Annotated in this window: 56 protein-coding genes and 1 pseudogene (1 of these 57 only partly in view); 35 read left to right on the top strand and 22 right to left on the bottom strand. The window is 55.6% G+C overall.

Going from position 1 to position 56,951, the window contains the following annotated elements; all coding sequences use genetic code 11:
• Window positions 1-293 precede the first annotated feature (293 nt).
• From gor to HNQ36_RS17695, 9 genes are all read left to right on the top strand, one after another.
• Window positions 294-1,679: a glutathione-disulfide reductase gene (gene gor / locus HNQ36_RS17735; RefSeq protein ID WP_062316964.1), complete on the top strand. Its 1,386-nt coding sequence runs from the start codon at window positions 294-296 to the stop codon at window positions 1,677-1,679.
• Window positions 1,680-1,812: 133 nt separating this feature from the next.
• The gene (locus tag HNQ36_RS17730) at window positions 1,813-3,441 is read left to right on the top strand and encodes a class I adenylate-forming enzyme family protein (protein WP_318256755.1); all 1,629 of its coding nucleotides are present in this window, start codon (window positions 1,813-1,815) and stop codon (window positions 3,439-3,441) included.
• Window positions 3,442-3,486: 45 nt separating this feature from the next.
• Complete coding sequence (locus HNQ36_RS17725) at window positions 3,487-4,935, top strand: NAD-dependent succinate-semialdehyde dehydrogenase (protein WP_062316960.1); 1,449 nt, start codon at window positions 3,487-3,489, stop codon at window positions 4,933-4,935.
• 331 nt (window positions 4,936-5,266) lie between these two features.
• Window positions 5,267-6,904, top strand: a complete 1,638-nt coding sequence (locus tag HNQ36_RS17720; protein WP_062316890.1) for an FAD-binding oxidoreductase — start codon at window positions 5,267-5,269, stop codon at window positions 6,902-6,904.
• A gap of 44 nt (window positions 6,905-6,948) precedes the next feature.
• Window positions 6,949-7,632, top strand: coding sequence for a glutathione S-transferase N-terminal domain-containing protein (locus tag HNQ36_RS17715; protein WP_082757990.1), 684 nt, complete (start codon window positions 6,949-6,951; stop codon window positions 7,630-7,632).
• Window positions 7,633-7,750: 118 nt separating this feature from the next.
• Window positions 7,751-9,175, top strand: a complete 1,425-nt coding sequence (locus HNQ36_RS17710; RefSeq protein WP_062316956.1) for an FAD-linked oxidase C-terminal domain-containing protein — start codon at window positions 7,751-7,753, stop codon at window positions 9,173-9,175.
• Window positions 9,176-9,193: 18 nt separating this feature from the next.
• Entirely contained in the window at window positions 9,194-10,381 is a 1,188-nt protein-coding gene (locus HNQ36_RS17705) for an FAD-binding protein (protein WP_062316888.1), read from the top strand.
• Between the two features lie 18 nt (window positions 10,382-10,399).
• A complete protein-coding gene (gene glcF / locus HNQ36_RS17700) occupies window positions 10,400-11,725 on the top strand; it encodes a glycolate oxidase subunit GlcF (RefSeq protein WP_062316886.1) in 1,326 nt (441 codons plus the stop codon).
• Between the two features lie 363 nt (window positions 11,726-12,088).
• A complete protein-coding gene (locus HNQ36_RS17695; protein WP_082757991.1) occupies window positions 12,089-12,424 on the top strand; it encodes a class I adenylate-forming enzyme family protein in 336 nt (111 codons plus the stop codon).
• 213 nt (window positions 12,425-12,637) lie between these two features.
• Here HNQ36_RS17695 and HNQ36_RS17690 read toward each other — a convergent pair whose 3' ends face one another.
• The 5 genes from HNQ36_RS17690 to HNQ36_RS17670 all read right to left on the bottom strand — a co-directional run bounded on the left by HNQ36_RS17690 (window position 12,638) and on the right by HNQ36_RS17670 (window position 16,868).
• Window positions 12,638-13,162 carry a flavin reductase family protein gene (locus tag HNQ36_RS17690; RefSeq protein WP_062316882.1) on the bottom strand — a complete coding sequence of 175 codons (525 nt, stop codon included), beginning with the start codon at window positions 13,160-13,162 and terminating at the stop codon, window positions 12,638-12,640.
• A 4-nt stretch (window positions 13,163-13,166) separates the two neighbouring features.
• Complete coding sequence (locus HNQ36_RS17685) at window positions 13,167-14,645, bottom strand: 4-hydroxyphenylacetate 3-hydroxylase family protein (RefSeq protein WP_062316880.1); 1,479 nt, start codon at window positions 14,643-14,645, stop codon at window positions 13,167-13,169.
• Between the two features lie 84 nt (window positions 14,646-14,729).
• Window positions 14,730-15,377, bottom strand: coding sequence for a MarR family transcriptional regulator (locus HNQ36_RS26600; protein ID WP_156449420.1), 648 nt, complete (start codon window positions 15,375-15,377; stop codon window positions 14,730-14,732).
• A 35-nt stretch (window positions 15,378-15,412) separates the two neighbouring features.
• A complete protein-coding gene (locus tag HNQ36_RS17675) occupies window positions 15,413-16,180 on the bottom strand; it encodes a maleate cis-trans isomerase family protein (protein WP_062316876.1) in 768 nt (255 codons plus the stop codon).
• 1 nt (window position 16,181) lies between these two features.
• Complete coding sequence (locus tag HNQ36_RS17670) at window positions 16,182-16,868, bottom strand: isochorismatase family protein (protein WP_062316874.1); 687 nt, start codon at window positions 16,866-16,868, stop codon at window positions 16,182-16,184.
• Window positions 16,869-16,995: 127 nt separating this feature from the next.
• Here HNQ36_RS17670 and HNQ36_RS17665 point away from each other — a divergent pair, with 127 nt between their 5' ends.
• The 4 genes from HNQ36_RS17665 to HNQ36_RS17650 all read left to right on the top strand — a co-directional run bounded on the left by HNQ36_RS17665 (window position 16,996) and on the right by HNQ36_RS17650 (window position 20,918).
• Complete coding sequence (locus HNQ36_RS17665) at window positions 16,996-17,985, top strand: Bug family tripartite tricarboxylate transporter substrate binding protein (protein ID WP_062316872.1); 990 nt, start codon at window positions 16,996-16,998, stop codon at window positions 17,983-17,985.
• Between the two features lie 18 nt (window positions 17,986-18,003).
• On the top strand, window positions 18,004-18,486 hold the full coding sequence (locus HNQ36_RS17660; protein WP_062316870.1) for a tripartite tricarboxylate transporter TctB family protein: 483 nt from the start codon (window positions 18,004-18,006) through the stop codon (window positions 18,484-18,486).
• A gap of 23 nt (window positions 18,487-18,509) precedes the next feature.
• Window positions 18,510-19,976 (top strand): tripartite tricarboxylate transporter permease, encoded by a 1,467-nt coding sequence (locus HNQ36_RS17655; RefSeq protein WP_197430967.1) that lies wholly within the window; start codon window positions 18,510-18,512, stop codon window positions 19,974-19,976.
• Between the two features lie 132 nt (window positions 19,977-20,108).
• On the top strand, window positions 20,109-20,918 hold the full coding sequence (locus HNQ36_RS17650) for a polysaccharide deacetylase family protein (RefSeq protein ID WP_318256753.1): 810 nt from the start codon (window positions 20,109-20,111) through the stop codon (window positions 20,916-20,918).
• Between the two features lie 1,159 nt (window positions 20,919-22,077).
• Here HNQ36_RS17650 and HNQ36_RS17645 read toward each other — a convergent pair.
• Complete coding sequence (locus HNQ36_RS17645; RefSeq protein ID WP_024577365.1) at window positions 22,078-24,573, bottom strand: membrane protein; 2,496 nt, start codon at window positions 24,571-24,573, stop codon at window positions 22,078-22,080.
• A 340-nt stretch (window positions 24,574-24,913) separates the two neighbouring features.
• On the opposite strand from HNQ36_RS17645, the gene HNQ36_RS17640 reads away from it, so the two are divergent.
• Genes HNQ36_RS17640 through HNQ36_RS17620 form a run of 5 tightly spaced genes read left to right on the top strand, consistent with a single transcriptional unit; the run spans window position 24,914 to window position 29,786 of the window.
• Window positions 24,914-25,405, top strand: a complete 492-nt coding sequence (locus HNQ36_RS17640) for a TIR domain-containing protein (protein WP_024577364.1) — start codon at window positions 24,914-24,916, stop codon at window positions 25,403-25,405.
• A gap of 6 nt (window positions 25,406-25,411) precedes the next feature.
• On the top strand, window positions 25,412-26,059 hold the full coding sequence (locus HNQ36_RS17635; RefSeq protein WP_024577363.1) for an Nmad2 family putative nucleotide modification protein: 648 nt from the start codon (window positions 25,412-25,414) through the stop codon (window positions 26,057-26,059).
• A gap of 31 nt (window positions 26,060-26,090) precedes the next feature.
• Complete coding sequence (locus tag HNQ36_RS17630; protein ID WP_051373166.1) at window positions 26,091-27,740, top strand: thymidylate synthase; 1,650 nt, start codon at window positions 26,091-26,093, stop codon at window positions 27,738-27,740.
• Entirely contained in the window at window positions 27,727-28,683 is a 957-nt protein-coding gene (locus tag HNQ36_RS17625; protein ID WP_024577361.1) for a TylF/MycF/NovP-related O-methyltransferase, read from the top strand. Before HNQ36_RS17630 ends, HNQ36_RS17625 begins: the two co-directional genes overlap by 14 nt.
• Complete coding sequence (locus HNQ36_RS17620) at window positions 28,680-29,786, top strand: nucleotide kinase domain-containing protein (RefSeq protein ID WP_024577360.1); 1,107 nt, start codon at window positions 28,680-28,682, stop codon at window positions 29,784-29,786. Before HNQ36_RS17625 ends, HNQ36_RS17620 begins: the two co-directional genes overlap by 4 nt.
• 299 nt (window positions 29,787-30,085) lie before the next feature.
• Here the strand turns inward: HNQ36_RS17620 and HNQ36_RS17615 are convergent, their stop codons facing one another.
• Genes HNQ36_RS17615 through HNQ36_RS17605 form a run of 3 tightly spaced genes read right to left on the bottom strand, consistent with a single transcriptional unit; the run spans window position 30,086 to window position 32,387 of the window.
• Entirely contained in the window at window positions 30,086-30,694 is a 609-nt protein-coding gene (locus HNQ36_RS17615) for a hypothetical protein (RefSeq protein WP_152527722.1), read from the bottom strand.
• Entirely contained in the window at window positions 30,691-31,464 is a 774-nt protein-coding gene (locus HNQ36_RS17610; RefSeq protein ID WP_152527723.1) for a hypothetical protein, read from the bottom strand. The genes HNQ36_RS17615 and HNQ36_RS17610 overlap by 4 nt, the downstream gene beginning before the upstream one ends.
• Window positions 31,437-32,387 (bottom strand): MvdC/MvdD family ATP grasp protein, encoded by a 951-nt coding sequence (locus HNQ36_RS17605; protein ID WP_024577358.1) that lies wholly within the window; start codon window positions 32,385-32,387, stop codon window positions 31,437-31,439. Before HNQ36_RS17605 ends, HNQ36_RS17610 begins: the two co-directional genes overlap by 28 nt.
• A gap of 311 nt (window positions 32,388-32,698) precedes the next feature.
• Between HNQ36_RS17605 and HNQ36_RS17600 the strand changes: the two genes are divergently transcribed.
• The 5 genes from HNQ36_RS17600 to HNQ36_RS17580 all read left to right on the top strand — a co-directional run bounded on the left by HNQ36_RS17600 (window position 32,699) and on the right by HNQ36_RS17580 (window position 36,427).
• Window positions 32,699-33,199, top strand: coding sequence for a TIR domain-containing protein (locus tag HNQ36_RS17600; RefSeq protein ID WP_024577356.1), 501 nt, complete (start codon window positions 32,699-32,701; stop codon window positions 33,197-33,199).
• An 82-nt stretch (window positions 33,200-33,281) separates the two neighbouring features.
• Window positions 33,282-34,442, top strand: a complete 1,161-nt coding sequence (gene thcB4 / locus HNQ36_RS17595; RefSeq protein WP_024577355.1) for a Thoeris type III anti-phage system protein ThcB4 — start codon at window positions 33,282-33,284, stop codon at window positions 34,440-34,442.
• Window positions 34,443-34,446: 4 nt separating this feature from the next.
• Window positions 34,447-35,121 carry a Thoeris type III anti-phage system protein ThcA gene (gene thcA / locus HNQ36_RS17590; RefSeq protein ID WP_024577354.1) on the top strand — a complete coding sequence of 225 codons (675 nt, stop codon included), beginning with the start codon at window positions 34,447-34,449 and terminating at the stop codon, window positions 35,119-35,121.
• Window positions 35,118-35,723, top strand: coding sequence for a toll/interleukin-1 receptor domain-containing protein (locus tag HNQ36_RS17585; RefSeq protein ID WP_024578195.1), 606 nt, complete (start codon window positions 35,118-35,120; stop codon window positions 35,721-35,723). The genes thcA and HNQ36_RS17585 overlap by 4 nt, the downstream gene beginning before the upstream one ends.
• A 41-nt stretch (window positions 35,724-35,764) precedes the next feature.
• A complete protein-coding gene (locus HNQ36_RS17580; protein WP_184087189.1) occupies window positions 35,765-36,427 on the top strand; it encodes a TIR domain-containing protein in 663 nt (220 codons plus the stop codon).
• Window positions 36,428-36,498: 71 nt separating this feature from the next.
• Here HNQ36_RS17580 and HNQ36_RS17575 read toward each other — a convergent pair whose 3' ends face one another.
• The 6 genes from HNQ36_RS17575 to HNQ36_RS17550 all read right to left on the bottom strand — a co-directional run bounded on the left by HNQ36_RS17575 (window position 36,499) and on the right by HNQ36_RS17550 (window position 40,337).
• A complete protein-coding gene (locus HNQ36_RS17575) occupies window positions 36,499-37,044 on the bottom strand; it encodes a hypothetical protein (RefSeq protein ID WP_024577352.1) in 546 nt (181 codons plus the stop codon).
• A gap of 188 nt (window positions 37,045-37,232) precedes the next feature.
• Window positions 37,233-38,777: a recombinase family protein gene (locus tag HNQ36_RS17570; RefSeq protein WP_024577351.1), complete on the bottom strand. Its 1,545-nt coding sequence runs from the start codon at window positions 38,775-38,777 to the stop codon at window positions 37,233-37,235.
• Window positions 38,767-39,255, bottom strand: a complete 489-nt coding sequence (locus tag HNQ36_RS17565; protein WP_024577350.1) for a DUF2924 domain-containing protein — start codon at window positions 39,253-39,255, stop codon at window positions 38,767-38,769. Before HNQ36_RS17565 ends, HNQ36_RS17570 begins: the two co-directional genes overlap by 11 nt.
• Window positions 39,252-39,605: a DUF3489 domain-containing protein gene (locus tag HNQ36_RS17560; protein ID WP_024577349.1), complete on the bottom strand. Its 354-nt coding sequence runs from the start codon at window positions 39,603-39,605 to the stop codon at window positions 39,252-39,254. The genes HNQ36_RS17565 and HNQ36_RS17560 overlap by 4 nt, the downstream gene beginning before the upstream one ends.
• 97 nt (window positions 39,606-39,702) lie before the next feature.
• Window positions 39,703-39,924 (bottom strand): hypothetical protein, encoded by a 222-nt coding sequence (locus HNQ36_RS17555; protein ID WP_024577348.1) that lies wholly within the window; start codon window positions 39,922-39,924, stop codon window positions 39,703-39,705.
• 137 nt (window positions 39,925-40,061) lie between these two features.
• Window positions 40,062-40,337: a helix-turn-helix domain-containing protein gene (locus tag HNQ36_RS17550; protein ID WP_024577347.1), complete on the bottom strand. Its 276-nt coding sequence runs from the start codon at window positions 40,335-40,337 to the stop codon at window positions 40,062-40,064.
• A 137-nt stretch (window positions 40,338-40,474) separates the two neighbouring features.
• On the opposite strand from HNQ36_RS17550, the gene HNQ36_RS17545 reads away from it, so the two are divergent.
• Window positions 40,475-41,497 (top strand): hypothetical protein, encoded by a 1,023-nt coding sequence (locus tag HNQ36_RS17545; RefSeq protein ID WP_152527724.1) that lies wholly within the window; start codon window positions 40,475-40,477, stop codon window positions 41,495-41,497.
• 127 nt (window positions 41,498-41,624) lie between these two features.
• Here HNQ36_RS17545 and terL read toward each other — a convergent pair whose 3' ends face one another.
• The 7 genes and pseudogenes from terL to HNQ36_RS17510 form a co-directional block, all read right to left on the bottom strand.
• Window positions 41,625-43,094 (bottom strand): phage terminase large subunit, encoded by a 1,470-nt coding sequence (gene terL, locus HNQ36_RS17540; RefSeq protein WP_024577346.1) that lies wholly within the window; start codon window positions 43,092-43,094, stop codon window positions 41,625-41,627.
• A complete protein-coding gene (locus HNQ36_RS17535) occupies window positions 43,091-43,519 on the bottom strand; it encodes a DUF5681 domain-containing protein (protein WP_024577345.1) in 429 nt (142 codons plus the stop codon). The genes terL and HNQ36_RS17535 overlap by 4 nt, the downstream gene beginning before the upstream one ends.
• On the bottom strand, window positions 43,512-44,882 hold the full coding sequence (locus HNQ36_RS17530) for a site-specific DNA-methyltransferase (RefSeq protein WP_029659996.1): 1,371 nt from the start codon (window positions 44,880-44,882) through the stop codon (window positions 43,512-43,514). Before HNQ36_RS17530 ends, HNQ36_RS17535 begins: the two co-directional genes overlap by 8 nt.
• 90 nt (window positions 44,883-44,972) lie before the next feature.
• The gene (locus HNQ36_RS17525; RefSeq protein ID WP_024577343.1) at window positions 44,973-45,713 is read right to left on the bottom strand and encodes a hypothetical protein; all 741 of its coding nucleotides are present in this window, start codon (window positions 45,711-45,713) and stop codon (window positions 44,973-44,975) included.
• Window positions 45,714-46,148: 435 nt separating this feature from the next.
• A complete protein-coding gene (locus HNQ36_RS17520; RefSeq protein WP_244432965.1) occupies window positions 46,149-46,838 on the bottom strand; it encodes an adenylate/guanylate cyclase domain-containing protein in 690 nt (229 codons plus the stop codon).
• 217 nt (window positions 46,839-47,055) lie between these two features.
• A pseudogene (locus HNQ36_RS17515) lies at window positions 47,056-47,190 on the bottom strand (methylisocitrate lyase); the annotation flags it as partial.
• Between the two features lie 171 nt (window positions 47,191-47,361).
• A complete protein-coding gene (locus HNQ36_RS17510) occupies window positions 47,362-48,057 on the bottom strand; it encodes a GntR family transcriptional regulator (RefSeq protein WP_081710854.1) in 696 nt (231 codons plus the stop codon).
• A gap of 226 nt (window positions 48,058-48,283) precedes the next feature.
• Here HNQ36_RS17510 and HNQ36_RS17505 point away from each other — a divergent pair, with 226 nt between their 5' ends.
• The 11 genes from HNQ36_RS17505 to HNQ36_RS17455 all read left to right on the top strand — a co-directional run.
• Window positions 48,284-49,072 (top strand): sterol desaturase family protein, encoded by a 789-nt coding sequence (locus tag HNQ36_RS17505; protein ID WP_024577340.1) that lies wholly within the window; start codon window positions 48,284-48,286, stop codon window positions 49,070-49,072.
• Between the two features lie 47 nt (window positions 49,073-49,119).
• On the top strand, window positions 49,120-49,542 hold the full coding sequence (locus HNQ36_RS17500) for a hypothetical protein (protein ID WP_006019205.1): 423 nt from the start codon (window positions 49,120-49,122) through the stop codon (window positions 49,540-49,542).
• A 15-nt stretch (window positions 49,543-49,557) separates the two neighbouring features.
• Window positions 49,558-49,743: a hypothetical protein gene (locus HNQ36_RS17495; protein WP_006019206.1), complete on the top strand. Its 186-nt coding sequence runs from the start codon at window positions 49,558-49,560 to the stop codon at window positions 49,741-49,743.
• A gap of 57 nt (window positions 49,744-49,800) precedes the next feature.
• Window positions 49,801-50,562, top strand: a complete 762-nt coding sequence (locus HNQ36_RS17490; RefSeq protein WP_024577339.1) for an SDR family NAD(P)-dependent oxidoreductase — start codon at window positions 49,801-49,803, stop codon at window positions 50,560-50,562.
• An 82-nt stretch (window positions 50,563-50,644) separates the two neighbouring features.
• Window positions 50,645-50,965, top strand: coding sequence for a DUF6166 domain-containing protein (locus HNQ36_RS17485; RefSeq protein ID WP_024577338.1), 321 nt, complete (start codon window positions 50,645-50,647; stop codon window positions 50,963-50,965).
• A 259-nt stretch (window positions 50,966-51,224) separates the two neighbouring features.
• The gene (locus HNQ36_RS17480) at window positions 51,225-52,058 is read left to right on the top strand and encodes an ABC transporter ATP-binding protein (RefSeq protein WP_024577337.1); all 834 of its coding nucleotides are present in this window, start codon (window positions 51,225-51,227) and stop codon (window positions 52,056-52,058) included.
• The gene (locus HNQ36_RS17475; RefSeq protein WP_024577336.1) at window positions 52,058-52,936 is read left to right on the top strand and encodes a branched-chain amino acid ABC transporter permease; all 879 of its coding nucleotides are present in this window, start codon (window positions 52,058-52,060) and stop codon (window positions 52,934-52,936) included. Before HNQ36_RS17480 ends, HNQ36_RS17475 begins: the two co-directional genes overlap by 1 nt.
• The gene (locus HNQ36_RS17470) at window positions 52,936-53,976 is read left to right on the top strand and encodes a branched-chain amino acid ABC transporter permease (RefSeq protein WP_006019211.1); all 1,041 of its coding nucleotides are present in this window, start codon (window positions 52,936-52,938) and stop codon (window positions 53,974-53,976) included. The genes HNQ36_RS17475 and HNQ36_RS17470 overlap by 1 nt, the downstream gene beginning before the upstream one ends.
• A 17-nt stretch (window positions 53,977-53,993) precedes the next feature.
• Window positions 53,994-55,172, top strand: a complete 1,179-nt coding sequence (locus tag HNQ36_RS17465) for an ABC transporter substrate-binding protein (protein ID WP_024577335.1) — start codon at window positions 53,994-53,996, stop codon at window positions 55,170-55,172.
• A gap of 5 nt (window positions 55,173-55,177) precedes the next feature.
• On the top strand, window positions 55,178-55,990 hold the full coding sequence (locus tag HNQ36_RS17460; RefSeq protein ID WP_024577334.1) for an ABC transporter ATP-binding protein: 813 nt from the start codon (window positions 55,178-55,180) through the stop codon (window positions 55,988-55,990).
• A 19-nt stretch (window positions 55,991-56,009) separates the two neighbouring features.
• On the top strand, window positions 56,010-56,951 hold the 5' portion of the coding sequence (locus HNQ36_RS17455) for an AMP-dependent synthetase/ligase (protein WP_024577333.1). It continues 873 nt past the right edge of the window; 942 of the gene's 1,815 nt are visible here — the first part of the coding sequence; the start codon lies at window positions 56,010-56,012; its stop codon lies off the right edge, out of view.

The following is a 56,951-nucleotide window of genomic DNA, read 5'->3' as shown; positions in this document are numbered from 1 at the left end:
CCACGAATCTGAGTGATGTTCACTCTATTTCGACAGGCGATGATATTACAGGTGCTTTCCGCACCGGTGCGAGTCCCGCCGCCAGATAACGTCTCGCCCTAAATCGGACGTCGCACGGCCGCTCGCTTGATTCCGGTGTGCCGAACATATAAGACTGGTATACCGAATTGGTAAGACCGAAAAGGGCGGCGTTGGGATAACAATCATCCTGCGTATAGTTCTTTCGTATCAGGTTGATGATGATTCTGCAGCATTTGGAAATGTCGGGACAGAGCGGCAAAGCGCAAGGTGTCGTGGCTGATTACGACGTCGACCTGTTTGTGATCGGCGGTGGCTCGGGCGGCGTTCGCGCCGCGCGGATTGCAGCCAATTACGGCGCCAGGGTCATGCTTGCCGAAGAGTACCGCATGGGCGGCACTTGCGTGATCCGCGGCTGCGTGCCCAAGAAGCTGTTCGTTTATGCTTCGCATGTCCACGAGGAGATCAAGGACGCGGCGGGGTTCGGATGGAACATCCCGTCAGCGACGTTCGACTGGGCGACGCTGGTCGCCAACAAGGACAAGGAAATCGCCCGGCTGGAGGCCGCCTACACCGGCAATGCCGAGAAGGCCGGCGCGCGGGTGGTCAAGGCGCGCGCGGTGTTCGAGGACGCGCACACGCTGCGCTTGTCGACCGGCGAAACGGTACGGCCGAAATACATCCTGATCGCCACCGGCAGTACGCCGAGCCACGGCGCGGCAATTCCCGGCATCGAGCATGTCATTTCGTCGGATGAGATTTTCCACCTGCCGGCATTCCCAAAGCGCATCGTAATCCAGGGCGGTGGCTACATCGCACTGGAGTGCGCCTGCATTTTCGCAGGTCTCGGCGCTGACGTGACCTTGGTCTATCGCGGCGATAATATCCTGCGGGGGTTCGACAAGGATGTCCGCGCGCATGTCCGTAGTGAGGTCGAGAAGGCGGGTATTACAGTTCTCACGGGCACCACAGTGAGCAAGGTCGAGAAGCAACGGGAGGGCTTCGCCGCGCACCTGTCTGGGAGATCGACGATTGCTGCTGACCAAGTGCTGTTTGCCATCGGCCGTCATCCCAACGTCAAGGGTCTTGGGCTTGAAAAGGCAGGCGTGGCGCTCAATCCGGCCAACGGCGGCATTGCCGTCGATGCCTTCTCGCAAACCAATGTGCCGCACATTTATGCGGTGGGCGACGTCACCCACCGCATCAATCTGACGCCAGTTGCGATACGCGAAGGGCATGCTTTCGCCGACACTGTGTTTGGCAAGCGGCCAGTGCGTGTCGATCATGCCGAGATCTCGACCGCGGTGTTCTCACAGCCGCAGGTTGGAACGGTCGGGCTGACCGAAGCCGAGGCAAGGGCGCAGTTCACCCACGTGGATATTTACAAGACCGATTTCAGGCCGATCAAGGCAACGCTGTCGGGCAGCCAAAGCCGCGTTCTAATGAAACTGATCGTCGATGGAACATCTGACCGTGTTCTCGGCTGCCACATCGTCGGTCCGGAGGCTGCTGAGATCGTTCAGGCTGTCGCTATCGCGGTCAAGATGAAAGCGACCAAAGCCGACTTCGACGCCACCATGGCGCTGCATCCTACCTCGGCAGAGGAACTCGTGACCATGCGCACGCCGACCCAGCGTTACGTCCGCGAGGCGGCAGAATAACTGCCAGGAATCCATCCCCGTCGGACGCGCCCGGCGACGGGCGAGGTTGATCTTGGCCGGCCAAATACGTCTTGACAGCACACGACTGAACAGACCAAATTGGTCTTACCAATATGAGGTTGCTGGCTCTTGAGTGGCGGTTGCATCCGGGGTGCCGATTTATCCCAGCGACGCGGATGGAGCGCTGATTTTAGCAGCGACCAGGAAACAGGCTGATAAAATGGATTTGGTATCAAACTTGCCGGCCCGCATTCACGGGATACTTGATGAGGGGGCAAAGGGGGATGCTTCCCGGATCGCGTTTACCGACGAGCATGGTGTCGATTGGTCCTATCGTCGCCTGATCGATACAGTCGAGCTTGCCGCCATCGACATGAGCCGGCTCGGTATTCGGCCGGGCGATCGCGTCATGATCGTATGTGAAAACTCAATCGCAGCGATCGTATTACTATATGCATCGAGCCGGCTTGACGCCTGGGCGGTCATCACAAATGCACGACTGAGCCAGCATGAACTGGATTTGATCGAACGCGACTGCCGCCCGCGGCGTGTGTTCTATACGCATGCCGTTTCACCCGACGCAGATGCTCATGCGTGTCGCCGAGATGCAGACATTGAGCGGTTCACCGGAATAGGTGAGGTGAAGGTCGGAAAGCTTGATGCGGATAGTGTTGCGGAGCGGGTTCACCTGGATCCTTCCCGGCAGGTCGCCGTTGTCATCTATACGACGGGAACCACCGGACGCCCAAAGGGAGTGATGCTTAGCCATCGCAGTCTCGCGTTTGTCGCATGCCGGGGGAAAAGGACCGACACGATTCGTTCGGACGACGTCTCGCTGTGCGTGATGCCGATTTCCCATTCGTATGGGCTTACACTCATGCAAGGCATGTTGTTCGCAGGCGCGCATCTGAAAATCATGCCAAGATTCTCGCTCACGCAAGCTATCGAAGCCGTCGTGAACAAGACTCTTACGATATTTACGGCCGTGCCGGCGTTGCTGTCGCGTATCGTCGCTCACGTCGACCAGGCGGGTCTTCAGCTCACACCGAACAGGCTCCGATATGTTTACACCGGCACCGCTCCGCTGGACCTTTCGTTGCGTCAAAACGTCGAGCGTGTGTTTGGGGTCGTTCTTCACAACGGTTATGGTCTCACCGAAACCTCGCCGACGATCAGTCGCACCCAGTACGCAATGGGCAGCGACGAAGTCAACATTGGTCCCCCCATCCCCGGAGTTCAGATCAAGATTGTCGGAGCGAACGGTGATGAGGTTGAGGACGGCCTGCCGGGCGAGCTTCTTGTACGTGGACCAAACGTCATGCTTGGCTATTATGGTCAGCCGGAGCTTACTGCAGGGGTTATCGATGAGCAGGGCTATTTGAAGACCGGCGATATTGTCAGCCGCAATGCGAGTGGCGCATTGATCGTACAGGGCCGATCAAAGGAATTGATCATTCGCTCGGGGTTCAATGTGTATCCGCCCGAGATCGAAGCGGTTCTCAATACGCATCCGAACGTCCTCAACTCTGCAGTCGTCGGGCGATCGGTCGAGGGCAACGAGGAAATCATCGCATTTGTGGAGCCCGTTCCTGGAGTCTCCGTCGAGACCAGTGACCTGTTCACGTTCATCGAAGGACAGCTGGCCCGATACAAGAAGCCTCAGCAGATCATCGTGATGCAGCAGCTGCCGGTCGCGCCAAACGGCAAGATCAGAAAGCATGATTTGAAGCAGTACGCCGAAGCATCGGCGCTTTCTGTCTAGTCATTCCAGATCGTTCAATCCCATCGAAGGCCAATGGACATCGCCATGAAGCAGGAACAGACCTACCCGGACGTCAAGATGTTCATCGACGGGGCTTGGTGCGACGGGTCGCAAGGCCGATCCGGGGCAGTGCTAAATCCAGCGACCGGGCTTGCGATCGGGAGTGTTCCGCATGCGTCTGTCGACGATCTCGATCGAGCGCTCGATTCCGCGTGGCGCGGCTTCAATGCGTGGCGCAAGACATCGGCGTTCGACCGCTACAAGCTCATGCGGGCGGCTGCCGAGAAGTTGCGCGAGCGGGCCGGCGAAATCGCTCGCATTCTCACGCTCGAGCAGGGGAAACCCCTGGCGGAAGCGAACCTGGAGGTGTTGCTCGGCGCGGACATCGTCGACTGGTTTGCCGAAGAGGCTCGCCGATCCTACGGCCGCGCTATTCCTTCGCGTTCCGGAGCGGTGCAGCAAATCGTGATCAAGGAGCCGGTCGGGCCGGTGGCAGCGTTCACGCCGTGGAATTTTCCGATCAATCAGGCTGTCCGCAAGATCTCGGCTGCAATCGCTGCCGGCTGTTCCGTAATTCTCAAGGGACCCGAAGAAACGCCGGCTAGTTGCGCCGCCCTGGTTCAGGCCTACGCCGATGCCGGCCTGCCATCGGGCGTGCTCAATCTGGTCTTCGGCGTTCCTGCGGAGGTGTCTTCGTATCTGATTGCTCATTCGCTCATTCGCAAGATTTCGTTCACGGGCTCGACCCAGGTCGGCAAGCAACTCGCCGCTCTGGCGGGAAGCCATATGAAGCGGGTGACGATGGAACTGGGAGGGCATGCGCCGGCACTGGTGTTCGGCGATGCGGACGTGAAGGAGTCGGCGAGGCTGCTGTCCGCGGCGAAGTTCAGGAACGCCGGTCAGGTTTGCGTCTCGCCTACGCGTTTCATCGTGCACAAGAGCGTCTACGAGGAATTTGTCGACCACTTCACATCGGCTGCAAAGGATCTGGTTGTCGGCAACGGTCTTGACGCCGCGAGCCAGATGGGTCCGCTGGCCAATCATCGCCGTATTGAGGCGATGGAGGCTCTGATCGCCGACGCCACATCGCGCGGCGGCCGCATCAGAGCCGGTGGCAAGCGAATAGGAAACGAGGGATTCTTCTTCGAGCCGACCGTACTCACGGATGTCCCGCTGAACGCGCGCATCATGAACGAGGAGCCGTTTGGTCCCGTTGCTCCGATCAGCGCCTTCTCCGATCTCGATGAGGCCATAGCGGAGGCAAATCGTCTTCCATTTGGCCTCGCCGCCTATGCCTACACGAAGTCGGCGGCCGTCATTGGTGCCATCAGCACGGGGGTCGAAAGCGGAATGATGTCGATAAACCATCATGGTCTTGCGCTGCCTGAAACCCCGTTTGGAGGCATCAAGGATTCCGGTTACGGCTCCGAGGGTGGAACAGAGGCCATGGAGGCCTACTTGAACACCAAGTTCGTCACCCAAATGAACGGCTAAGCCACGTAGGCAATCGGCCGGCTTTGCGATTTTTCGCGCAAAATCGAATTCCGAAGATCCCTTGCGGGGCTCGCTGAGGCGGGCTCGCTTGGCTACGTCCGCGTCAGCGGATGGAGCCCGGACGTTGCAATGAGGGCCTGCAGGCCATGAAGAAATTCTCGATCAACGCCTGAAGATGCGCTTGACAAAGAGCATGGTCGGGAGCTTATTGGTCGTACCAATTTGGAAGGGCCAGTGTATTACCGAAGATTTTTCTCCCGACTGTCGGGACAGATGAATCAGTCGGGCTGGCTTTCCGGTTCAACACGAGCGAGGAGCAAGGAGCGAGGCAATGAATGCACCCATGAATATGCCAAAAGGGCAGCGAAGGAAGTTCTGGAGCTGGGGTTACGAAGGCCAGGACATCCCTGAGTCAGAAGTGAAGTCGATGCACGAGCGCGTCGCGAAGCGCCTCGGCATGAGCGATTTCACAGTTCTCCCGGATCCGACCCTCGACGAGATCGAGATCCGTGCCCCGCGCATTAAGCCGCCGGCATCGCTTGCAAGCTTCTGCACGACGGAAAAATGGGATCGCGTTGCTCACACCTACGGCAAGAGCTTCCGCGACCTGGCCATGATCTACAAGCGCAAGTATCCAAATCCGCCAGATGTCGTGGCCTATCCTCGCGACGAAAAGGACATTGCCGCGGTTCTCGACTGGTGCGGTGAAAATGGCTACGCGGCCGTGCCTTTCGGCGGCGGATCGAGCGTTACGGGCGGCATCAATCCGCCGGATGATAGCAGTTACAAGGGCGTGGTCACGATCGACCTCGAGAATCTCAATCGCGTTCTGGAAGTCGATCCGACTTCGCGCGCGGCCCGAATCCAGGGCGGCACGTTCGGTCCTTCGCTCGAGGAGCAGTTGAAGCCGCATGGTTTCACGCTGCGCCACATTCCGCAGTCCTGGGAATTCTCGACCCTCGGCGGATGGATCGCGACGCGTTCGTCCGGTCACTATGCGACGCATCTGACCCATATCGACGACATGGTGGAAAGCCTGCGCGTCGTCACGCCGACCGGCACGATCACAAACCGCCGACTGCCGGCGTCTGGCGCCGGTCCCAGCCCCGATCGCGCCTTCATCGGCTCGGAAGGTACGCTTGGCATCATCACCGAAGCGTGGATGCGTCTGCAGGGCCGGGTGAAGTTCCGCGCCAACGCCTCGGTTTCATTCAAGACCTTCTACGAGGGTGCGAAGGCCGTTCGGCAGATCACCCAGGCCGGTCTTTATCCCGCAAACTGCCGCTACCTCGATGAGAAGGACGCCTTCTTCTATGGGGCCGGCGACGGCACGGAATCGATGCTGCTGATCGGTTATGAGTCGGCTGATCATCCGGTCGATGCATGGCTGGATCGCTCTCTGGAAATCTGCCGGGATTACGGCGGTACGGTGAAGCAGAAGGCGGGCACGGGCACCGATGCTCTCGAAACCAGCCGCTCGGGCGCGCAGGGCAGCTGGCGTAACCAGTTCCGCTATCTGCCTTATCTCATGCACGTTCGTGCGGCGATGGGTATCGTCAGCTTTACCTTCGAAACGGCCTATACGTGGGACAAGTTCGAAGCGCTCGACACCGAAGTCATGCGGCGGGTAGCTGAGGCGGAGAAGAAGATTTGCGGTGGTGGCATTGTCTGCCGTCGGTTCTCGTTCCTTTATCCGGATGGGCCGGCGCCGTACTACTCCATCATGGCTCCGTCTTCTCACGAAAAGAACATCGAGCATTACGCAGCGTTGAACAAGGTTGCTTCCGACGCCCTTCTGGAACTCGGCGCCACCATCACGCACCATCATGCTGTCGGACGCAGTTTCCGTCCTTGGTATGACAAGGAAATCGATCCGGGCTTCATCCGAATGATGCAGGCCAACAAGCGCGAGCTTGATCCGAACTGGGTGCTCAACCCGGGCATTCTCTTCGACAAGCCTAAGGCCTAATCGCACAACACTATCCATTCGGCTGTTTCACGGGAAGTTCGTCTATGATCGACCTCTACTTTTGGACCACGCCGAATGGATACAAAATCACGATAATGCTGGCCGAGCTCGGCCTGCATTATCGGGTTCTGCCGATTGACATCACCAAGGGTGATCAATTCGGCGCGGAGTTTCTCAAGATCAGCCCGAACAACAAGATACCGGCGATCGTCGATCACGACGGCCCGGGCGGGAAGCCGTTGCCGGTTTTCGAGTCGGGAGCCATTCTTCTGTACCTTGCTGAAAAGACCGGCAAGCTGCTGCCATCCGACCCGCGGGCACGGATGGAGGTCATTCAATGGCTGATGTTTCAGATGGGCGGCGCCGGCCCTATGCTCGGCCAGGCTCATCATTTTCGGCGCTACGCACCAGAGCAGATTCCTTATGCCGTGGAGCGTTACACGAAAGAGGCCGCCAGACTGTATGGCGTGATCGATCGCCGCCTGGCAGACCGCGAATATCTCGCCGGTGAGTACTCGATCGCAGATATTGCGACCTTTCCATGGATTCGTCCCTACCGATGGCAGGGGCAGGAGCTCGAGACGTATCCCAATCTCAAGCGCTGGTTCGACGCGATCAAGGTTCGTCCGGCGGTGCAGGAGGGGCTGGCTGTTATGTCCGACACCAAAAAGTGGGAAGCAAAACCCGGCACGGAATCCTGGAAGAACATGTTCGGCGCGAAGGTTTGAAGCCGAGAAGACAGTCTCACAGCGATCGTTTCCACGGTAACTGCTCTCAGGGTCGGCTCACAAAATTGAAGCGCACGTCGGAAGTGTTTCGATCTAGGAGGTGCGCTTGAGCGCGACCATGTTTTCCGAACCAGACAAGGATATTCTCGATCGTCGCGGTGCAATCGTGGAGCACCTGGCAAGCTTGGTTTCGCCCGAAGGCCTTATCACGGATAGAGATGAGTGCAGGGCATACGAGACCGACGCGCTCGCCGCCTATCGCAAGATGCCGCTGGCCGTTGTGTTGCCGACATCGACGGATGAAGTAAGTGCGGTTCTCAAGTTTTGCCATGATAATGGCGTGAAGGTCGTGCCGCGCGGCGCGGGCACCTCACTTGCGGGAGGTGCAATTCCGACCGAGGATGCTGTTGTTCTTGGACTTTCAAGAATGAGCCGCGTGCTTGAGATCAACTACGATGATCGTTTCATTCGGGTCGAAGCGGGCGTCACCAACTTGAGCATAACTTCTGCAGTGTCGGACAGAGGCTTCTTTTACGCGCCGGACCCGTCATCTCAACTCGCGTGTACCATCGGCGGCAATATCGCCAATAATTCGGGCGGTGCGCATTGCCTGAAATACGGCGTTACGACAAACAATATTCTCGGCGTCAGAATGGTTCTGATCGACGGAACGATCATCGACTTGGGTGGAGATAGCCTCGATAGCGGTGGCCTTGATCTACTGGGTGTTGTGGTCGGATCTGAAGGCCAGCTCGGGATCGTGACCGAGGCTACCGTCCGGATATTGAGATCGGCGGAAGCCGCGCGTCCCGTTCTGTTTGGCTTCTCCTCATCCGATGGAGCAGGCAACACCGTTGCAGAGATTATCGCGGCGGGAATCATTCCAGTCGCGATCGAGTACATGGACAAGGCCGCGATTGAGATATGCGAGGCCTTTTCCAAGGCGGGTTATCCTCTCGATGCGGAAGCTCTTCTGATCATTGAGGTGGAAGGCTCGCAGGCGGAAATGGACGCGATGCTGGATCGGATTATCTCCATTGCGCGAGCCAATGGCGTTGAGACGGTTCGGGAGAGCAAATCCGCGATTGAAACAGCGGCGATCTGGAAGGGGCGGAAGTCGGCATTTGGCGCGACTGGGCGCGTTGCGGACTACTTGTGCATGGACGGAACGGTGCCGACGGGCAAGCTGTCCTACGTTCTGGCGCAGATCACCGAGATCGTGAAGCACTATGGATTGCGTGTGGCTAACGTCTTCCATGCCGGCGACGGAAATATGCATCCTCTCATCCTTTATAACGCGAACGATCCGGCGGAGCAGTTGAAAGCGGAGGCCGCGGGCAACGACATTCTTAAGCTGTGCGTTGAAGTCGGTGGCTGTCTTACCGGCGAACACGGTGTTGGCATCGAGAAGCGCGACCTGATGCCGTACCAGTTCAATGAGATCGATCTTGCCCAGCAGATCCGTTTGCGTGCAGCGTTCGATTCAAAATGGCTACTCAACACGGACAAGGTTTTCCCCGTTGACTGCCGAAATCAAACGTAACGCTGGACGAATTTGGCGATGTCTGGAGATCTGAAACCGCGCGACGAAAAGAACCTGTCTGAATCGATCAGAATGGCAGCGGCGGCAAAAATGCCGTTGATTGTCAGTGGCGCTGGCAGCAAGTCAGGTATTGGTCGGCCGAATGGATATGCGATGTCTGTTACGACACAACGTATGCAGGGAATATCGCTCTATGAGCCAACGGAGTTGGTGATCGGGGCTCTTCCCGGAACACCACTGTCCGAGATCAATCAGACGCTTGCAACACAGAATCAAATGCTGCCGTTCGAGCCGATGGACTATCGGCCGATTCTCGGCGGGCGCCATGAGCCGACAATCGGCGGAATTGCAGCGGGAAATGTTACTGGCCCGCGACGTATCATGGCGGGAGCCTGCCGTGACAGTCTGATCGGCATCCGGCTGGTAAACGGCCGCGGCGATGTCGTGAAATCGGGCGGACGGGTCATGAAGAATGTCACGGGTCTCGACCTGGTCAAGCTCAATTGCGGAGCGTGGGGAACGCTCGGCGTGTTAAGCGAAGTCATTTTCAAGGTTCTGCCAAGACCGGAATATACGTCTTCTCTGGTGCTGCGCGGATTGAATGATGCGACGGCTATCGCTGCATTGACGACCGCTTTGGGATCGCCATTTTCCGTCTCCGCGGCGGCGCATCTGCCGAAGGGTGTGGTGTCGGAGCCCCTGACCATCATCCGTATCGAAGGATTCGCGCCTTCCGTTGCGTATGGTTGCGGCGAGATCGCCAAACTTTGGAGACCATACGGAAAGGCCGATCTTCTGGAAGGAGAGGTGAGCGCCGATATCTGGTCTGATGTGCGGGATGCGCGGTGGCTGGCTGATCCGGCCGAGAGCGCCATATGGCGGCTTTCGCTCGCCCCGTCGAAGGCACCCGGTATCATTGCTGATATCAAGCGGGTGCTTGATGTGCGTCATTTCTACGACTGGGGCGGCGGTTTGGTCTGGCTCGCTGTCGACGCGCCAGAAGACGCGGGGTCCAAGGTGATCCGGGATGTAATGCGAGGCCTCAGTGGCCACGCGACGCTTCTGCGTGCACCGCCGGAGGTTCGATGCAGGGTCGATATATTCGAGCCGCTTCCGCCCTCGGTTGCAGAACTGACCCGAAGGATCAAGTTTGCGTTTGATCCCGGCCGTATCCTCAACTTCGGAAAAATGTACTCTGGTATTTGAAGCGCAGATCGAAATCCCATGCAAACGAACTTCTCGCTGACAGCGCTTGTCGATCCGCACATGATCGAATCGGAGAAGATTCTTCGCGCCTGTGTTCATTGCGGGTTTTGTACTGCGACGTGCCCGACCTACTTGCTGCTGGGAGACGAACTCGACAGTCCGCGCGGGCGAATCTACCTCATCAAGGATATGCTCGAGAATGAGAAACCGGCGAGCGAGAAGGTCGTCAAGCATGTGGATCGCTGCCTGTCCTGTCTCTCCTGCATGACCACCTGTCCGTCCGGGGTGCACTACATGCATCTGGTGGACCATGCGCGGGCCCACATCACGAAGACCTACAAGCGCCCCTTGGTCGATCGTGTTCTGCGTGGCATGCTGGCGTCGGTGCTGCCGTATCCGAAACGGCTGAGACTGGCGCTGTTGTCGGCGGCTGCGGTCAGGCCGGTGAGGAAATGGATTGCCAGGCTTCCGGGCGGCGCGCATCTTGCCGCCATGATCGATCTTGCCCCGGCTCTGAAGCCGCGGAAGTCCACTCCTCAGGGATCGGTCGCGCAGGGCAAGCGAGGCAGAGTCGCAATATTGATGGGCTGCGCCCAGCAGGTCATTGATCCGAACATCAACGACGCCGCGATCCGGCTGCTGAATCGTCATGGGATTGAGGTGACGAGCCCCCGCGACGAGGGTTGCTGCGGAGCTCTCGTGCATCATATGGGTTACGAGGAATCGGCACTGGAGGCGGCCCGGCGCAACGTTGATGCCTGGACACGGGAGCTTGACGAGAGCGGGCTCGATGCCATCATCGTCACGGCGTCGGGTTGCGGAACGACCATCAAAGATTATGGATTCATGCTCCGCGAGGACAAGGCATACGCTCGCAAGGCTGTGCGCATTTCTGCGCTCGCGCAGGATATCACTGAGTATCTCCATAAACTTCAGCTTCAGGGACCCGTTCGGACCACAGGTCAGATTGTCGCGTATCATTCGGCGTGCTCAATGCAGCACGGTCAGCGCATCGTTGATCAGCCGAAATCCCTTCTGAAGCAGATGGGATTTGTCGTGAAGGACGTTCCTGAAAGCCACATCTGTTGCGGTTCGGCGGGGACTTATAATGTTATGCAGCCCGAAATCGCAGACCGGCTTCGGTCGCGAAAGGTGACCAACATCGAGAAAGTGAGGCCGCAGATTATCGCGAGCGGAAACCTGGGATGCATGACACAGATCGGCGCCGCGACGACTATTCCGATAGTTCACACCGTTGAATTGCTTGACTGGGCAACGGGCGGTCCCTTGCCCGATGCGATGTATTCAATGCTGCACAGCCAATCAGATCTAGGATCTTCCTGATTTCTGATGGAAGGAGGCAGGCAGGTCATTTAACGATAGGACAATTTGAAAAAGCCAGCTGGTCGTTGATCGGGTTTTCCGCGTAATGACGCCATTGAATGCGATGCCGTTCCAAACCAAACTGCAGCGGGCCGCATGGATCTTTCCCTGCATCGGTTCAAGCAGAGTTGGCAGTATACGGCGTGGCAACACGTGCCCGTTCGTGCTGCTTGGGCCTCTCTAATCTCTGTCGATGGGGCCTGAAGGGAGTGGACTCATACCAACGCACGTTCCGTGGGCGTGCTAGAGGGACTGCTCAGCACCGGCGACGTCGCTGTCCGTGATGCCGATGGCGACATCTTCATTGTCGATCGCCTCAAAGACATGTTCATCTCCAGAGGAGAGAATGTGTATCCGGCCGAGGTCGAGAACTTCCTTTACGATCTTCCAGATGTTGCCGAGGCTGCGGTGATTGGTGTGCCGGATACGCGCTGGGGCGAGGTCGGCCTTGCCGTCGTGGTGCCGCGATCTGGAAACAAAATCGATCCGGAGCGTCTCCGGGCAGCCTGCAGGGCGCAGCTTGCGGGTTATAAGGTCCCGCAGCATGTTCGTATTGTCGATTCCCTGCCCCGGACGCCTTCGGGAAAGATTGAGAAGCACAAGTTGCGCGATCAATTCGCCGCGGTGATGAAGGAACCTTGCGTTGACCGTCATCGCTGATGGAATCGAATTTCGTATAGCCTGATGTAGAGTTCGTGTAGAAATTCCCTAATTTCTTCGCCGGATTTCCCTAAGAGGATGCTGAGATCGAGCCCTGCCGAAAGCGACGGGCGATCGAACTGCTGCACTGCGCTTAGATTGGCGGGATTCTTGAGAGCAATCAGGCGCGCGATCCGAGGACGTCGCGAAAGGCGAGACCGGGCGCGGTTTATCCTAGCCAGTGATCTGCTTTGGCCTAGTGTCGGCCACGGATGCAAACATCCCGTGGCAAAATACCAGCGGAGCTCCAGTTTCGTGGTGAAAGTGTTCGACCTCTCCGAGAAAAATCACGTGATCTCCGCCGTCCACGCAGTTCATCACCTTGCACTCGAACCTAGCGATACACTTTTTTATGTATGGCGCGCCCCAGCGGTTCGTTGAAATCTCGACGCCGTCGAACTTGTCGATAGCAGGTCGCGCAAACTGCTGCGCCAGGCGGAGCTGGGTCTCGTCCAGCACGTTGACGACGAAATGCCCGGACTGAAGGATAGCGTCCTTGCTCGGCGCATCGCGCTGAAGGCTCCAAAGCACGAGCGGAGGATCGAGCGAGACGGATGCAAATGAGTTAATGGTCAACCCGACCGGTAACTGTCCCGAGGGTTGCGCAGTAATAACGGCGACGCCGGTCGGGAAGCAGCCGAGTGCCTTCCGAAAGGCTCTTGTGTCGAACGGGACGGGTGAGATGCTGTCCGCGGGCATTGCCTTACTCTGCTGCCGTGCGTGTGTGGGATTGTGGTCCGTAGCTCGCCATGAGCGTATCGACGGTGGCGTCGAAGCGATCCCACGGCGCGAGCCTCATGCTATGGGCACGCACGAGAAAAGGGGGACCGGCATAGAAGTTCTCGTATTGCACATGCCGCGCACCGAATTCGGATGCGAGCAGATCCCAGGCGAGTTTGTAGAGCTTCATACGGTCGAGCGCCGTTTCGCCGTCGGTTGCCCAATAGGTTTCGAAAATATCGTTGAGTTTTCCGCTTTCGATAATGGAAATGTCAGCCGGCATCTGAAAGATTGCTCCACCCATTAGCTCGCGGACGGTCGCACAGATCAGGCCGTAGTTATCCTGACACCAGCTCAAAGCTGCATACATGTAGCGCTGGTTCACGACAACGTAGCCATCGCCCAGGGGCTGATGATCGGAAACCTGTCCGTGCACGAGGCCGGCAATCGTGGCTTCCATCGCTGCAAGCTTGCCCAGCGTTTCCTGAACGGCGGGGATACCTCGTACGCTTGCGGATTTGGCAATTTTGTTCGCCAAGCCGACGATAAGCTGCAACTTCGACCAGAAGCGCACGTTCGACTGGTGATTGCCAAAATAGTGACCACCGGTCTCCATATAGATCGCGCGGCTCAGATCGACGTTGCCAATGGTGAAAACGCGTGACCATGGAACGCGCACGTGCTCGCACACCAGCATGCAATCACTTTCGTCGAACCGCGACGAGAGCGGATAATCAAACTCGTTGGGCGCGGCGCCTTCCATCGATCGGCGCGACCAGAGCGAAAGCCCAGCTGAATTGACGGGAATTGCGCAGGTGACCGCCTCTTTGATCCGATCGGGGGCAAGGGGTGTCAGATTTCCGATCCAGACCTCGTCGCAGAACGCGCCGCCCGTCGCGAGTGTTTTCATGCCGTGGAGGATAATGCCCTCATCATCCATAGCCTCGACATGCAAGGCCGGTGACTTGAAGAAATGCGCTTTGGCGTCTGTCGAATAGTTTCGAGCGCCTTGCGGTGGATGGGTCGCGTAACTGACGTAGAGATCGTTGCTGCGAATATACTGATAGTAGTCGAGCAGTCGGGTTCTAAAGCCATGCTCAGGTATGTCGAAGACCTCTGGTCGGCAGGTCATTCCGGTGATGAAGGAAGCGACATGATCCGGGGAACGCCCGAAAAGTCCGTAGCTCGCGTCGGCCCATAGCTTGTGACCTTTCATCCGGAACTGCAGATCCTCACCGTTGCGCGGCTGCAAATAGTAGAAACTATGCCTATCGCCGTCGGCTTCGAACGAGAGCGCGTTGGTATGCGCGGCATCGCGTTTGAGATCGAAGAGGTGGGCAAAACTCCTTGCGGAGTTGCGAAAACCGGGGTGCTCCGTGACATCGTCAACGAGCTTACTGCCGAGATAGATTTTACGGCCGTCCTGAAGCGAGCGAAGATAGTCCTTGCCGGATCGAAGCATGTGTCACCTTTAGTTATTTATGCAAACTAACTAAATGACATCACGTTTGCTGTCAAGACAGTGGTAACCAAGGGCGGTTCGTGCTTATGCGCGTAAGGGTGGACGGCGCCGGCGCCGGGGGCGGGGGACGTTTCCAAGAACTGCCAGTCGTTGTGCTGCAGTGATTTGATCGAGCACCGCGCTTGCTTTCTCGGCTTGGGCGGCCAATGTCCCCAGTTCTTCCAGATAAGCGGTCGCGCTTTTTTCGTCGAGATGTCCGTACAGGGTATCGTTCACGATGGTCTGAATCGGCGCTATTGCGGCGAGCGATTCACGCCCCTTTGCTGTCAACGAGAGAAAGCTCATGCGCCTGTCGTTCGGGTTTGTGACCTTCTCCAGAAAACCCTGTTGCTCGAGGTCGCTAATTTCAGTGCTGACATAGGCGTCAGTCATATGCATTTCCCGAGCGACCGAGCGCACCGTCCAGTCGGTGTCGGTTTGAAGCCGTCCAAGAGCCTGCATCAAGACGTATTGAAACGATGAGACGCCGATCAACGATGCGAAACCGCCTCGGATGCTTTCCAGCATGCCGGATAGAACATAGTGCAAATGAGTAATACGGCGGACGAGAGCATCCGAACCATCAAGCATCAGGGATGCGCGCGAGACGGTCGGAGGGAGTGTAGTTTTCTTCGACACGACTGTTGAGCTTTTTCGAGATGTCAGCTTGGTCTGCTTCGCTTTTTTTGGCACGCCATCCCCTCCGCTTCAGGGTATGGCCGTCCGAATCATCTGCGATCCAGTCGGTCTGCCCAGCCTTTGATTAACACGCTTTGGTCCGCCCAAACAGGCAGTGCTGATTTGTGGCCTATCTCGCGGAGAAGAGCCCAAGCGAGACAGAGATTCGAAGAGAATACGGGTTTGCCCGACAGGCGTGCGATCTCGGGAATCGCCCTGAGCGTCGGTGCGCCCGTGCCGGTCAGCACGATGGCGTCGGCCTTACTCCAATCCATACGGCTGACCGCTTCGACGATGGAATTGGTTCGCAGCCGGTAGATGCCCAGCGTATCACCGTTGCCGAGATCCACGCCGGTCTTGGCGACCAGCGCGAAGCCGGACTCGAACCAAAACCTTTGCGATACTTCCTGAAGCCAGCCCGGATAGGGTCCAAACAGGGCAATGCGAGCCGCGCCCAGTTCACTGAGAGCTATGCGGATTGCCTGGGCTGATGAAATGATAGGATATCCAAAATGCAGAGAAAGCTTATCGAACTCCCGGCTTGCCTCCCGTTCGCCCAGCAGATAGCTGGTCGCGGTGCATGCAAAGCCGAAGGCGCCCAGCTTGATTGCTCCGTAGCCATCGAGACTGTCCTTTAGGTTGATAAGGTATTCACCGAACCGTTTTCGGGTATCCAGCATATTTCCGCGGAGACGCGTCGTGAGCATTGTCACGTCGGCGGGCAGAAGCGTTGCCATCTCAGGCTCGACTGTCGGGTTCGATTGCGGCGGCGCAATGCCGATGATACCGGCGGACCCGTATTCGAAATCATCCCGCATGTCAGGCTCCGGGCTGTAGGTCAGCAAGTTGTGAACGAAGCACCGCGGTCGGTGATACGTCGGCGTACTTTTGCGACATGTCAAAAAGGTTCACAGCATGAGCCGCGCGGCTGCGGTCGTAGACGCACTCTTCGGGAATGGCGACGTGAAAATTGTAGGAAAAGGCGTCAACGACGCTGCCCCTGACGCAGCCCGATGTCGTGCACCCGGTCATGACCAGTGTATCGACATTGAGATCGACGAGATGGCTGACGAGAGTTGTTCCAAAAAAAGCACTCGGATGTTTCTTCGGAATCAGGATGTCGTGCTCGAGAGGCGCGATCTCTTCCACAAACTCATATCCGCGCGATGAAATCGACATGATGGCAGGCACCTTGCTGGCCAACCTGCCACGGTCGTTTCGTGTTTTTGGCGCTACATGGGGGTAGACGACAGGCCATCTCTTGCTGCGGAACAGGGTCAGAAGATCCTTGATATGGCGAACGGATTGCCAGGCGACGTCGCCGCATGAAGTTGGAAATTCTTCCACGGCCTGCCAGAAGGGCAGTGGCGTTGTTCCGGTGGTTCGATACTGGACGTCAATGATCAGCAGAGCTGGACGCTTTCCGAGTCCGCCGGGCCGGCCGAAGCCTGCGGCTTCGTAAGCGCGTTGTTCTTCAGTGGAGATAAATGGATCCCACGGTCTCATGATCGTTCCTTGCGCTGTTTGATATTTTTAGTTTGCAAAATTAAATATATTGAACTAGCGTTTGGGTCAAGCCGCGCAACCGAATGGGAAACGACGCGGCGAATAGCCATTCACTGGGAGGTAGACAATGCTGAATTCGAGATGGTTACGGCTCGCCCGGATCGCCGCGCTGATCGCAGCTACAATACTCCCATCACGCGCATTCGGCGCGGACTATCCGACAAAGCTCGTGCGGATCATCGTGCCGTTTCCGCCGGGCGGCGTTTATGATCTCTACAGTCGGATGGCGGCTGAGCATCTGACAAAGGCCTTCGGACAACAATTCATTATTGAAAATAGCCCCGGCGGGCAGGGAGTACTCGGCTCGCAACTGGCCGCGAAAGCAGAGCCGGACGGCTACACGCTGCTGATGGGTGGTCAAGCTACGCATGCCACCAACCCCCATCTGTTCGGCAACATGAAGTTCAATACGCTCACGGACTTCGAACCGATCGCCATGGTTGCGATGCTAGGCAATGTTCTGGTGGTGAATCCCAGCCTTCCGGTGAAGACGGTTCAAGAGTTCGTTGCCTATTCAAAGGCTAATCCGGGAAAAGTGACGTTTAGCCATGCAGGCTCGGGAACGTCGATGAGCATCGCTGGAGAGCTTTTCAAGGAGAAGGCGGGCGTTAAGTTGCTGAGCATTCCCTACCGAGGCTCTGCGCTGGCGGCCAACGCGGTGGTCGTTGGCGAAGTTCAATCCATGTTCGCCAACACGATTTCCGTGATCAGTCAGATAAAGGCTGGCACCGTGCGGCCCCTCGGCGTCACGACTACTGCCCGTCAGGATCTGATCCCTGATGTTGTGCCTATCTCGGAGCAGGGGGTTCCGGGCTACGAAATGCGATCCTGGTTTGGGCTGTTTGCGCCAGCCAAGACGCCGAAGCCGATCATCTCGAAGATCAACGCCGAGCTTCGGAAGATGGTGGAACTGCCGGAGTACAAAAAACGCATTCTCGAAAGCGGAGCGACTCCGGGCGCGTTCACGCCGGAAGAGTTCTCCTCCTTTGTGAAGGGCGACTACAGCGCGATCGGCAAGATCGTCAGAGAGGCCGGCCTCAAAGCCGAAAGCAACTGACTGTATCGGCGCATAAAGATGACAGCTCTCAATAAGGATTTTCTGGCGGGGGCGATGTTCGCAGCGCTTGGCTTCGTCGCGATCAAGCTCAGTTTCGGTTACAAGATAGGAACTGCAGGACACATGGGGCCGGGGTATGTGCCGCTTCTTCTGGGAAGTGGAATGGCGATCTTTGGCGCGATCATCGGCGCGCGAGGCGTCGTTGCTGCGATTCTGCAAGCGAAAGAATCCACCGCTGACTTCAATCCCTGGAATCCGCGGCCGCTGCTCAGCGTTCTAATGGGGATCGTACTGTACGGCTTGCTCATAAAGCCGGCCGGGTTGATTGTTGCAAGCTTCGCGTTGCTCGCATGCGGCGGACAAGCGATTAAAGGGCAGCGCCTCGCGGAGACGCTTGTCCTCGCAAGCGTATTGATCGCCATTGTTACGTTGGTCTTTGTTTGCGGTATCGGCGTTCGAATCGATCTGTTGCCAAGCCTCCCGGTGCTGCTGTGGAGCTAGGTCAGAACCTTCTGAGCGGGCTGATGGCAGCGCTGTCGGCTTACAATCTGCTCTACTGCTTTGTCGGGGTTCTGATCGGAACGCTCATCGGTGTTTTACCCGGGCTTGGTCCGACGGCTACGCTAGCGATCCTATTGCCGATTACCTACCAGTTGCAGGCCGATGCGGCGCTAATCATGCTTGCTGGTATCTACTACGGCGCCCAGTACGGCGGATCGACGACATCCATCCTCATCAACCTCCCGGGTGAAGCGTCGTCGGTCGTCACAGCGCTGGACGGTCATAAGATGGCCCGGCAGGGTCGGGCTGGTACTGCGCTCGCAATATCCGCGATTGGCTCGTTCTTTGCGGGCACCATTGCGACAGTTTTCATCGCGCTGCTCAGTCCACCGCTTGCGGCGCTTGCGCAGAAGTTCGGAGCTCCGGAATACTTCGCTCTCATGGTGCTAGGGCTGGTGGCTGCGGTCGTGCTGGCCAACGGGTCTATACTGAAATCGATCGCTGTAATTTTTCTGGGTCTCTTCCTGGGCTTGGTCGGGACTGATGTTAGCTCCGATGCGCAGCGGTTTACGTTCGGCTACCTTCAACTTGCCGACGGCATCGACTTCACGATCATTGCGATGGGAGTGTTCGGCATTTCCGAGGTCATCCTCGCGCTCGAAAAGCCGGAAGTGCGCAGCCTTGTTACAGCTAACTTGAACAGGATACTCCCTAGCCGTGATGACTTGCGCGAGTCGTGGCCGGCCATGCTGCGCGGTACGGGAATTGGATCGATCCTGGGAATTCTGCCGGGTGGCGGCGCGATCCTCGCCTCGTTTGCGAGTTACGCGATCGAGAAACGCGTAGCCAAGGATCCTGGCAAGTTTGGCCACGGAGCCATCGCCGGGGTTGCGGGACCGGAGTCCGCGAACAATGCGGGCGCGCAAATGTCTTTCATTCCCCTGCTGACGTTGGGTATTCCCGCCAATTCCGTGATGGCGCTGATGCTCGGGTTGATGACCGTGAAGGGTATCGTTCCAGGTCCGAAGGTCATCGAAGAGCAGTCGCTGCTGTTCTGGACGATCGTCGCGAGCATGTGGATCGGAAATCTCATGCTGCTGGTGATCAACCTGCCGTTGGTCGGCCTGTGGGCCCGACTCGTGCTGGTCCCTTACAGGCGTCTCTTCCCGGCCATTCTTCTGGTGTGTTGCGTCGGCGTGTTCAGCGTGAATCTTCAGACGTTCGATGTCTTGTTGATGGCTGGCTTTGCTCTCGTTGGATACACGCTGCGCAAGCTGGATTGCGAGCCCGCACCGTTGTTGCTGGGGTTCATTCTTGCGCCGTTGCTCGAGGAGAACCTGCGGCGATCACTCCTACTTTCGGGTGGTGATCCCGCGATTCTGATCCACAGCAAGATCAGTATCGCTCTGTTTGCCGCGACAATGATGCTTGTTTTCTCACTCATGCTCCCGACTTTGCGCGCAAAGCGAGAGGCTGCTTTCGCCGAATAAGTATCCGCTGTTCAATTCAATCAACATAGCAGAGAACCGATGACGAAATTCGATACAAAAATGGACCGCTATCCTTTCGTGCCGATCACGAAACGGCCGGTTTATGAGTGGCCAAATGGCAAGCGGCTTGCGGTGTACTTCGCGATCAATATCGAGGCATTCGAGTTCGGTCGGAATCCCGGACCGGATTTCACAACCATGCCGACCGCGCCGTTCCACCGCGGTTATGCCTACCGTGACTACGGTAACCGTGTTGGCGCGTGGCGCCTGCTGGATATGTTCGACGAACTGAACATTCCGCTTTCTGTACTCACTAATGCCGCAGTGTACGACGCTTATCCTGAGCTCGTCGCCGCGTTCCGCAACCGTGGCGACGAGTTCGTCGGTCACGGCCGAACGAACTCCGAGCGTCAGGTCGACATGACGGAAGATCAGGAGCGGGAAATGCTTCGCGAGGTCTGCGCGAGATTCGAGCACGAGGAAGGTTCGGCGCCGAAAGGCTGGCTCGGCCCTTTCATTTCGCAGAGCGCTAAGACACCGGAGCTTCTGGTCGAGAACGGTTTCAGGTACATGCTGGACTGGTTCTTCGACGAACAACCTCAATTGTTCCGCACGGACAACGGGCCAATCCTGAGCGTGCCTTATCCTTCGATGGAACTGAACGATCTGCCGGCGATCTTCAATCGCAAGGTCAGCGATGAAGAATTTGCCTCTTTACTGATTGATGCATTCGACCAGCAGCTAGAGGATTCAAGGAAGTATCCGCTGGTCTATTGCATCGCGCTTCATACCTTCGTGATGGGGCAGCCGCACCGCGCGCGCAGGTTGCGCCATGCACTGGAGCATATCGTCAGACAGCGGGGAGATATTTGGCTGACGACGGCGGGCGAAATCGCCAAGTATACCCTGTCACTTCCAAAAGGCGTGTTGATCGAACCGTGATAAGGATTTCCTGCTTTTGCGCAGGGTAGCTGATGAGAAATCTTGCGGGAAAGAACTGGATTCCGGGCTCTGCGAGCCTGTTTCGGCGCGCCCGACCTCTGTAATACGCCTGCCGGGTGTGTGTGTACCGAAAACTTAGACCCGGACGTAGTGATGATGAAGTCCGCCAGGAATGGCGTATGATTTTGACGCTTACGGTTCGCCGAATTTGGCGAGAGACAGGCGTATCTTTGTCCAATGATCGGTGCGTTCTGACGCCGTTGTTGTGACGTTGATCCAGACGAGGTCTCTTGGGCGGGCGGCTGCACACCGTAATAGTCGGCGTTGAGTTACCTGTACTTATCGAAAACCTTATCCGTCAGCGATCTCGATTATGCGTTGGTAGATTCGCTGTCCCCGCTAGGAAATTCCCTGTTTTCTTGGAAATTTTCACTGTTAATTTTAGTAGAGTAGTTCTTGAAAAGTCGCTGCGGCACAGCGGTTTCTCGGCAAGAAATCGCACCTGAGAGCTCCGAAATCGCATATTTCCCTGTAAAATTCCCTGTTAGCAAGGAATTCACCGGGAGACCCATTCGATCAGCACTGCGTCGCCAGCCAGCCAGTGCGGATATTGGAAAATACTACCGTTTCGAGATTGAAAAGCCCGCCAATGGCGGGGTTTTGAAGACGACTCCTGTCTCCGATCACGCAGCGGCGGGATTTCTGACGCGAAATTGCTCAAGAATCTCCAGCCAACTCCAAGAAAACTCCCGTTTTCTGAAGACCCGTGGCGGAGACTAAAGTTCGATCGCCACTGCGTGATGAACTTGGTGCTTTGAATTGTAAAACTTAACCTGCAGCGCGAGTCCGGGCGCTCATTTGATGACTGGATAGTTTTTGGTGGAAAGCTTATCAGTCGTGACGTCCAGTCGGCTGTTGAGTGTCTGCTTCAGATCCAAGGCGGACCGGCAGCGGTCCGACGCCTTTCCACCTTCGTATGCAGCATGGAAATTCGGCAAGTTGCCCGCGCAAAAAAGCTTGTCCAACTGATGGCAAGCTTCGTGTTGCGATCTCGCATCGCCGCGTGTTCGCGATATCGCGTTGTGAGCTCTCCAAAATGGCTGACGAGCTAGATGCACGAAGCCGGAGGTTCGGTGCTGCTTCCGGCGAAGAGGCTGTGCTAGGGCTCCAACATATTCTTCGCAAGCTGCGCGAACCAATCACGCACTGTAGCGGGGCGCGAATTTTCGGTCAGAAGCGCATCGGCAAATACGCCCTGCGCAACATGAACTCCCAACTGTCGGTAGGCTTCGAACTGTTCTTCATCGTAGAACTGGTTCAACGTCGACTGATGTGGGAAATCAGGATTCATATGCCGGTACCGCTTGAGAAGCTCTGCCTCATCGCCGGTCAATGAGAGCTTGAGGTAAAGCAACAGGCCTGTGCCAGCTAGCCGGCCATCGACAGTCGTCGGGTATTTAATACGGAATAGTTGGGCGTGAGCTTTACTCGTTCGCGAAGTAGGGTCGGGACGGATTTCGTCCAGGCGTGGTTCGATCTGGATGCCGAGGTCAATTTGTGCCTGCCTGATCAAGGTCAGTTGACCAGGAAACGTGCTGTCAGGGTCAGCCTCGCCATCGACGCACACGACGAATTTGCATCGTCTGCGTAGCAGTTCGTAAAGCCCCATATTCTCGATGTGGCCGCCATCAGAGAGGTTCAGCCAACTTGCGGCTTCAGTCATGCTTGCTCCTGTCATTTCTCGAAGAATGCAGGAGAATCCGGGTGATATGAATCGCTTGGGATGCTTCGGATTCACGATCCAATATCCAAGCCTTATGTTCAATAAAGTCATAAGGGCGGATAGGCTTGGTACAGAACCCAACCCCATTTGAGGAGATGCGGCAGCACCCGAGATGGCCACTGCAGTTGCAAGGTCTAATGAGCGACCGTTTGTCTTCCAAGACGCAGTCGGCGAATAACCTACAGCCCGCGACCCAGTCCAGTGCTTGGAGAACAGGAAGAAGTCACCTTTTCGATCTCGCAATACCGGGCTTTTACTCGCAGGCAGGTTCACGGTCGCGTTGATCAGATGGTAAGGTCCGAGGCTTTTCAGATCGACCTGTGCCAGCTCGACATTAGGAGTGTCGGCCGGCCAGATAAAGGTCCGCGCAAGCTGATCACGATACAACTTGTGGGGTCCTGTGAGGTTGATATTCAGAAGAAAAACGGCGATTGCGCCTGTTGTCAGGAAGATGCCCAAAAGAGCGATGTCACCGCTTACGTAGTGTAGAAGATTCCACCACGACGAAGTCGGGTGTAACTCGCTGCGCCCGAGGTCGCGGAGTAAATAAAATACGAGAACTGCCGAGAGAGGCACCAAGAAGCCGGCGGGATAGAGCGAGAATTCGAAGAGCAACTTCCGACTTCGTTCACTTGAAGTTATCCTCAAGAAGCGCGCGAGCACGGGCGCGACTATCGCCGCGATGGAAAGCGATGCAAAGATCGTTAGTGCATAAGGTGAATGGAACTGGCTGTAGCCCCATTCGAGCAAGGCCATAGCGAGGCAAAAAAGCGTTGCTAGTACGCATCCAGCGACAAGAACTGGCGTCGATCCTGCTAACGAGAGCCGCAACGTGATGCCGTGCAGCACGATTGAGGCAAGCGTGGCCAGAATGAAGACCACGCCACCGGAAATCCAGAAATGCGCGTCCATAGCGATATAAGACGCAAAGAAGGCTAGAGCGGAAAGGACTGCTAGCGGCGCGCTCCAGTTCAAGATTAAGCCGGATAGTGTACCAGAGATCATCATCCAGCGTTGCTTGAGATTGACTGCGTTGAGATATTTAGCGTTCTGCCTGAGATGCTGGACGGGTCCACTATCGGGACCTGACGGGCATGCGATTTGTTCGAAGGTCTCACCGCTACCGACTAGCGATGAAATGAAGCCACCGACGAATCCGCCACCCGACACGGTTGAAAGATAATCGATGTCTTTCATCAGACCTCGTTCAGCGAGAACCTGCATGACGCCCAAACAGAAAGTGGCGGATCGAATGCCGCCTCCTGACAACGATAAACCATTTGCATCAAAGCCGGGCTGTGTGGCGACGCCTTGCAATTTGCGTCTTGCATTGATTTCCTTAGTTTCGCTGGAATTGATTGCTTTCCAGCTGGCGTCCGTCTCATCAATCCCAAATGGCAGGGGCGACAGGCAATCCGCCAATTCGTCCTCTTTGACAACAGGGGGCGATGAGACGTCGGGCTGAGAATTTCCGTAAGCCAGTTTCTGAAGCTCTTCAGCGAAGGACGCCAGACGTGGTTGCAGTGCCGCAAGGTCTGTGCGGAAATCGTTGGCACCATCGCGCGAGTCCAGGACCCCCGCCTTGTATGCGCGATGCCACTTCGCGGTAATGGGTCGCAAATCTACATTCAGCATGGTGGTCGTGATGCGCGCAAAGTGTGCGCAACCCGGATTGTCTTTCATCGCCTTTCGAGCGAATTGAAATATCTCGACAAGACTTTCTAATGCGCGCGTTTCGACGCCGTATTGATAGGGCAAGGGTTGAGTCGCAATTCGCGTACGCATTTCGCAAAGTAACTCGTGCGCAGCGCGCCCGTCGGGGCCCGGTCCAGCCGAGTTGCCGGGAGTGCTGGGCGTAGCAAGCTCAGACATGGAGTGCACCTTGGAGCTGGACCGGGCGACGCAATTTCCAATTGAGAGTTGGAATAGCGCATATTAAGGGTTGAAAATTGTGAGCGGAAGTTGTCCTCTGCCGCGCTTTTCCCCTCGACTCAATGTTCTACCTATGTTCTTGTTTTGAGCAGCGGGGCGACTCTTAGTTACTGAGGACGCGGTTTGAGGGAATTAAGTATCATCGCAACCGTATGTTTTCATTAGATGATTCTTGGGATCCGCTCAATGTGTCGCAGTCCAGCGGACGCGTCGGAAAGAATGGGCAAGCGAACTAAAAATTTGGCATCAACAACGGCTCCTACAGTTTTTGCGAGAGCAAATGTCTAAACTGAAGAACGTCTTCATCAGCCATCACCACGCTGACGATGAGCATGTCACAGGGCTAACGGACATGCTCAAGCGTAGTGGCTTGGAAGTGCGAAACTCATCGATCCGTGCCAAGCCCGCAAATCAGGACCGGTTGAAAAACGGCCTGATCAAGGACGCCGTGCTTAAGCGCCTTCTGCGCATGAAGATGTCCTGGGCCTCCACAGTGGTAGTGCTCGTCGGCAAAGAGACCCACCAACGGCCTTGGGTTGACTGGGAGATCAAGCAAGCCAACCAACTCGGGAAGCGCATTGTGGGCGTGTATGTAAGAGGCGGGACGGAAGTCGACGTGCCGGCGGCCTTAAACGATTACGGAACCGCTCTCGTTAATTGGAATTCTGACAGCATTATCGACGCGATCGAGGGCAAGGGTCGTCCTTTCGAAAAACCGGACAGCCGCGACCAGCGAGAGCCGGTTTATGCCAGTCCTACGTCGAGTTGTTAACCGGTCGTGGCAACCGTCTACATATACGTCGTGCGGTACGACTTCGGGTTTGCCCCGAATCCGTTCGACGGGGTTTGCACCCTCGCGTGCTGCATGCCCGTCATCCGGCGAAAAGCCAAGATCGGTGATTGGATCATTGGCATGGGAGGAAGCGAACTGAAGGCTACGGGGCGATGTATCTATGGAATGAAAGTAACGCGTGATCTGGATTTTGATCAGTATTGGAATGCGGCGGAGTTTTTCGGCAAACGCCCGGTCCGCCATGGCACCCGACGAACTATGGTAGGTGACAACGTTTATCGGCGGGACCCGCAAACGAAGAAGTGGTTGCAGGAAAATTGCGTTCACAGTCAGCCCAGTGGCGAGCAAGACATGCCGAACACCAACCATGATACCCAGACTGATCGCGTCCTGATATCGGATGAATTTTATTATTTTGGCAGTAACGCATCCCTCGTCCCGTCAAAGCTTCTTCGTAAGATCGGTTACAAGAATGGACGGGGACATCGGGTTTTTTCGCAGGGCGATTGCGAAGCTTTGCTCACTTGGATCAAAGCCGAAGCCAAAGAAAGTAATCGCGTACTTGCTGATCCCTTTCAATTCCGAATGAGCGATAAGCGATTCTCAAAGACGCGCAATAGACTTATTTCATAAAAAACGCCCGAGAGCGTTGGATTGGGAGGGGATGAATGAGAGCGTTCGATACCCAGCATCGTTGACCCAGATGCCAAATTACCGAAATATCAGCTTCGCAACGGTTGATAGCGTCGCCGATGTGCTTACGAGTGGTGTCGAGGTTCGTGTTCGCGGAAAACTGACACGCGAGCTCCTCGGGCGGGTAACCTCTCTTGAGCGGCCATACGAGCGTTATCTCTTTGTGCCGAAGCGACATAGTGACGTGTTCGCTCAATTCGCCGAAACAATGTGGATGCTGGCGGGTCGGGATGACATCGCTTGGTTGACGAGATATCTGCCGCGGGCGCCTGAGTTTTCTGACGATGGTACGACTTGGCACGGTGCCTACGGGCCACGCCTGCGCCGCTGGTGTGGATCGATCGACCAACTGGACGAGGCGCGTCAGCTGCTCACGAAGGATTTGGCGTCGCGCCGCGCTGTGATGATGGTCTTTGATCCGGCTCGCGATTATGTCGATTCAAAAGACATTCCCTGCAACAACTGGCTCAGCTGGATTGCTCGAAACGGTAAGCTCCACCTGAACGTTGCAGTTCGCAGCAATGACGCGATGTGGGGGTTCTCGGGCGTAAATGCCTTCGAGTGGAGCGTCCTGCAAGAGCTGATGTCCTTTTGGTTGGGCCTTGAAAATGGACCTGCCACTTATTTTGCAACGTCCTTTCATCTTTACGACATTCATTTTGATCGCGTGCGCCAGATGAACAACTCGTTCCACGGGCTCACGCCGTATGACTTCGGCATAGGTCGCGCGCCTTTTCGTACTTTATGGGACGAGTTCGAGTGTAAGCTGAAGAAATGGTTCATCGTTGAGGAAAAAATTCGAGCCGAACCGAACGTTCCACTATTCCAGCACGGCCGTGTCGATGACCCGTTTCTGGATAGCGGCCTCGCGCTTATCCATGTGTTCTGGGCCCATCGGCAATGGGGTGCAGAGCGTCTCGTCAAAGAACTCGGCCAATTGCCAGCGGAAGACTACGTCGTAGCAATATACGATCAACTGCGCCGCCTTTATCCCGCACTTACCGATAACATCGCGCAGCCTGAGATCAGGCGCTTTTTCGAGGCTTGCCGCGGGATCTCGGTGAATGCGTCTGATGATTTCAAGCTTGCCATCAAGCGGCTGCATGCAGAGAAGGACAGAGCTTACGGTGGCGCCTGGAAACGGCGTGGAGAACTCGTGAGCATTTTGCCTAATATCGCGCGCAAGGCGGACAGATTGGAAAACTTGGTCCAAACGGGTGCCACAATGCGGGGCGAATCGCTGCTCGACACGGTCATCGACTTATATGTTTACGTTGAGAAGTACCGACTTTTCTTGGCCGAACACCTGGAAGATAACGATCTGTTACCCAACGATGCCCGCAAACCGTATAGTGACCATGACGCCAACTTCGATACCCTTGTTGATCGGCTTGATCTGCAGATGCCAACTCAAAGTACCAAAGAGTTGATTAGCGATGTTGTGACTCGCTTCGACGCATGTTGGCGCAATGCCGAGACTAGGGGTGACACCGCCGAACAATTCGAACTAGCGACGAAGCTGGCGGAAGCTGCGGGAGCGCTGATTGCACGGGTCGTTGCTGACGATACCGTAGCTTTGGCGCGATTCGTTCGCTCTGAGGTGCAGCATGCAGGACGATGATTTAGCCAAGCTCAAACTGAGGCTGCGCGAGGAAATCGTTGCCCGTTCGGCGCCTGTAAAGGTGGCGATCGTGGGGTGGACGCCAACGGCGATAGAGCTGGCGTCTCATTTTGCGCTCATGTCTGGCAATGCGTTACTCAGCGGCATTTACGCGGACGGGGCGGGGGAAGGTGCCGGTGTGCAGTCTCTCGATAGGCTCGAAGTCGACCGCCCGGACATCGTTGTGATTGCCGAGGATGATGACAAAGAAAAGCTTCTGGAGGGCGTTGCCAAGTATCTGCCCGCGGCGACCAAGCTCCTCGTCGGCGGCTTCGGTCACTTCAATTTTCGAGACGAGGTTTTCGACCGAATTCGGCAGGAGTCATTTATTCCGTCGTTTGCGAACGGCTACGCAAACTCACTTGTTCATATCTATCAATGCCTGCGGAATGCTCATCGCCTAGGTCTCCAAGGCGTCGTGGCCGAATTCGGCATGTTCAAAGGCGGAACAACCATGCTCATCTCGCGGTTCATCGAAGAAATGGGCGCGAACTGGAAGGTCTTCGGTTTCGATACTTTCGGCGGGTTTCCGCCGAAGCGAAGCGCCTTGGATATGTATGCTCATCCAGACTGTGTGTTCCGCAACTCGGCGTTGGTGAAATCAGTGTTTGCCGGACGAAATGTGGAGATTATCGAGGGCGATATCGTTGCTACTGTTGGCTGCCTTCGTGATCAGGATTTGGTTGTGTCTTTCGTGGATACTGACAATTTCACCTCCGCCAGCGCGATCATAGATGTTATAAAGGACCGAACCATTCGGGGTGGCGCGATCGTTTTTGACCATTGGACTGGTTCCAGCAGACACCTCGACACAATTGGTGAAAGAATAGCCGCCAAAACGCTGGCATCGGATGATAGGTATTTTAACCTGCACGGGACAGGTGTATTTTTGAGAGTGCAATGACGTTGTCGCCCTACGGTTTTGTCCGCCGTTCTGCACCCGAGCCGCGCGCGGGTGTTTACGAGCTATACTGGACTTTCGCCTCTCGCCGCCAAGCGGCATTTGAGGCCCGCTTGGCAGGGCGGCAGTGGCCTTGGTCGGAGGACCGTATCCTACAGACCTATAAGTTTTGTAATGTTTTCCGCGCGGCGGATCGCGTGTCACAATACATGATACGTGATGTAGCTTATAAAGAGGATCGGCAAGTCACGGCGAGTGACCGGCTGTTCCAAATTGTGGCGTTCCGGACTTTCAGCCGGATAGGGACTTGGGAGGCACTTGCGCAGTATTTGGGCGGAGCGCCGTGCCTCAGGCATCTTAGGAGCGGAGAGTTCGAGAGGGCTCTCGATCAAGCAAAACTAACGCACGGCGGGCTTTACACGGGCGCATTTATTCTTTGCGCGAACAAGGCATTTGGCTTTGATGAAAAGCATCGCAACCATGTTGCTCTTTTTAAGCATATGTTTCTGGTGGATGCCTGTGCCGAAAAGTTACTGAATGCGTCGTCGCTGAAGATGGTCGTCCAAACGTTGCAAGCTTACCCGCTAATAGGGCCTTTCATGGCCTACCAAATTGCCATTGATCTCAACTATTCAGACTTAGTGTCGTTCGATGAGGACGATTATACGCAAGCTGGTCCCGGCGCCCTGCGGGGCCTAAAGAAAGCATTCATTTCATTAGGAGATTTCTCGCCGGCGGATGCGATATTGTGGATGGCTAATCGGCAGGATGAAGAATTTCGGCGCTTCGAGTTACCATTCAGCGGACTGTTCGGACGCAAACTACATGCGATCGATTGCCAAGGACTTTTTTGTGAACTTGACAAGTACTGCCGCGAGGCCTTGCCAGAATTAACCAGTGCCCGTAGTCGTATCAAGGCGAAGTACGCTGCGACCGCTAATGACATTTCACTCTTCTTTCCTCCCAAGTGGAATCTTCCGAACAATCGGGTGATGAAAGCGGCACACGCTGTGACGGATCGGCACGCTAGTGTTCGTGAACATGTCATATCCGGCTCACGAACTGCCAAACACAGGGCTCTGGCTATTAGAGACTTGTTTAGCTGAGAAGTTTCCGCGGTCCTCTCTTGAATGCCGCCGAAACATCAACCGTGGTCTTGGGAGTCGGAGCTTCCACTTGAGCGTACCCTCCTTCTCCGCACAAAGTGGCGCGCTATAATGTCTCTAATACACATATTTGTATCCTGATCTCCGAAGCCGGAGTCATTCCCGGTACCCTCGAGCAATAGAATTATCCGTTTCGACAAATGCATCAGACCGATCCATTTTTTCGATGTTGCACAAGAATCACGCGAATTCAGAATAAGTATGGTTTGGGGTGCCGAAAATTTGCAGAAGGGAATATTTCATGTCCCGCTCAGGTACGCCGATTTTTGTGTTAGCCAAAACGTAAACGGCAGTGAAGTTGCAAGGCCCATCGCGACACCCGCAGGCACGCGTGCTCTGATGAGGTCATCCGATAATCGAACCACGAGCGTGTGCCGGGAATCTTTTTCAACGGTTGGATAAAGCCCAATGAATTCTCTGCCCCGATATTGTTCTGAGGGATCATTGAGGATGGGAAAAATGGCTATCCGGCCGCTCGTTCCGTCGAACCAGCCCAATTCCCAAGACATCCAAGTGGATTGAGATGAGTTTGGCGTATCCAGGAAAACAAAACTCGTGCTCTTCGACATCGCGTCGCGTATGGCGCGAGCATGGCGGGGGGTCACGTGAGATCGATCGGCGTCTGAAGCGATCCAGTCGCAGAAAACGGCGAGACCTAGATCTTCGTTCAGAATGCTATAGACCCCATACACCAGATCGAGATCTCTGACTGTCTGCGAAAGAAATACATCATATCGCGGTTCTTCTTTTTTGGCTTCTCTGTTGAAAGCTTCGGGTACACTCAAGCCGATGCGGCTTGCGCGATTTTGCGCGCGCACCCTTACAGAAGGGGCTGTGAAGAACGTCACGCTGACAGCCCAAGCTGGTAACGGGGCTTTGATCGGCTGTTTGGCTGAGTATCTGACTTTTGCAGTCTCGGCCCTGTCGATTCAGATGCAGCACACCACACCTTTCGCTCGACGGCATCATCTTTATTTGCATACATAGCGCCGCACAAAGCGATAGATAGTGCTGCGACGATACAAAGAAAGCCATTTCGGATCAACATGAAGGCGACTTCGTTTCGCGCGACCCGAACGAGGTTGACTCTTTCCTGACATGCTAAGGCGTGCGCGATAACGATTGGTTTCATCGAAGGACTTGCGTTCTTGCTGTCGAGCGTAAATCTCATCCCGGTTCCAAACATTGTAAGTGTCCGCGCTGCCGCGAGTCCCAGCAATCCTCCTGCAGTTATGTAAAAGATTGAGGGAATGGTGAACACCACCACCGCAATTTTCCATTCTGTTCCGGGGAGCATTTGCGCAACTGCGGCCGTCGCTGCGGAAGCAATTGTGAGTGCAGTCGCTATGGAGGCTGCGTGCCTGAAGGTTTTTTCGTCTAGGGTTACTCCGCGTTTTTGCTCGGATATGAGGCCGTCCTCGAGGTCCGTCGGTGCGGCGCTGGCGTATATACGGACTGCGATTAGGATAGGCCCATCCGGCATGCTGCCTATCGAAAATTCCGCGACTTCACCTAGGACCTTCGAACGCAGCCGCAGGTATGTGATGAATGGGAAAAGTTCTTCGAAAATACGCTTTGCTAACGCAGTCACTATTTGATTTCCTTCGCGCCCAGCCATGCCGCAATCGCAGCCCCCGCAGTTGCTTCTGCTCCTGGAAGCCAAGCCCATTCACCGGTTGGATTGATTTCGATGAAAATGATCTTACCGTCCGAATCGATCAAGTCGATTGCCCCGAACGAAAGCTTAAGCTCCGAACAAAGCTCTATGCAGCGTTCTTCAACATTCGGGGCCAAGACCATCGGCTCGTACCGGATCTCCTCACGCTTGTGGAGACGCCAATCACCCAATGCTGCTTCACCGTTTACGAGTATCTTGTATGCGAATACGGAGGTTCCGACGACGGTAACACGAATGTCCGTTTTTGGCGTAATAGGTTGCTGAGCGATGAGTGGCGCCTGATGAAGGTTTAAATCTGAAAGTCTCTCGGACGGAATAATGTTGGTGTATGTGAACAACACATCGGCGTCTTCGCGAAGATAGACCGTATCGATAGATTTAATGGCAACTTGCGTGGGAAAGCGCCTTTGGATCTCCTCCACGTCATTCCCAACAACTGTTTCCGGAATCGCGAACCCGCATTTTGCCGCCACCAGCAACTGATAAGGTTTCACTTCGGCCTTATATATGTCTCCCGGGTGGTTCATCCAACGCGCGTCTTCAAAGATCATCATGCTACGAAGAAACGCACTCCATTGCGATCGAGCAAGTTGATCTCCGAGAGATAACTTGCCTCCCGCTGTGTTACGCAGGAAAATTGGGCTTCGGTACCAAACTGATTCAAGGTCAGGCCCCAAGGATGATGCGATTCCCAGCCCCCGGATATTCATCGTGCGGGTCGCCGGATCGAGGCTCAGGCGCAGGTCCGCTAGCTGCTCCCTGTTAAGACGCAGATAGGTAATATTGTTCTCGCGGAGGCGATGCAGGACAAGATCGACGGCGAAATCGTAAATGCTCGAAAGGATGAGGACGCGGGTTGTCACTCTCCTTTCATGTCCTCGCCGGTTTCTATGTCGTTCTTCTTTGTTGACATGGGTGTAAGGCCGCCTTCACCGCGCGTCTGCCAGCATCCCGAAATAGTGTCGTATGTGGCTCCCTCGGGGAGGGTTGGTGCGTTAACGTGAGGCCGACGAACGGCAAGCTGAATTAGAACGTGATCAGTCATGGCAATCCTCAGTGAAAATGTTGCTGCAGTGCGGCAGATTCGACGCTCTGGACGGGTGTTATTGTCAAATGGTACTCGGCACAGTGGCATAGGGATCAATTGCTTAAAATAGAGAAACACAGGCCGCATATGGCTCGAAACGCATTTTTCAGTTTTCACTTCGATCAGGACCATTGGCGCGCGTCGCAAGTACGCAACATGGGCGTTCTCGAAGGAAATTCGGAGCTGTCGGACAACGATTGGGAGACTGTAAAACGGGGCGGTGATGCTTCGATCCAGCGATGGATAGATGGGCAATTGGTGGGTCGCAGCTGCGTCATTGTGCTGGTAGGCGCCCAAACCGCTATGAGACAGTGGGTGATGTATGAAATCCGTAAAGGCTGGGAGCTGGGTAAAGGTATCGTAGGTATACGGATTCACGGCCTGCTGAACAGACAGTCGCAAACCTCGGCCGCCGGGCCAGATCCTTTTTCTTACATCACTATCCCGGGCGGCCGGCCGATGTCGTCTGTCACTAGTCTGTGGAATCCGGCCGGCGGGGATAGCAAGGCGATTTACGCGAATATTCGAGACAACATTGACGGCCTCGTCGCAACCGCCATTACGGCGAGAGCTAATTATAGAGATTAATCGCAAAGCTGATCGCACATTGAGGCTGATATTCGCTCTCCGTTTCACCCAGCAACGATGACCTATTTATTACGGAGATAGAATGAGCCTCTATGAAATAGCGATCATTGGCTCAGTGTCAGATGAAAAGAAAGGGACTTTGATTAGAACTATTTCTAACATGCTCTCCGACTTTGGGCTGGAGATGGGATCCGAAATCTTGCTTCATGATGGGCCCTCCTGCGCAAGCCGCAATCGGCACGTCTCCTTTGCGGCAGTATATTTCGGCGGATCTGAACACAGAGACATTGAAGCCGCACGGCAGATCGTATTTGAGAGCGCTCCAATCATTCCAACGATCGATGCCGATGCAGAATTCGCAGCATCTATTCCTAGCTTTCTACACGCTGCCAACGCGCTGCGTCGAAGGACGGACGATCCTGAGATGAAAGCACTGGCGGTCGCTTTGCTTGAGTGCCTGGGACTTCTTCGTGCACAGCGTCGAGTCTTCGTGAGTTACCGCCGTACCGAGTCGCGAAACGCTGCAATTCAATTGCACGATCTGATGAGGGCTCGAGGATTCGATGTCTTTCTCGATACCCATGACATTCGGCCAGGGAATCAATTTCAAGACATCCTGTGGCATCGCCTATGTGACTCGGACGTCATGGTCGTACTTGATACGCCTGCTTACTTCGAAAGTAAGTGGACCCGGCAGGAATTCAGTCGCGCACTCGCCAAGGAAATACACATCTTGAGGGTCATTTGGCCCGACCATTCTCCCAACCGCCTCACGGATATGGCTGAGACAACCTATCTGGACCATACGGATCTTCCAGACCCCGAAGGGCCGATTGCGGACGCCGCTGCTGAAGGAATCGTTCTTGCGGTCGAAAGCCTGAGGAGCCGCAGCATCGCGTCTCGATACATGTCCATCACCGGAAAGCTGGGTGCAGAGGTCAAAAAGATTGGAGCCGAGGTTAAGTTTATTGGGCCCCACAGAGCGATCAATATCCGTCTCAATGGTGGCGGGCTTGTTTGGGCTTATCCCATTGTCGGCGTGCCGACCGCCGATCTGCTAAATGACATTGAGGAAAAGGCGAAACGCGCTGGTCACGGGCCTGGTCCTGTCTTGGTTTATGACGACGTGGGCATCGGCGAACAGTGGAAGTCACACCTGAAATGGTTAGATGACAACATAAAGTCGGTTCAGGCCATGAGTGTGTCAGAAGCGGCGTGGATCCTTGCGGCACGGGAGGCGTAAAATCATGAATGCGATCTTTCTTTCCGCCGGAATGCCTGACCCAAAACGAGGGCCCGACTTCGCGAAAACAGCGGACACCGTCGCAATAACGGCGGCAGTGTCCGCACTCATTCATGTGACATTGGGCCGTCGGCCGTTGGTATGGGGCGGGCAACCCGCAATCACGCCGATGATTTGGGTTGTCGCCCAACGGCTGGGAGTGGACTACGGGCGGTGGGTGAAGCTTTATCAAACCCGTCATTTTGAAGAAGACTTTCCGGACGACAATGCTCGATTTCAGAACGTAGTTTATACAGCGGATATCGATCACGATCGCGAGAAGAGCCTGATGGAAATGCGAAGGTCGATGTTTGCCGACGAGCGCTACAGCGCTGCGGTCTTTATCGGGGGGATGCAAGGCATCATCGACGAGTTCAACCTTTTCCGACACCTTCAACCCAAAGCAAGAATGCTTCCCGTAGCGTCTACCGGAGGAGCCGTTCTGCAGCTAGTTGACGCCGTTCCGGGGTTCAAATCTGATCTTGCGAACGACATGGATTATGTCGCGTTGTTCCACCGTCATCTTGATATTTCTCCGAGGGAGAACCGTTACAACACCCCCGAAGAACAACCAAAAAACGTCAATGATCGATTTTTTAAGTCGCCGAACTCAAAGCCAAACACGCTGATGTCACCATGACGTTCTTGACGGAAGAATCGATGCGCCAACGTGCGCGGGAGTGGGTTCAAAGGGCAGGCCAGAGCGCAGACGAGTTGCTCAAAAGACAATCCACTCAATCGCTAACACGATATAACGTTTTCCTGTCGCAGACCGCCAGAGATGCCGAAATAGTCCTCGGAGTCTACAGTTTTCTCGTTGAAAAAGGCCTGACAGTCTTTTGCGATTGGATTACGGCGCGAAACGAGACGGGCGCGCAGGTTACACCAGCCAACGCGGAAACTATTCGCAGCGCGATGTCCGCTAGCGATACACTCCTTTTCATTGACACGGAACAGGCGGAGCAATCGCGATGGATGTGCTGGGAGCTTGGCTGGTTCGACGGCGGAAAAGGTTTGGTTGGAGTACTACCTGTATTACCAGAGGCGAAACGGAGCTATCGAGGACGAGAATTCCTCGGACTTTATCCGTACATTGAACTCAATGAAGTGGGTGAGCTGATGGTCGTTCGGCCGATCGTAACAAACAGCCGAGGAATAACCATCATCGAATCCCCAAACTCCACTGGCTTTGACCACTGGCGTGCGGGGCAATCGGTATCAATGCGACCTCGAAATTTCTAGCGCTTATGTTTCCCGAGCGTTGCTTAATGGAGAGATGCGATTTGTCCGGAATTTTTTCTTTGAGCGGAATTCCTGCGCCTACGAAACGGCGGGTATTCTTTTCGTTCCATTACAAGGATGTATTTCGTGTAAATGTCGTAAGAAAATCAGGCGAATTCGCGCAATCATCGTCGGATTCAGGAAGGCATATCGAAGGCTACTACGACAAAAGCTTGTGGGAGAAGAAGCGAACAGAGAGTGATGAGGCGTTGCGCAAGATGATTAGAGATGGTGTTCACAATACTTCAGCGGTTTGTGTGCTCATAGGTTCGGCCACATGGCAACGGCCGTGGGTGCGATACGAAATCGCTCGCAGCGTTATCGATGGAAAGGGACTATTGGGTGTCAATATAAATTCAATAAAACATCATGAGACTGGCGAAGTGAATAAATTAGGTGAAAACCCATGTCGCTATCTGGGGGTGGCAGCGCGGCAGAACGGTAGCTACTATTTATGTGAACGTCGCTCGGTTAGCGGAAAATATAAATGGGAATGGTACGGAAAGCACACAACGCCGATCGAGGTCCCAAAATACATGAAAAAACCTCGCCAAGGAGAGCCTCTTCGGCTGTCCGAGTTCGTGCGCCTGTACGACTGGAAGAATAATGGACATGCAAACATCGGGGCATGGATAGATCTTGCAGCGCAGGAAGCGGGTCGCTAACGCAAGGATTGTCGCAACATTAGAGAGCGAGCTACCTTGCCTGCACAAATGTAAGACAACATTTAGAATGACTATTGGCGAGGTTCATCAGTTCGGTGCTCGATCGCTGCTCGAACATACGTTGCTAACGTTAGACTGTTTTGATCGATGTCATTTAACCACACTACTTTGCCCCCGGCACCGCGCGCCGCGCGCAGAGGGCTGCTGCGCTTGTCCAATGTCAGGACGATCGAGTGAAACGACTTCGCTGCTAGCGAAATGTCGGCTTCGTGCTTTTGAAGCTTAGTAGGGCGTACTATCCCAGATGTTCCGTACTTCAGCATGAAATCGATTTCTTCGGGAGCGGCGAATCGCCCTTGATCGAATCCGCCAAACCGCTGCTCGTTGAGTGACTTGGTATCGTCAGCAAATCCGAAGATGGAATCTGTGCGGACGTTGCACCGTTGCATGGTCTTGCGAATGAAATCGTCTAGGTCGGGCTTGCCGACAGGTATCTCGAATTCCGCTTCGCGAGTATGCATGATGGCGAATTCAGGCGCGGGCAGTTCTACGGCTAGGTCAAGATGCCTCTCGTAAAGGAAATTCCAAACGTTTCCATCAATAAAGACGCCGATCATCAAAGACTCACTGTGGACGTCACCTCACCGATCGGGCTGCTGCTGGCTAACCCCAGTCTTGGACACTAAGCGGCAGCCAGTACCATAGAATTATCTCGGCTACGTTTGTTGTCAATCACACGGTGCATCGAGTTATGCTGACCCACCATGAGAGTGGTAAATTCTCTGAGATCACCGATGTTATCGGATTATCCCGGTTTGAATCCCAACGCTTGGCATTGCTCGAACCATGCCAGCGGTAAGGTCTTTGGGATCCGGACCAAGGATAGGTTCGACGGCTGATCGCCATTCAAAATGTCTGCTGTGATGTTTGGTGCGAGAAATGCATAGCGCAGTTCCTGCCGCACTGCCTTTGGATGCAGTTTGACCGAGGCGGCTAGCGCTTCGACAGTGTCAAATTTGTTGTTCTTTAGAGCGCGCAACCATGCATGGCCTCGGACAATGACCTGAACCAGTTTTGCGTCGGGCTGGCCTTCGCTGCCTGCTTCAATGACAGTTGCAGAACCCGGTCGGCGCACCTGCCAAGGAATTGTGAACTGGCTGGATCGAAGCTTCGCTGCTGGAGATGTGGTGATTTTGATGGCACGGCTGCTTAGCTCGGCACGCGCAACATAGATACCGATAATATCCGCATCCAACATGGCCTTATCGATCTTCAAACGTTCGCGCAGAGCGCTCATCACGGTCTGTTCGATGTTGGTTGCCGAGACGCGCGCGACCGATCCGGCTTGGGTTTTGCGGCCACGCAGGATTGCGGAGCTGACATAGAAGCGATAGCGGGCGCCGTTCTTCGACGAAAAGCTTGGGCTCATTGCGTTGCCGCGATCATCGAACAGTTTGCCCATCAGCAGTGCTCCGCTTTCGGATCGTTTAATTTTCCTTTTGTTGGTGCCGGCCGCGAGCAGTTCTTGAACCTTGTTGAAGGTTTTTCGGTCGATTATTGCTTTGTGCTCGCCCGGATACCATTTGCCGCCGTGACCGGTTTCGCCGATGTAAATTCTGTTTTTCAAGAAATGGGCGAGGGGACCATAGGTGAATGGGATGCCGCCATTGAATTTCTTGACCTTGGTGTTTCGCCGCTTGGTGACGATGCCGCGCTTATCGAGATCCGCAACCAGGCGGCCGAATGATTGCAACTCAATGTAACGCCGAAAAATAATGCGGACAGTTTCTGCCTCGGTCGAGTTTATGACGAGCTTTTTTTCACGTGCGTCATAACCGAGCGGGACTGTCCCGCCGGTCCATTTCCCCTTGCGGCGCGAGGCGGCGACCTTGTCCCGGACACGCTCGGAGGAGAGTTCGCGTTCGAATTGAGCGAAGGACAGCAGGACGTTCAAGGTTAGCCGGCCCATCGAAGTGGTGGTGTTGAACTGCTGCGTCACGGCGACAAAAGAAATCGATCTTGCATCGAACGCTTCGACCAGTTTGGCGAAATCGGCCAGTGAACGGGTGAGGCGGTCAATCTTGTAGACCACGACGACATCGACCTTGCCTGCGTCGATATCCTTCAGAAGTTGTTTGAGGGCAGGACGCTCGAGGTTGCCGCCGGAGAATGCCGGATCATCGTAAGGCTGCGGCAGCACCTTCCAGCCGAGTGATGCCTGGCTCTTTATATATGCCTCGCAAGCCTCCCGTTGGGCATCGAGCGAGTTGAATTCCAATTCCAGCCCATGTTCGGTCGATTTGCGGGTGTAGATGGCGCAGCGCAGGGGTTTGGAGACGCTACTTGCCATCTGCCGCTTCCCTCGAAGGCTTCGACCGCAGGCCGAAAAACCGCGGGCCATTCCAATTGCTACCGGCAATGAGGGATGCGATCTCGGAGAGGGATGCATAGGTCTTGCCGTCATAGGCAAAACCGTCGGGCCGGACCACGACGCGGTAAGTCTTTCCCTTCCACGTCCGGACTAGCTCCGAGCCCGGTTTGATCCGGCGCGGCAACTCCAGCTTCCCGGTTGGCTTGGCGGCCATGGCTTTCACAAGCTGATCGAGCAGGCGCTTGGTCGAGCCGGACAACCCGCCATAGGCCTTTTCTTGAATCCGCTGGGCGATGCTCCGGCGTAGCAGGTCCGGACCGAACGCCTTTGGCGGATCTGTTCGAAGCACCTCCCGGTAATATTTGCGCAGTTCGACGATGGGAGCTGTCGCCAGCCGATCCAGTTCGGCTTCCACCGTGGGATCAACTGGCTTCATGGAGGAGGGCGCTTGGATCATTTCGCAGACGCCGTCTTGCCGATCCGATAGACGCGCTCGTCGCCGACCTTCTCCGAGGTCAGGTTCAGCTTGAGCTTCTTGCGCACTACGCCCGCAAAGAAACCCCGCACCGAATGTTGCTGCCAATCGGTTGCCTTCATGATGGCGGCGATGGTGGTGCCGGACGGCGCACGGAGCATCTCGAGGACCTTGTCCTGCTTGGACACGGCCACGTTCGGCGTCTTCTCCATGACCGGCTTCTTCGGCGCGACAGGCAGCTGAGCCTTCGAGGCCGGTTTCGTCGGTCGCTTTGATGACGGTGAGGATTTACGCCCGGTCTTGCGAGAGGGCTTTCGATTGCTGATGGGCATTTCGGTTCTCCTGCGTGCACGACGGCATCCTGTGCCGCCACTGCCGCAAGCCCGTCGGTTGCCGACGGGCAGAGAACCTTACGGTTGGAAGAGATCCTTAGTCGCTCGACAACCGGTTCAGGAGGGAAGCTGCATCCTGCAAGCGGCCGGTCTCATAGAAAATCTGTTCGAGATCCATCGAAACTCTGACGCCCTCGGCGACACTGCCGGCCAGCGCGCAGGCTTCCGCGGCCTTGGCAATCCGCGCGGCCTCGCCAAGGCGAATGCCGATCTCGGTGAGGATAAGCCCGATTGCCTGTTCTGTAACTTTGCGATCCATCATTCTGCCTCCGATTTGCGGCGACAGTGACGCTCCACGTGCGGGGGAAGTCGAGCGGAAACGCAGCAATCTTATGGCTCTTATCGGCCAGTCCGGATCACGTTGTGATCAAAAAAAGAAGCCCGAAGCTGCACGGCTTATTTAGTCGGACGCTTTGAGGCGGCTTTGGGCGAGCCCTTTCCGCCAACGTAGTCTTTGAACAGCTTCACAGGATCGGCGCCAAGAGCGCGCGCAATGGCCGTGAATTCGATGACATCAAGACGGCGCTCCCCGTTCTCATACTTCGCAACAAAGGATTGAGGCCGCCCAAGTTTCTTGGCCAAGGCCTGCTGGCGAACGTCCGCCGATTTCCGCACTGCGACAAGCAGGTCGATCAGGCGGGCATATTCCGCGGATTTGAGGGTCTTCTGCATGCGCCGCCAAGGCCGTGAATCGGCGGCACACAATTTGATCCCAGAAACGGATTATCCCAAAACTGGATATTTTTGAGAAAGCACGCTATGGCTGCGAGAGCCGGTCCGATGAGGCTGGTGGAAGGGAAAGGCAGCCGATGCGTGTTGTTGAAGGCACTTTAATTATTGCAATAGGGGCGGTGGCAATTACGAATTCAGCATTTTCTCAAGCAGCCTATAAACCTCAATGGCAAAAGGTCGAAGCAGACAATGGCGCTGTTTATCAAGTCGACCTGAATTCAATTTCGCACTTCAATAACGGGACCGCCGAGTCCGTTGTCTATGCCGTAGAGGGACCAGGCTACAATCCGGAGAACATGCGTCGTTTCTGGTTTGATTGCCAGGGAAAGTATCGGGATTCCACTGGTCCCGGAATTGGTCCAACGAGCTATGCTCCGCCGCGATCAATCATCGGCCGAATAAGTCAGATCGCATGCGCGGGTGCAAAGGAGACTCGATTTCAGGATTCATCTTCTCCCCAGCCGAAACCCACGCCAGCTCAGTATTGCGTTGGATTCTCTCCGGCAAGTTGCGCCAGGATCACCGCGGCCGTGGAAGCCAAGCCCAAGCCGGATTATTGCAGGCCGGGATTTGGGCTTGTCGGAAGCGGGCTATCGTCCGAACAGCTTCGCATCTGTTATGTGATCAGCAGCGAGGAGGTCCGTACCCGAAATGACTCGTCGAGTCAGATGTCCGGTGGTGAGCCTGCGGCGCGTTCCTACAACATGACGCTGACGGCTACAAAAGGCGAGTTCCCCACTATCGTAGGTCACACAGATCTTCCTGACGGCACAAAGCTGCTTGTGTCGATAACGAAGCCTCGCCTGCCTAATGCACGCGAATTGCTCTCGTCCGGCCGACCCATGTGTGAGGATGACTGCCTTCCAGCCGCCGGCCCAAAAGGCGAAGTTCTCGGTGTCGCCACAACTGCGTTGGCTGGCGCTTTCTCAGCCGGACCATTTTCGTGGGCGGGGAAGCCGTTCCGCCCAGGGACATTCGAGGTTGAAATATTCCTGGTGTCTCTGCCCGGCGAGCAACCTCGAAGTCCGCAAGATTATGAGAAACAGATGGACCGGATGAAGAAGCCGGTTCTGACCAGTTCCGTGGTCGTTTCTCCATAGGAGTGATCGCGGCAATGGGTGCACGATGCAATTCTACCTGCTCGCACACAGAGCGTTTGAGTTAGTTGGTAAATAGTCCTTCTGCTATGAGCGCATAGTAGCCAAACGGGCGACCTGCCAATTTACACTAACTCCAGCGCCGCCGTTTGCCATACGGCGTAGGTATTTTCGACTTGGCAACAATGACCTTCCACTCGTCCGGTGAGATGTAACTCATCCACGGGATATTTTTGTCGAGGAGCGCTTGGCTAACCGAGTCGCATTGGTCGTCATGTTTGACGCCGGGGAATGCGAAGAGTTCGGATTCGAAATCAGCCAACCATGGCGCGCGCTCGGGGAGCAGGGCTTGGCCAGCTTCAAATTTTGCTGACGCAACTGCCATCCGGCTAACCTTGTCCCCATCGGGCCTGACGCCGATGATCCCCGGAACTCTTGCACGTAATTCTTGAACCAGCATCGTTCCGGCGCCGGCATCCTCTATTAGGACGCGTCGGGCGCCCCATTTCTTCGCCTGGGCCTCGACAGTTGCCTTGAGGGCGGGGTAATCGACGCGTCCGCGCCAGACATCCACCAGAAACCAGCGCATTTTGCTGGCCAAGATCCAAGTGGTGCAAACCGACCAATCATTTTGCGGGCCTCCTTTATTAGCTGTGTCCCAGCTCTGCAGGATCATCAGGCGTTCAGACATGGGAGGCAGCTCCTTGTACCGAACAATCCAGTGACGCTTGATCATCGCGCCTCCCGGGGGGACGGGCAGCTGCTGATACTGCGCGGAGAAAGCATCGCTCCCGATTTGCATTTTCAGCGCTTCCAGGACATGGAGCGGCTCGCGTTCGGGGGACAAGACTTCGCCAGCTTTTCGAAAGTGAAGCTCGCCGTTCCAACCCTGGATTGTCTCGTCGTGCTCTGCGATAGCGGGCAGGTTAAGAATTTCCCACTCGTCCGATTGCTCGGTCAAGAATCCGGTCAGGTCGTCCATGTGGACCCGCTGCATGACGATTACGATCGCGCCGGTGCGCTTGTCGTCTAGCCGGGAGAGCAGCGTGTTCGTGAACCACTGGTTCGCGCCGTTGCGTTTGGCTTCAGAAAACGCATCGTCCGGCTTGAGAGGGTCATCAATGACGATAATGTCGCCGCCGCGGCCCGTGAGCGTACCGCCGACGGAGGCAGCCAATCGGAATCCTCTAGCAGTCAGTTCGATTTCGATTTCATTGTTTTTGAAAGCTCCCACGCGCGTTCCTGGAAACACGGCTCGATACCATTTCGACTCCAGTACCGCGCGAAAGTCATTCGAGTGCTTCTTGGCCAACTCGCCCGAATAGCTCGCGCAGATGATGCGACGAGAGGGATTATGCCCCAGTACATAGGCAGGAAAGGCTACTGACGACATGATGGACTTGAGGGATCTCGGCGGCATATTGATGATCAAGCGCCTGCATTCGCCCCGCCGTACGCGTTCCAGGCGATCTGCTATCGCATCCAGATGCCAGCTGTGGATAAAGGTTTGTCCGGGTGTGAGTGTCAGAAATACCTTGTGCACGAACGCTCTAAAATCTGCACGCAAGAGCGCGTTCAGTATGCGGCCATCACCTGTCATTTGCGGCTGTCTCCTGTTTTTGCTTTTCGAGAATGAGTCGAACCAGCGGCTGGTGTTTTCAGAAAACTGGCGAGAATCGCTTTGTCTTCTTCCAAAATCTCATCGAGCTTGATCGTTGCTTCCCCTGAACCACCGTATCGGTCATACAGCGAGAGCATCAGCTTGAGCGCGACGGGCTCGCTTCGCATGGCGTCGTTGGCAAGTCGTCTGAGCATGACTTCCAAGGCAGGGAGCCGACGCGTCTTGCCGTTCTCAGTGACAGCAATCCGCTGGCCTAAAACGTCCTGGAGCACCGCGCCGATCGGCCGGCTCCCCTTGGGCCGTCCTTTCGGGTTACCGCTCTGCCCCTTTTTGAACTGCGTCGCCTTTGGGGGACGACCGTAGCCGACGGCGTCGTCGGATGGCTTGCGTTTGCGACTAGCCATGGCTGTTCACCCGCTCTTGAGACGGCGTGGATGTTTCGACGGAGGCTTTCGAGCGGGCTTCTTCGATTTCCTCAAATGTGCGCCCGTCACCCTCCAAGATCGCTTCGAGCTTTGTCATGCTCTGCCAACGTCGAATGACGACATCGACGTAGCGAGGATCGAGCTCGATCCCATAGCCAACACGACCAACTTTCTCAGCCGCGAGGAAGATCGTGCCGGATCCCGCGAATTGGTCCAGAACAGCATCGCCACGCGCAGTGCAGTCGAGTAGGGCGTCCGCAACCATCGCGGTCGGCTTGACCGTCGGATGCATCGCGAGAGCCGCCAGACGATGACGTCCGAATGTGTTGACCCCTGGATAACTCCACACGTTCGATCGATTACGACCGAAACTCCCCAACTCGATGTTGTTTTTGTGAGGATTTTCGCCGACACGAAATATCCCGACGAGTTCATGCTGCGATCGATAAAACGAGCCCTGACCAGCGTTCGATTTATTCCAGACCGCTAAGTTCAGCATCGCTCCAAAAATCTTGCGCCCCACAGCGATGAGGTCCTCGACATGGCGCCAATCCATGCAAACAAAATGAACTGCGCCGGGTTTGGAGACGCGGATTCCGTTTCCTAATGTTCGAGTTAGAAATTTCCGAAATTGATCAGAGCTCATTTCGCCTGAGGCAAAAGCAAACTCCTGATGCTGAATTCGCCCGCGGCCGCCAATGGAGCTTACTCGAACGTTGTACGGTGGATCGCAGAAGACAGCGTTCGCTAACGTTCCCTCGAGGAGGCGATTGAACGAGGCAGTCTTTTGAGCGTCGCCGCAGAGTAAGCGGTGCCTTCCCAACTGCCACAGATCACCCTCCTGGGTGACTGGCCGCTTGGGGAGGGGCACCAGCATGCTTTCCTCTGCAGCGCTGGCATTGCCCATGTCCGCGAGCAATAAATCAACCTCGGGTGTCGCGAATCCGGTTACGGATACATCCAACCCTTCGACGGGCAGGAGATCTGTCAGCTCACTCAATTCAATCGCTAAGAGTTCGCGGTTCCAGCCGGCTTCTTCCGCGATTTTGTTGTCGGCGATCAAATAGGCGCGCTTCTGTAACGGTGTCAGATGACCGAAACACACGACCGGGACGTGGGTGAGGCCCCCAATCTGAGCTGCTTCCAGCCTCCCATGCCCGGCAAGCACGGTGTTGTTTTCATCGACAATAATAGGATTCAGAAATCCAAACTTGCGAATGCTCGACGCGATCTTCCTGATCTGTTTCTTCGAATGGACGCGAGGATTTCGGGGATTGCGAGCTAAAGTAGCAATTGGAACTGTGCGAGACTGCACAAAGACGCTCGCATTGTCGTTTTTCATTGAGGCCTCCATGGCGTTCTTTGCCAAGAGGAGGTCAGACGCTAAAAAATGTCCAAGGTACTAATTGCCATCGAAACCATAACTTCAGGACTAGTCGAGCGTTTTTGTTCCCTTTCGAGCCTTCAGCCTTCGACGAGCAGGCTTCGGATCAAAATGAGGGTCGTCAAATTCCCGCCGCGTAGCCATTGTAAGTGGGTCGGTAAAGTCACCTACGACATCATCGTAAGTATATGCGCGCAGTTCGATTTTTTCCTTCGTTTGCTCCATGAAAAATTCATGTGCTGCCGAAGCGGCAGTAATCTTCGGTCCGCGACGAATAGACAGCGTTCGGGACGCTAAAGCAGCGATTTCAGAAATGCGCTTCAGGCCATTTTTGTTGCCGTCCACCACATCCTTAAGAAGTCCAAGAAACTCGAACTCATTTAAGCCCGCACTTTCGAATATGGTCTCGATAACCGATGTCTCTTCGGAAATGCTGAGAATAATCTTGGCTCGGGCCAATACGGAGTCGGAGTGGCGACCGGACTTTGCCAGAAACCTTATCGCATCAGCGGCAGGCTTTATCGAATAGCTTTCCTTAGCCATTCGCCTGCCATGCCTGATGGCAATATGCGCAATACCGCGAGCGGCGATCTGATTGAAGTTTTCCTCAACCAAGAGTGGTTCATAACCCGAAGAAGGAGGGAGGTATTGGGTGCGCATAAGCAACATACCCACCATTCCGAAAAAGCCGAGGAGAGGCTCCATTGCGTTTTCAAGTTTTTCGCGGACGTGCGGCTGGTCCAGCTGTTGCTGGACGTACTCCGCGATGAACTCGTTGATGGTGGGCACGGCGCGCGCCTCTGGTTTCGCAATTCATCAGTACCTGAATTAGGTGCAAGGAAAAACAGTTTTGTACTAGGCAGATCGGGTGGCGAGATTCGCGTAATGACCGTTACGGAATAAGACACCTGGCTCCACGAAGCTGTTCTGCACACTAACTCAGAATGTCCGCAGTTGGTGTGAAAGCGAACCTTGTCGACGCTGAGCACCAATTCCGCTCATGACCCAACTCGGAAGTCGCGCGCCTGTCCGAGGGGAGCAAAAAGCTTCAAATGACCCTTCCAGTTGAGCCGCCACGCGGGCATGACGGGCAGTCGTTGGCGTGGTGGCGGGACATCTAAATTTCCGTAACGGAAAGCGGGGTGGGGCGTTGTCGGTCGGCAGAAGCTTCGATCGCCTTCGCGCGCCCGAGCGACGTCGGATGCACCTCGCCGGTGCGCGCGCCTAGATCCGGCTCAAGAAAAACGTCTCCAGTTTGCCTTTGCCCTTCACGTCAATGCTGCCGCGCGGCTCCAGCGCAAAGGAACCGACGAGGTGGCGGGCGGTATCCTGGGACACATGGATTCGATTGGGCAGAGAATAGTCCTCGAGCCGGCTGGCGACATTTACAGTATCGCCCCACACGTCGTAGATGAAGCGGTGCGTGCCGATGATGCCGGCAACCACGGGACCGGAATGTATGCCGATCCGGATTTGCAAGGGCCAGCCGAAATGGCCGTTGACGTGACCTAGCCGATCGATCATGCCAAGCGCCATTCTCGCGATCACTGCGAATGGATCGGGGTTCGGATCGGGCAAGCCGGCGACGGCCATGTAGGCATCGCCGATGGTCTTGATCTTCTCGACACCGTGCTCGCGGGCAAGCGCATCGAACTCCGAGAACAGCCGGTTCAAATACTCGACCATCGCTGCAGGTGTGACCCTTGCCGAGTGCTCGGTGAAGCTGACCAGATCGGCGAACGGAACGCTCACACCCTCGAAGTGGTCGGCGATCACGGCTTCGCCTTGGTTCAGGCGGCCAATCACCTGTCCTGGCAGGATGGTCAACAGCAGCGCTCGAACTTGGCGGTCTCGTCCTCGATGCGGCGAAGGTACTTCTGCTCGCGGTCGCGCCAGCGCTTCTTGTGCAAGCAAGCATTGATCCGCGCGCGCAGCAGGATCGGATCGAACGGCTTCGGCAGATATCGCCCGGACTGCGTCTGCTACCTGCCGGCCCTGTGCCATCAGCACATCAACCTGCCGCAGCTTCGCAACGATCTCTTCAGCCGTATTCCTTTTCCTTGCCATCGATCCTATCCTCCATCCGAAAATCATACTTCAGGGAGGACCACTTCAAAGGGGGTAGATCATTGTTCGCGACGCGCAGCGACGACACGGGCCAAATGACCATATGGTAGCCCATGTCCTTGAACTCCTGCGCGGTGAAGAATGGCGTCTTGCTGAACTCTGTCATGTTCGCCGGCAACGGCACACCGGGCTTCCGCTTTCGAAGCGGAGCGATGGCGCTACGACATCGAATTGCTGGGGCTGGTCCGAAGTAGATGACGGAACTTCAGAGTACGCGACGGGCCGTTGAGCAGCTTCAGGACCTGTTCGTCAGTCAGTCCGATTTGGTACGCGCTTCCGTTCTAGCGCTGGCATCAGAAATCGCACGAAGTTACACGATAGTGTTTCTGGTAAAATCCTCAATGTAATCCAGCAACTTATCTGATGCTGCCGCTGCTGATTTCGCATTTCCTCTGCAAATTTGTTCAGCCAAATTCGCGTGCAGCACAGCAGTATCAACCAAGCTTGCATGTCTTCTATGGTATTTTATCCAAAATCGCCTCGACAGGCCGTGCAGTAACGCCATGGATTTAGCAGCAAACTCATTTTGGGAAGCCTCATATTCCAGCTCGGTCAGCCGATTGTCCCAGCGACTAAATAATGTTTCATCGGTATCCTCGGTAAGCTGGCGCAGATTCGAGCCGATGTGAGCGAATTCCTTCCTCTGTTCTGGACTGGCGCGTTCGGCGGACAGTCGAGCAAGCAAACGTTCAGTCTCCCGTCTCATTTCCAGAAGACTAAGCTGCTTGTGAACGTTCAATTCGCTGACCAGAACCCCCCTTCGTGGAAGAATGAGAACCAAACCTTCGCGTTCCAGACGGCGCAAGGCTTCACGTATCGGTGTTCTGCCCATGCCCAACTGGCTGGCAAGAGTTTGTTCGGAGAGTGCGGCTCCCGGCTGCAATCGCAGAGTAACGATCATCTCCTCCAAAGCGCGATAGGCGTGGTCGGCCAAACTGATGTTTGGATCATCTTCGTCGGCTGCGAACGGCTTTTGTCGTTTTTGAACATGATGTTTGCGAAGCATCAGACCGGGGCTCTCTCGATTTGGACGGATCAATATGATTACACATAGCTGACATTTGTCCGATCGCAACGACGCAAATGACCTCTCAGCTTGAGCGGTGGAGATGGCCACTGCAACAGACTTGACAAGCGGCAGGCCCCGGGATTATGTTGCCGACAACTGAAATTTCAGACGTCGGCAAATGGGGTTATGATCCTGAATTGTCGGCTAAAAGAGAGGAAGGGTCATGGAACTGCAGAAATCAGCCATGTCCGATAGGCAACGCGCGTTCCGTGCGACCTATCGTCATCAAATCGCAACTTGGTACAACGGCTGGCTTCACGTCGCGGTGATTTTTGTCTCCGGCCTCGCCGTTGTTTACGTCTGCGCGGCGAATTTGCGTGACGTTGCGTGGTGGGAGTGGGGCGCCATTCCTGTTGTTTTCCTGGCGTACCAGTTCGGAGAATATTGGGCCCACCGTGTATGGCTTCATCGGCCTGCGCAGAATGGGGCGCTTCGTGAACTCTACAAGCGCCATACTCTGCAGCATCATCAGTTCTTCACTGACCATGAGATGCGATTTGCTGACCACATGGACTGGCGTGTCACTTTCTTCCCGCCGTTCACAATGGCCACCATGCTTCTCTTGGCTCTGCCTAGCGCGGTGATTTGCGGTCTGCTGCTCTCGCCGAATGTTGGTTGGCTTCTCATGGCAAGCGTGATTGGTAGTTACATGTGGTACGAGTTTGTTCATTTCTGCTGCCACGTCGAAGACAATTGGTTCCTGATCAACTGTCCGATCGTCAACACCGCGCGCAGGCATCACAAAGCCCATCACGACCACTCCATCATGATGGAAGTCAATATGGGCATCGGAACTCCGATTTTCGATTGGGTTTACGGCACGTCCGATCTCGATCGCGGCTTCTTCGGGCACGTCTTCAATGGAAATAGCTGGAAGCACGTAAAATCGGGCCTGCGAAAAACAGCAAAAACACCGACGCTAAAATTGCAGCGCTTGGCGGAGAGCCAGTGAGCTTGCCTGTCGTGCTTTGAGTAAATTGCAAGTTGGGAGCAACGTTGATGGAAGCTGCGCTTTCGATTGCCCGTACAGTGGAGCCGGATCTCGTGTCGCTGGGATGGTTCTCCATTCTTTGGCTAGCCTGTTGTCTAAGCGGGCTGACAATTTCCGGCATGCTGCCCTTAGGTGTGCGAGCAAACAATCTCTCGACCCCGAGCGGAACTGGCCTGGTGGTCGTGAACATCTTCTTGCTCTTCTTACTACTCGCAGGAACGGCTTTGTTTGCTGCGCTTACCCTTCGCGTGTCGAGCATCATTCTTATGGCAAGTTGGATATTCCTCTTTGTGCCGGCCATCCTTGATGTGTTTCCCGAGCGTTGGATCGACAGCCGCGGTGGATTGACGGTCTTGCTCTGCGTTCAAGCAGTCGCGCTGGTGATGCTTTGTCGATCCTCTTCTGTCGTAGCTACGCTGTCGATGATTTGAGCGAGGAATAAGATCATGATGGCCAAAATAAAGTCTGTGATTTCGATTCTTGTTCTCGCTGTTGCTTGCGGTATCGCAGCTTACGACTATCGCATCGGACTAATTGCACCGGCTTTGGTATCCGTGGGGGTTGGCCTGTTCGTGGTTTTTGCCATTTGGGTCTTTCCCGATGTCAAACCGAAAAGTCAGGTCAACAAATAGGAACGTTGCGTTAGTGAGAAAACGCGTTACGGCGTCACCGAGAAATAGGAACTTCTAATGAAGCTGACGGGCAAGACTTTTCTTATTTCCGGCGCGGCGAGCGGCCTTGGTGAGAGCGCCGCCCGCCTTATGGCGCGCAAAGGAGCTAACATTGTTATCGGCGACATACTCGATGAAGACGCTTCGCGAGTTGCTCAGTCGATCATTTCTGATGGTGGATCTGCGTCGGTCTTTCATCTCGATGTTTGCAATGAACCGGATTGGATCGGTGCGGCGAATTTCGCTGTATCCAGCTATGGCAGGCTCGACGGGCTTGTTAGCAATGCGGGGATCAGCGGGATGATTCCGGATGTCATGGATACGGAATATTTTGATCGTCTCCTTGCGATCCATGCTCGTGGAACGTTCCTTGGCATCAAACATTCAGCACCGGCCATTGCCCAGGCTGGCGGTGGATCAATCGTTGCCGTCTCATCCATCGCGGGAAAGGTTGGCGCGGATTACGTCCACATGGGATACAATGCGGCAAAGGCGGCAATACTTCTTCTCGTGAAGTCAGCATCGGGATACTACGCGAAGGATAACATCCGCTCGAACGCGGTTATTCCCGGGTGGATGCCGCCGATGCGCACATCTGTTGCATCTGCCGACCCGGAGTTGCGTCCAAAGCTTCTGAAGTCGGTCCCGTTAGGGCGCACTGGTCTCTTTCCCGAAGTCGCTGAAGCCATCGCTTTCCTGTCATCCGATGAAGCTTCGTACATTAACGGCGTCGAACTTCCGGTGGATGGCGGGTTTCTGGCATATCGAGCATTTTCATGACGGTTGTGAGCGGTTGTCGCGATAGGTGCGTGTATGTGCGGCCTGTGCTCGATACCCGTGCAAAGGCTTGAAGGGCAAGGACATGAGTATTTTCAAGGGAACGAGATCGATTGACGGAGTGCGCGTGACGGTCGATGGGCAGCCGCTGGATCACGTTCTCCATATCAGGACTTATGGCAGCGGCTTCTTTGAATGGAGTTACGAAGGCGATGAGCCAATGCAATTGTCTTTGGCAATACTGAACGAATATTACGGCGATCAACAGAAGGCGTTGTCGATGACCGAGAGGTTCATGAAAGAGATCGTCGCGAATTTCGACAACGACTGGGTGATGACAAGCGAGGACATTCGAACTGCATTGTTGCAGATGCATCCTATTTCAACCGATGCTTCGGTACGTTGATATGTGCGAAAGCTGGGGTGGTCGTTCACGTCTTGGCTGCAAAATCGTCTCGCGCCTGCCTATCGCAGTGCAAGGGAAGCATTGGGGCGTCGAGCACCGGCACGGTGGATAAGAACAGGCTCGCAATCACCTCGATGGACATGCGGCAAAAATACCGGGATCGCACGCCGGTAGTGCAGAAACGATAAGATTGGACAAGCTTTCAAAATATGACTGCAAGAGCGCGAAAAGCGCCGCGACGGTCAACGGGGGATATCAATTGTCGGATTTTTCTAAGCCAGACTCTGCAGGCTTGAACGTCAGCCATTTGTCGCTTGCGTTCGGCGGGCTGAAGGCGCTGTCGGATGTTGCCTTCTCTGTAGCGCCGGGCGCGATCACGGCGGTGATCGGGCCGAATGGCGCCGGCAAGACATCGCTATTCAACTGCATATCTGGCTTTTACAAACCTTCGGAAGGCAAGATTGAATTCGGCGGCGAAGACATTACTCGGCTGCATCCGCCGGCGCGGGCCAAGATGGGCCTGGCACGCACGTTCCAGAACATCGCGCTGTTTCGCGGCATGACGGTGCTGGACAACATCAAGCTCGGCCGTCACGCGCACATGCAGACGAACGTGTTCGATGCGCTGTGGTACTTCGGTCGCGCCAGGCATGAGGAGCTTGAACTGCGTTCCGAGCTCGAGCGGCGCGTGCTTGATTTCCTCGAGATGGAGTACATCCGCGATCATCCCGTCGCGTCGCTATCCTATGGCTTGCGCAAGCGCGTCGAACTTGCTCGCGCGCTTGCGATGCAGCCGCGCGTGCTGATGCTCGATGAGCCGGTGGCGGGCATGAATCGCGAAGAGACAGAAGATATGGCGCGTTTCATCCTCGACGCGAAGGAGGAGTGGGGGGTGACCGTCCTGATGGTCGAACATGACATGGGCCTCGTGATGGATATCTCGGACCACGTTGTCGTGCTGAATTTCGGTCAGGTGATCGCGGCCGGAAAACCCGCGGAGATTCAGAACAACCCGGACGTGATCACGGCCTATCTCGGGTCCGGCGATGTCGGAGAATTGTCGCGGCGTATCGCTTGCAAGAAGGCAGTATGATGGACTGGCTCTTTCTCATCGAGGTTGTTCTGTCGGGTCTGGGATCAGGTGCGTTGTTTGCCCTGACAGGCATCGCCTTTGTGCTGATCTACAAAGCGACGAAGGTGATCAATCTCGCTGTCGGCGAGATGTTGATGCTGTGCGCCTATTTCTTCTTCGGTCTGACCACCGCGCTGGTCCTACCTGTGTGGCTCGCGATTATACTGACCGTGATCGGTGGCGGTGTTCTTGGCGGCGTGGTGGAGCGGGCGCTCATACGGCCGATGCTTGGTGAAAGTCCGATCTCGGTGTTTATGGTGACGGTCGGTTTGAGCTCGGTGTTGATTGGCTTTGTTGAACTCGTCTGGGGTGGAGATCCCAGAACACTGCCTAATTTCCTCCCGACAAAACCAGTGTTCATTGGCGATGCTTATGTATCGCCGAAGATAGCGGTATGCTTCGTCGTCGCTTCGTTGCTCATAGCTGGTTTTCTCTTGGTCTTTCGCAAATGGCGCGGCGGCGTGGCGCTGCGCGCCACCGCTGCTGATCAGGGGGCAGCGTTTTCATGCGGCATCAACGTTCCAGCGGTGTTCTCGATTTCGTGGATTGTCGCGGGGATGGCGACGGCTGTATCGGGGATCCTCATTGGCTCGGTCGGTGGTATCTCGCCGAGCATGGGCGTGTTCGGATTAACGGTTCTCGTCGCGGTAATTGTTGGCGGGCTCGACTCGATTGCCGGGGTGCTTGTGGCTGGCCTGGCGATCGGTGTCATTGAAGCGCTCGTCGGTACGTATCTTGGCGGCGAATTCAAGCTCTTCGTCACTTTTGTTACTCTTATCATTGCCATGATGATCCGGCCCTACGGATTGTTTGGCACAATCGAGATCGAGCGACTCTGATGCGTATAAGCGCCGCCCACGAAACTTATGCCCAGGCAGAGTCGTTTTTGGATACCAATGTGCAGCGCGTGATGCTGCTGTTGCTGTTCGCAGGGCTGGTGGTGTTTCCGTTCTTGGCTGACCAGTACTGGATTTATCTTGCGTGTCTCGTCGCAATCCATATCGTCGGTACAACTGGTCTCAACATTCTCACAGGCTATACCGGACTCATAAGCGTGGGCCAAGCGGCCTTCATGTCGGTCGGAGCCTATACGGTCGCGATCCTCGAGATCCATGTAGGTACGCCCTTTATCTTCAATTTGATTGCAGCTGGAGTAGTCGCCGCGGGTGTCGGCGCGATCTTCGGGGTCCCAAGCCTTCGCGTAAAAGGCCTTTACCTGGCTATTGCGACCATCGCGGCATCATTCATTCTGCATTTCCTATACACGAACGGACCGTCGATCCTTGGAGGTACGCAGGGGCTCAGCATGCCGCCGGCGCGGTTGTTCGAATACGATTTCGTGCGTCCGTTCCAGTTGTACTGGCTGTTCGTGCCACTGACCGCACTATCGGTGTTCGCCGCAGCCAACCTGTTCCGGACCCGTATCGGCCGCGCCTTCATTGCGATCCGCGACCGCGATATTTCCGCTGAAGTGCTGGGAATTCCTCTGCTGAAATACAAGCTGCTTTCCTTTGCGCTCTCGTCCTTTTACGCCGGTATTGCTGGCGGGATGTGGGCCTATTTCTTTCGCGTGGTTACGCCGGAAAGCTTTCCGTTGATCTATTCGATATTCTTCCTCGCCGCCGTCATCGTCGGCGGCATGGGCACGATCCTTGGCGGCATCCTTGGTGCGATCTTCATGACCGTGATCCCGGAGCTTCTCAAGCTCTTGGTTTCATACATGACCTTCATTCCGAACGCGACAGCACAGCTGTCGCCAATTCGCACAATCGTTTTCGGCTTGCTCATCGTTGTGTTTCTGTTGTTTGAACCGCAGGGCCTCGCCGAGACCTGGCGCCGCATACGGCGCTTCTTCCATCTATGGCCGTTCAAAAAGTAGTATGTAGGGAGAAAATAATGAGTATTTTTCCAACGCGCCGGAAATTGATGTCGTATGCAGCCGCCGGCTGTCTTGCTCTCGGAATCCAAACGTCGGCACGCGCTGCCGATGATATTGTCATCGGCGCATCGATGCCCCTGACCGGCGCATTCGGCTTCGCAGGTATTCCGATCAATGTCGGGTTTCAGGATTATGTGAAGATCGCTAACGACGCTGGCGGCATCGGGGGGCGCAAGATTAAATATATTTCGGAAGACACTGGATACGCGGTCGACAAATCCATCGCTGCGTTCAACCGCATCACCGCCAGCGAGAAGGTGAATCTCTACTATGGCGATTCCACGGGGTTTTCCAAGACCATCAACGCCGAACTCAATCGCCGTGACAATATCCTTATGGCCGGCACATCTTTCGCGACTGAGTTGAACGATACGAAGAATTTTCCGTATCAGTTCATCCCTGGCCCCGATTATTCACAAATGATCGGTATTCTCTTGGAATATATCGCCAAAACGACGCCCGGCGCCAAAATTGTTCTCGTCAACTCAGATACCGAATTCGGTCGGGATCCTATTGCGGCGACAGAGAAGCGGGCGGCGGAATTGGGTCTAAAAATTGTCGGTAAGATAGCAACACCGCCGACCAGCGTCGATGTGTCGACCGAAGTCTTAAAGCTGCGCCGGGCGGATCCCGACTACACGATCTTTCACGGCTATGTTCTTGCGCCGTTGCCGGAATTCATGACGCAGATGAAGCAACTGGGCCTTAAGAGCAAGTTCATGGGCACGTTCTGGTCGATGGACAATTCCATCTGGGCCAATTCTGCTGCGGTCGCCGACGGCTACATGGGTGTGATGCCATATCGCTATTATTTCGACACGGAAGGAAAGTCGCCGACACTCGACAAAATCCGGCAGCTCCGCCCCGAGTATCAGACGATATACTATACCCAGGGTTTTCTCACCGCGATGCTGATGGTCGAAGCCGCAAAGCGTACACTAGATGCCAAGAAGGATCTCACCGCGACCAACATGAAGACCGCGTTGAATTCGATCAAGGACTTCGATACCGGCGGCATCATCGGCGTACCAATCTCGATCTCTGGTAACACCATTCCTGTCGGTCGCGTCTATCAGTACGACGGCGCGAACAAAACCATGAAGCCGGTCTCCGACTGGATCAAGATTGCAAAGTGACGATAATGGACGCGGATGCGCTTCTCTCAGTAAATAATATCGAGGTCGTTTATAACAAGACGATCCAGGTGCTCCGCGGCCTGTCGCTGAAGATCGACAAGGGAGCGGTGGTCGCGTTGCTTGGCTCCAACGGAGCTGGCAAATCGACCACGCTCAAAGCTGTCTCCAATCTTCTTGAACTGGAAGGCGGCAACGTCACGACCGGCGAGATCCTGTTTAAGGGCGATGCCGTCTCGCGTCTCGCCCCGCATCAATTGGTGCAGAGTGGGCTGTTTCATGTGATGGAAGGACGCCGAGTTTTCGAAGACCTGACGGTCGAGGAGAATCTTACTGCGGCGACCTACGCAATGTCAGGGCGCAGCGACGCGAAGACTCCTTTCGATCTCGTCTACACTTATTTTCCGCGTTTGTTCGAGCGGCGAACCGGGCGCGCCGGTTACCTATCCGGCGGCGAGCAACAGATGCTGGCCATCGGCCGCGCGCTAATCGCTCAACCAGAACTCATGCTGCTCGATGAACCGTCGCTCGGCCTGTCGCCGAAACTGGTGGAGGAAATTTTCACGATCATCGCTCGCATCAACCGCGAGCAGGGCGTCTCGATGCTTTTGGTCGAGCAGAATGCGGCCGTCGCCTTCGCTGTCTCGACCTACGGGTACATCATGGAGTCGGGAAGGATCGTAACAGACGGCCCCACGGCGCAGCTTCTGCGCGATCAGGACGTTCGAGAATTTTATCTCGGCGTTGGGGCGGCGAACGCGGAGACCAAGGGCTTTCGCGGTATCAAACACTACAAGCGCCGCAAGCGCTGGCTGTCCTAGGATTGTGAACGAGGATCGAATGAGCGACAGGTTTCCCCAACTGACGCTGCCGCAAATGCTGCGCGAGAACGCGCGCCGCTATCCGGAGCGCGTGGCGATCCGTCAAAAGGAGTTCGGGATCTGGAATCCTTCGACCTGGCAGCGCTATTACCAGCGGGCTTGCCATGTCGGCCTCGGCTTTCGCGCGCTCGGCCTCAACGAGGGCGGTCACGTCGCCATTCTGTCCGAGAACCGGATCGAATGGGTGCTGGCGCAACTTGGCGCAAACATCGTCGATGGGATCGCGGTCGGTGTTTATCCGACCAGCCCGTCGAACGAAGTTGCTTATGTGCTGGCGCATTCCGAATCCGAGGTCATCGTCTGCGAGGATCAGGAGCAGGTCGACAAGGTTCTGGAGCGCCGCGATGAACTGCCAAAGTTGCGGCGGATCATCGTCATTGAGACCAAGGGCATCAGGGACTATCCGCCCGATCAGGTGATGTCGTTCGATGCGCTCGAAGCGCTGGGGGCCGATTTCGAAGCCGGCCACGCAGCTTTGGTCGATGGAATTGTTGATCGGCAACAACTCTCGCAGATCGGACTGATCATCTACACGTCCGGCTCCACCGGGAAGCCCAAGGGCGCGATGCTGAGCTACAAGAACATTCGGGCGCAGGCGATCGGTTGCGCCGATCGGCTGGCTGTCGACCAATCCGCAAGCGTTCTGTCATACTTGCCGCTGTGTCATGTCGCCGAGCAGATGACGACAGTGATGGTCCCGACGTATCTGGCCTCGCTGGTCAACTTCGGAGAGTCAATTCGGACCGTGCAGGAGGATCTGCGAGAGGTTGCGCCGAGCATGTTCCTCGGTGTGCCGCGCATCTGGGAAAAGCTGCATTCGTCGATCCATATCAAGCTGCTGGAGGCGGGGAGTATCCGGCGCGCGATGTTCGAGCGGGCCTATGCTGCTTGCGAGCCCTTT

It is taken from the genome of Afipia massiliensis (genome assembly GCF_014203115.1).
GTDB lineage: Bacteria > Pseudomonadota > Alphaproteobacteria > Rhizobiales > Xanthobacteraceae > Afipia > Afipia massiliensis.
Note: the sequence above shows the minus strand (reverse complement) of the source record. Positions and strands in the feature narration are given on the sequence as shown.

Excerpts from the sequence above, each read along its gene's own strand:
- HNQ36_RS17655 (WP_197430967.1), top strand. The coding sequence starts at position 18,510 with ATGGCAGCGCTGTCGGCTTACAATCTGCTCTACTGCTTTGTCGGGGTT.
- thcB4 (WP_024577355.1), top strand. The coding sequence starts at position 33,282 with ATGAGCCTCTATGAAATAGCGATCATTGGCTCAGTGTCAGATGAAAAG.
- HNQ36_RS17505 (WP_024577340.1), top strand. The coding sequence starts at position 48,284 with ATGGAACTGCAGAAATCAGCCATGTCCGATAGGCAACGCGCGTTCCGT.
- HNQ36_RS17715 (WP_082757990.1), top strand. The coding sequence starts at position 6,949 with ATGATCGACCTCTACTTTTGGACCACGCCGAATGGATACAAAATCACG.
- HNQ36_RS17530 (WP_029659996.1), bottom strand. The coding sequence starts at position 44,882 with ATGAAAAACGACAATGCGAGCGTCTTTGTGCAGTCTCGCACAGTTCCA.
- HNQ36_RS17620 (WP_024577360.1), top strand. The coding sequence starts at position 28,680 with ATGACGTTGTCGCCCTACGGTTTTGTCCGCCGTTCTGCACCCGAGCCG.
- HNQ36_RS17495 (WP_006019206.1), top strand. The coding sequence starts at position 49,558 with ATGATGGCCAAAATAAAGTCTGTGATTTCGATTCTTGTTCTCGCTGTT.
- HNQ36_RS17720 (WP_062316890.1), top strand. The coding sequence starts at position 5,267 with ATGAATGCACCCATGAATATGCCAAAAGGGCAGCGAAGGAAGTTCTGG.
- HNQ36_RS17565 (WP_024577350.1), bottom strand. The coding sequence starts at position 39,255 with ATGATCCAAGCGCCCTCCTCCATGAAGCCAGTTGATCCCACGGTGGAA.
- HNQ36_RS17640 (WP_024577364.1), top strand. The coding sequence starts at position 24,914 with ATGTCTAAACTGAAGAACGTCTTCATCAGCCATCACCACGCTGACGAT.
- HNQ36_RS17625 (WP_024577361.1), top strand. The coding sequence starts at position 27,727 with ATGCAGGACGATGATTTAGCCAAGCTCAAACTGAGGCTGCGCGAGGAA.
- HNQ36_RS17645 (WP_024577365.1), bottom strand. The coding sequence starts at position 24,573 with ATGTCTGAGCTTGCTACGCCCAGCACTCCCGGCAACTCGGCTGGACCG.
- HNQ36_RS17665 (WP_062316872.1), top strand. The coding sequence starts at position 16,996 with ATGCTGAATTCGAGATGGTTACGGCTCGCCCGGATCGCCGCGCTGATC.
- HNQ36_RS17660 (WP_062316870.1), top strand. The coding sequence starts at position 18,004 with ATGACAGCTCTCAATAAGGATTTTCTGGCGGGGGCGATGTTCGCAGCG.
- HNQ36_RS17500 (WP_006019205.1), top strand. The coding sequence starts at position 49,120 with ATGGAAGCTGCGCTTTCGATTGCCCGTACAGTGGAGCCGGATCTCGTG.
- HNQ36_RS17545 (WP_152527724.1), top strand. The coding sequence starts at position 40,475 with ATGCGTGTTGTTGAAGGCACTTTAATTATTGCAATAGGGGCGGTGGCA.
- HNQ36_RS17470 (WP_006019211.1), top strand. The coding sequence starts at position 52,936 with ATGCGTATAAGCGCCGCCCACGAAACTTATGCCCAGGCAGAGTCGTTT.
- HNQ36_RS17465 (WP_024577335.1), top strand. The coding sequence starts at position 53,994 with ATGAGTATTTTTCCAACGCGCCGGAAATTGATGTCGTATGCAGCCGCC.
- HNQ36_RS17510 (WP_081710854.1), bottom strand. The coding sequence starts at position 48,057 with ATGCTTCGCAAACATCATGTTCAAAAACGACAAAAGCCGTTCGCAGCC.
- HNQ36_RS17490 (WP_024577339.1), top strand. The coding sequence starts at position 49,801 with ATGAAGCTGACGGGCAAGACTTTTCTTATTTCCGGCGCGGCGAGCGGC.
- HNQ36_RS17585 (WP_024578195.1), top strand. The coding sequence starts at position 35,118 with ATGACGTTCTTGACGGAAGAATCGATGCGCCAACGTGCGCGGGAGTGG.
- HNQ36_RS17475 (WP_024577336.1), top strand. The coding sequence starts at position 52,058 with ATGGACTGGCTCTTTCTCATCGAGGTTGTTCTGTCGGGTCTGGGATCA.
- HNQ36_RS17550 (WP_024577347.1), bottom strand. The coding sequence starts at position 40,337 with ATGCAGAAGACCCTCAAATCCGCGGAATATGCCCGCCTGATCGACCTG.
- terL (WP_024577346.1), bottom strand. The coding sequence starts at position 43,094 with ATGACAGGTGATGGCCGCATACTGAACGCGCTCTTGCGTGCAGATTTT.
- HNQ36_RS17575 (WP_024577352.1), bottom strand. The coding sequence starts at position 37,044 with ATGATCGGCGTCTTTATTGATGGAAACGTTTGGAATTTCCTTTACGAG.
- HNQ36_RS17685 (WP_062316880.1), bottom strand. The coding sequence starts at position 14,645 with ATGCTTCGATCCGGCAAGGACTATCTTCGCTCGCTTCAGGACGGCCGT.
- HNQ36_RS17670 (WP_062316874.1), bottom strand. The coding sequence starts at position 16,868 with ATGAGACCGTGGGATCCATTTATCTCCACTGAAGAACAACGCGCTTAC.
- HNQ36_RS17555 (WP_024577348.1), bottom strand. The coding sequence starts at position 39,924 with ATGGATCGCAAAGTTACAGAACAGGCAATCGGGCTTATCCTCACCGAG.
- HNQ36_RS17560 (WP_024577349.1), bottom strand. The coding sequence starts at position 39,605 with ATGCCCATCAGCAATCGAAAGCCCTCTCGCAAGACCGGGCGTAAATCC.
- HNQ36_RS17610 (WP_152527723.1), bottom strand. The coding sequence starts at position 31,464 with ATGGCTGGGCGCGAAGGAAATCAAATAGTGACTGCGTTAGCAAAGCGT.
- HNQ36_RS17710 (WP_062316956.1), top strand. The coding sequence starts at position 7,751 with ATGTTTTCCGAACCAGACAAGGATATTCTCGATCGTCGCGGTGCAATC.
- HNQ36_RS17485 (WP_024577338.1), top strand. The coding sequence starts at position 50,645 with ATGAGTATTTTCAAGGGAACGAGATCGATTGACGGAGTGCGCGTGACG.
- HNQ36_RS17570 (WP_024577351.1), bottom strand. The coding sequence starts at position 38,777 with ATGGCAAGTAGCGTCTCCAAACCCCTGCGCTGCGCCATCTACACCCGC.
- HNQ36_RS17690 (WP_062316882.1), bottom strand. The coding sequence starts at position 13,162 with ATGCCCGCGGACAGCATCTCACCCGTCCCGTTCGACACAAGAGCCTTT.
- glcF (WP_062316886.1), top strand. The coding sequence starts at position 10,400 with ATGCAAACGAACTTCTCGCTGACAGCGCTTGTCGATCCGCACATGATC.
- HNQ36_RS17600 (WP_024577356.1), top strand. The coding sequence starts at position 32,699 with ATGGCTCGAAACGCATTTTTCAGTTTTCACTTCGATCAGGACCATTGG.
- HNQ36_RS17725 (WP_062316960.1), top strand. The coding sequence starts at position 3,487 with ATGAAGCAGGAACAGACCTACCCGGACGTCAAGATGTTCATCGACGGG.
- HNQ36_RS17630 (WP_051373166.1), top strand. The coding sequence starts at position 26,091 with ATGAATGAGAGCGTTCGATACCCAGCATCGTTGACCCAGATGCCAAAT.
- HNQ36_RS17695 (WP_082757991.1), top strand. The coding sequence starts at position 12,089 with ATGTTCATCTCCAGAGGAGAGAATGTGTATCCGGCCGAGGTCGAGAAC.
- thcA (WP_024577354.1), top strand. The coding sequence starts at position 34,447 with ATGAATGCGATCTTTCTTTCCGCCGGAATGCCTGACCCAAAACGAGGG.
- HNQ36_RS17535 (WP_024577345.1), bottom strand. The coding sequence starts at position 43,519 with ATGGCTAGTCGCAAACGCAAGCCATCCGACGACGCCGTCGGCTACGGT.
- HNQ36_RS17675 (WP_062316876.1), bottom strand. The coding sequence starts at position 16,180 with ATGCGGGATGATTTCGAATACGGGTCCGCCGGTATCATCGGCATTGCG.
- HNQ36_RS17705 (WP_062316888.1), top strand. The coding sequence starts at position 9,194 with ATGTCTGGAGATCTGAAACCGCGCGACGAAAAGAACCTGTCTGAATCG.
- HNQ36_RS17460 (WP_024577334.1), top strand. The coding sequence starts at position 55,178 with ATGGACGCGGATGCGCTTCTCTCAGTAAATAATATCGAGGTCGTTTAT.